The 57,465-nt window shown below is 70.5% G+C and carries 48 protein-coding genes and 1 pseudogene (2 of these 49 only partly in view); 26 read left to right on the forward strand and 23 right to left on the reverse strand.

Annotated elements, in window-relative coordinates; translation table 11 throughout:
* The 5 genes in view from L3Q67_RS39520 to L3Q67_RS39540 are tightly spaced (at most 56 nt apart) and all read right to left on the reverse strand, a layout consistent with a single transcriptional unit that may run on beyond the window.
* Positions 1-2,047, reverse strand: partial view of a glycoside hydrolase family 95 protein gene (locus L3Q67_RS39520; protein ID WP_499186519.1) — the 5' portion only. The gene continues 374 nt to the left of window position 1, outside the view; only the first 2,047 of its 2,421 coding nucleotides appear in the window; the start codon lies at positions 2,045-2,047; its stop codon lies beyond the left edge, outside the window.
* Positions 2,048-2,072: 25 nt separating this feature from the next.
* Positions 2,073-3,491, reverse strand: a complete 1,419-nt coding sequence (locus L3Q67_RS39525) for an endo-1,4-beta-xylanase (RefSeq protein ID WP_499186520.1) — start codon at positions 3,489-3,491, stop codon at positions 2,073-2,075.
* A gap of 56 nt (positions 3,492-3,547) precedes the next feature.
* Positions 3,548-5,086: a non-reducing end alpha-L-arabinofuranosidase family hydrolase gene (locus tag L3Q67_RS39530; protein ID WP_499186521.1), complete on the reverse strand. Its 1,539-nt coding sequence runs from the start codon at positions 5,084-5,086 to the stop codon at positions 3,548-3,550.
* 16 nt (positions 5,087-5,102) lie between these two features.
* Positions 5,103-6,683, reverse strand: a complete 1,581-nt coding sequence (locus L3Q67_RS39535) for a glycoside hydrolase family 43 protein (RefSeq protein ID WP_499186522.1) — start codon at positions 6,681-6,683, stop codon at positions 5,103-5,105.
* A gap of 25 nt (positions 6,684-6,708) precedes the next feature.
* Positions 6,709-8,364, reverse strand: a complete 1,656-nt coding sequence (locus tag L3Q67_RS39540; protein ID WP_499186523.1) for a glycoside hydrolase family 27 protein — start codon at positions 8,362-8,364, stop codon at positions 6,709-6,711.
* A gap of 578 nt (positions 8,365-8,942) precedes the next feature.
* On the opposite strand from L3Q67_RS39540, the gene L3Q67_RS39545 reads away from it, so the two are divergent.
* The 6 genes from L3Q67_RS39545 to L3Q67_RS39570 all read left to right on the forward strand — a co-directional run bounded on the left by L3Q67_RS39545 (position 8,943) and on the right by L3Q67_RS39570 (position 16,153).
* Positions 8,943-10,949 (forward strand): right-handed parallel beta-helix repeat-containing protein, encoded by a 2,007-nt coding sequence (locus L3Q67_RS39545; protein ID WP_499186524.1) that lies wholly within the window; start codon positions 8,943-8,945, stop codon positions 10,947-10,949.
* A complete protein-coding gene (locus L3Q67_RS39550; RefSeq protein ID WP_499186525.1) occupies positions 10,946-12,205 on the forward strand; it encodes an ABC transporter substrate-binding protein in 1,260 nt (419 codons plus the stop codon). The genes L3Q67_RS39545 and L3Q67_RS39550 overlap by 4 nt, the downstream gene beginning before the upstream one ends.
* Positions 12,206-12,209: 4 nt before the next feature.
* The gene (locus L3Q67_RS39555; protein ID WP_499186526.1) at positions 12,210-13,091 is read left to right on the forward strand and encodes a carbohydrate ABC transporter permease; all 882 of its coding nucleotides are present in this window, start codon (positions 12,210-12,212) and stop codon (positions 13,089-13,091) included.
* The gene (locus L3Q67_RS39560; RefSeq protein WP_499186527.1) at positions 13,091-13,906 is read left to right on the forward strand and encodes a carbohydrate ABC transporter permease; all 816 of its coding nucleotides are present in this window, start codon (positions 13,091-13,093) and stop codon (positions 13,904-13,906) included. The genes L3Q67_RS39555 and L3Q67_RS39560 overlap by 1 nt, the downstream gene beginning before the upstream one ends.
* Positions 13,907-13,908: 2 nt before the next feature.
* On the forward strand, positions 13,909-15,117 hold the full coding sequence (locus tag L3Q67_RS39565; RefSeq protein WP_499186528.1) for a mandelate racemase/muconate lactonizing enzyme family protein: 1,209 nt from the start codon (positions 13,909-13,911) through the stop codon (positions 15,115-15,117).
* A gap of 109 nt (positions 15,118-15,226) precedes the next feature.
* Positions 15,227-16,153: a CE1 family esterase gene (locus L3Q67_RS39570; RefSeq protein WP_499186529.1), complete on the forward strand. Its 927-nt coding sequence runs from the start codon at positions 15,227-15,229 to the stop codon at positions 16,151-16,153.
* 33 nt (positions 16,154-16,186) lie between these two features.
* On the opposite strand, the gene L3Q67_RS39575 is transcribed toward L3Q67_RS39570, so the two are convergent.
* Positions 16,187-16,771, reverse strand: coding sequence for a TetR/AcrR family transcriptional regulator (locus L3Q67_RS39575; protein WP_499186530.1), 585 nt, complete (start codon positions 16,769-16,771; stop codon positions 16,187-16,189).
* Positions 16,772-16,856: 85 nt separating this feature from the next.
* Here L3Q67_RS39575 and L3Q67_RS39580 point away from each other — a divergent pair, with 85 nt between their 5' ends.
* Positions 16,857-17,588, forward strand: a complete 732-nt coding sequence (locus tag L3Q67_RS39580) for a class I SAM-dependent methyltransferase (protein ID WP_499186531.1) — start codon at positions 16,857-16,859, stop codon at positions 17,586-17,588.
* 116 nt (positions 17,589-17,704) lie between these two features.
* Positions 17,705-19,342, forward strand: a complete 1,638-nt coding sequence (locus tag L3Q67_RS39585; RefSeq protein ID WP_499186532.1) for an alpha/beta hydrolase family protein — start codon at positions 17,705-17,707, stop codon at positions 19,340-19,342.
* Here the strand turns inward: L3Q67_RS39585 and L3Q67_RS39590 are convergent.
* Complete coding sequence (locus tag L3Q67_RS39590) at positions 19,320-21,197, reverse strand: helix-turn-helix domain-containing protein (RefSeq protein ID WP_499186533.1); 1,878 nt, start codon at positions 21,195-21,197, stop codon at positions 19,320-19,322. The genes L3Q67_RS39585 and L3Q67_RS39590 overlap by 23 nt on opposite strands.
* 18 nt (positions 21,198-21,215) lie before the next feature.
* Entirely contained in the window at positions 21,216-22,130 is a 915-nt protein-coding gene (locus tag L3Q67_RS39595) for a 3-hydroxyacyl-CoA dehydrogenase family protein (protein WP_499186534.1), read from the reverse strand.
* Positions 22,131-22,387: 257 nt separating this feature from the next.
* Here L3Q67_RS39595 and L3Q67_RS39600 point away from each other — a divergent pair, with 257 nt between their 5' ends.
* Positions 22,388-23,305, forward strand: a complete 918-nt coding sequence (locus L3Q67_RS39600) for an esterase/lipase family protein (protein ID WP_499186535.1) — start codon at positions 22,388-22,390, stop codon at positions 23,303-23,305.
* Positions 23,306-23,320: 15 nt separating this feature from the next.
* On the opposite strand, the gene L3Q67_RS39605 is transcribed toward L3Q67_RS39600, so the two are convergent.
* Positions 23,321-23,911 carry a TetR/AcrR family transcriptional regulator gene (locus L3Q67_RS39605; protein ID WP_499186536.1) on the reverse strand — a complete coding sequence of 197 codons (591 nt, stop codon included), beginning with the start codon at positions 23,909-23,911 and terminating at the stop codon, positions 23,321-23,323.
* Between the two features lie 93 nt (positions 23,912-24,004).
* On the opposite strand from L3Q67_RS39605, the gene L3Q67_RS39610 reads away from it, so the two are divergent.
* On the forward strand, positions 24,005-25,048 hold the full coding sequence (locus L3Q67_RS39610; RefSeq protein ID WP_499186537.1) for an NAD(P)-dependent alcohol dehydrogenase: 1,044 nt from the start codon (positions 24,005-24,007) through the stop codon (positions 25,046-25,048).
* 16 nt (positions 25,049-25,064) lie between these two features.
* Here the strand turns inward: L3Q67_RS39610 and ppk2 are convergent, their stop codons facing one another.
* Together ppk2 and L3Q67_RS39620 are read right to left on the reverse strand one after the other, a co-directional pair.
* A complete protein-coding gene (ppk2, locus tag L3Q67_RS39615; protein WP_499186538.1) occupies positions 25,065-26,057 on the reverse strand; it encodes a polyphosphate kinase 2 family protein in 993 nt (330 codons plus the stop codon).
* 43 nt (positions 26,058-26,100) lie between these two features.
* Positions 26,101-26,877: a class I SAM-dependent methyltransferase gene (locus tag L3Q67_RS39620; protein WP_499186539.1), complete on the reverse strand. Its 777-nt coding sequence runs from the start codon at positions 26,875-26,877 to the stop codon at positions 26,101-26,103.
* Positions 26,878-27,061: 184 nt separating this feature from the next.
* Between L3Q67_RS39620 and L3Q67_RS39625 the strand changes: the two genes are divergently transcribed.
* Positions 27,062-27,418: a hypothetical protein gene (locus L3Q67_RS39625; protein WP_499186540.1), complete on the forward strand. Its 357-nt coding sequence runs from the start codon at positions 27,062-27,064 to the stop codon at positions 27,416-27,418.
* Positions 27,419-27,495: 77 nt separating this feature from the next.
* Positions 27,496-28,161 (forward strand): hypothetical protein, encoded by a 666-nt coding sequence (locus L3Q67_RS39630; protein ID WP_499186541.1) that lies wholly within the window; start codon positions 27,496-27,498, stop codon positions 28,159-28,161.
* A 9-nt stretch (positions 28,162-28,170) separates the two neighbouring features.
* Here L3Q67_RS39630 and L3Q67_RS39635 read toward each other — a convergent pair whose 3' ends face one another.
* From L3Q67_RS39635 to L3Q67_RS39650, 4 genes are all read right to left on the reverse strand, one after another.
* On the reverse strand, positions 28,171-28,695 hold the full coding sequence (locus L3Q67_RS39635) for an SAM-dependent methyltransferase (RefSeq protein WP_499186542.1): 525 nt from the start codon (positions 28,693-28,695) through the stop codon (positions 28,171-28,173).
* 115 nt (positions 28,696-28,810) lie between these two features.
* Complete coding sequence (locus L3Q67_RS39640; RefSeq protein WP_499186543.1) at positions 28,811-29,248, reverse strand: SAM-dependent methyltransferase; 438 nt, start codon at positions 29,246-29,248, stop codon at positions 28,811-28,813.
* 62 nt (positions 29,249-29,310) lie between these two features.
* The gene (locus L3Q67_RS39645; RefSeq protein WP_499186544.1) at positions 29,311-32,196 is read right to left on the reverse strand and encodes an AfsR/SARP family transcriptional regulator; all 2,886 of its coding nucleotides are present in this window, start codon (positions 32,194-32,196) and stop codon (positions 29,311-29,313) included.
* Positions 32,197-32,474: 278 nt separating this feature from the next.
* On the reverse strand, positions 32,475-33,242 hold the full coding sequence (locus L3Q67_RS39650; protein ID WP_499186545.1) for an AfsR/SARP family transcriptional regulator: 768 nt from the start codon (positions 33,240-33,242) through the stop codon (positions 32,475-32,477).
* Between the two features lie 259 nt (positions 33,243-33,501).
* On the opposite strand from L3Q67_RS39650, the gene L3Q67_RS39655 reads away from it, so the two are divergent.
* The 3 genes from L3Q67_RS39655 (at position 33,502) to L3Q67_RS39665 (ending at position 37,770) form a co-directional block, all read left to right on the forward strand.
* The gene (locus tag L3Q67_RS39655; RefSeq protein WP_499186546.1) at positions 33,502-34,011 is read left to right on the forward strand and encodes an NYN domain-containing protein; all 510 of its coding nucleotides are present in this window, start codon (positions 33,502-33,504) and stop codon (positions 34,009-34,011) included.
* Between the two features lie 20 nt (positions 34,012-34,031).
* Positions 34,032-34,631 (forward strand): hypothetical protein, encoded by a 600-nt coding sequence (locus L3Q67_RS39660; RefSeq protein WP_499186547.1) that lies wholly within the window; start codon positions 34,032-34,034, stop codon positions 34,629-34,631.
* 175 nt (positions 34,632-34,806) lie between these two features.
* Positions 34,807-37,770 (forward strand): 3-keto-alpha-glucoside-1,2-lyase-like domain-containing protein, encoded by a 2,964-nt coding sequence (locus tag L3Q67_RS39665; RefSeq protein ID WP_499186548.1) that lies wholly within the window; start codon positions 34,807-34,809, stop codon positions 37,768-37,770.
* A gap of 49 nt (positions 37,771-37,819) precedes the next feature.
* Here the strand turns inward: L3Q67_RS39665 and L3Q67_RS39670 are convergent, their stop codons facing one another.
* The 3 genes from L3Q67_RS39670 to L3Q67_RS39680 all read right to left on the reverse strand — a co-directional run bounded on the left by L3Q67_RS39670 (position 37,820) and on the right by L3Q67_RS39680 (position 41,388).
* On the reverse strand, positions 37,820-38,134 hold the full coding sequence (locus L3Q67_RS39670) for a hypothetical protein (RefSeq protein WP_499186549.1): 315 nt from the start codon (positions 38,132-38,134) through the stop codon (positions 37,820-37,822).
* A 55-nt stretch (positions 38,135-38,189) separates the two neighbouring features.
* Positions 38,190-40,502, reverse strand: coding sequence for a thiamine pyrophosphate-binding protein (locus tag L3Q67_RS39675; RefSeq protein WP_499186550.1), 2,313 nt, complete (start codon positions 40,500-40,502; stop codon positions 38,190-38,192).
* A gap of 145 nt (positions 40,503-40,647) precedes the next feature.
* A complete protein-coding gene (locus tag L3Q67_RS39680) occupies positions 40,648-41,388 on the reverse strand; it encodes a FadR/GntR family transcriptional regulator (RefSeq protein ID WP_499186551.1) in 741 nt (246 codons plus the stop codon).
* A 111-nt stretch (positions 41,389-41,499) separates the two neighbouring features.
* Here L3Q67_RS39680 and L3Q67_RS39685 point away from each other — a divergent pair, with 111 nt between their 5' ends.
* The 3 genes from L3Q67_RS39685 to L3Q67_RS39695 are packed head-to-tail and all read left to right on the forward strand — an operon-like array spanning position 41,500 to position 44,411.
* Entirely contained in the window at positions 41,500-42,618 is a 1,119-nt protein-coding gene (locus tag L3Q67_RS39685; RefSeq protein ID WP_499186552.1) for a type 1 periplasmic-binding domain-containing protein, read from the forward strand.
* 48 nt (positions 42,619-42,666) lie between these two features.
* Entirely contained in the window at positions 42,667-43,650 is a 984-nt protein-coding gene (locus L3Q67_RS39690) for an ABC transporter permease (protein WP_499186553.1), read from the forward strand.
* Entirely contained in the window at positions 43,650-44,411 is a 762-nt protein-coding gene (locus tag L3Q67_RS39695; protein ID WP_499186554.1) for a sugar ABC transporter ATP-binding protein, read from the forward strand. The genes L3Q67_RS39690 and L3Q67_RS39695 overlap by 1 nt, the downstream gene beginning before the upstream one ends.
* A gap of 150 nt (positions 44,412-44,561) precedes the next feature.
* Here the strand turns inward: L3Q67_RS39695 and L3Q67_RS39700 are convergent, their stop codons facing one another.
* On the reverse strand, positions 44,562-44,783 hold the full coding sequence (locus L3Q67_RS39700; RefSeq protein ID WP_499191808.1) for a hypothetical protein: 222 nt from the start codon (positions 44,781-44,783) through the stop codon (positions 44,562-44,564).
* Between L3Q67_RS39700 and L3Q67_RS39705 the strand changes: the two are divergent.
* The 6 genes and pseudogenes from L3Q67_RS39705 to L3Q67_RS39730 all read left to right on the forward strand — a co-directional run.
* Positions 44,776-44,985 (forward strand): annotated as a pseudogene (locus L3Q67_RS39705) (hypothetical protein); the annotation flags it as partial. The gene L3Q67_RS39700 and the pseudogene L3Q67_RS39705 sit on opposite strands and share 8 nt — an antisense overlap.
* Before the next feature lie 19 nt (positions 44,986-45,004).
* Positions 45,005-47,083, forward strand: coding sequence for an arabinosyltransferase domain-containing protein (locus L3Q67_RS39710; RefSeq protein WP_499186555.1), 2,079 nt, complete (start codon positions 45,005-45,007; stop codon positions 47,081-47,083).
* A gap of 213 nt (positions 47,084-47,296) precedes the next feature.
* Positions 47,297-47,530, forward strand: a complete 234-nt coding sequence (locus L3Q67_RS39715; protein WP_499186556.1) for an acyl carrier protein — start codon at positions 47,297-47,299, stop codon at positions 47,528-47,530.
* Positions 47,527-48,765 (forward strand): beta-ketoacyl-[acyl-carrier-protein] synthase family protein, encoded by a 1,239-nt coding sequence (locus L3Q67_RS39720; RefSeq protein WP_499186557.1) that lies wholly within the window; start codon positions 47,527-47,529, stop codon positions 48,763-48,765. Before L3Q67_RS39715 ends, L3Q67_RS39720 begins: the two co-directional genes overlap by 4 nt.
* A 5-nt stretch (positions 48,766-48,770) precedes the next feature.
* Positions 48,771-49,652, forward strand: coding sequence for an alpha/beta fold hydrolase (locus L3Q67_RS39725; RefSeq protein WP_499186558.1), 882 nt, complete (start codon positions 48,771-48,773; stop codon positions 49,650-49,652).
* Between the two features lie 64 nt (positions 49,653-49,716).
* Positions 49,717-50,040: a YbaB/EbfC family nucleoid-associated protein gene (locus tag L3Q67_RS39730; RefSeq protein WP_499186559.1), complete on the forward strand. Its 324-nt coding sequence runs from the start codon at positions 49,717-49,719 to the stop codon at positions 50,038-50,040.
* 8 nt (positions 50,041-50,048) lie between these two features.
* Here the strand turns inward: L3Q67_RS39730 and wecB are convergent, their stop codons facing one another.
* Genes wecB through L3Q67_RS39745 form a run of 3 tightly spaced genes read right to left on the reverse strand, consistent with a single transcriptional unit; the run spans position 50,049 to position 53,444 of the window.
* The gene (wecB, locus tag L3Q67_RS39735; RefSeq protein WP_499186560.1) at positions 50,049-51,284 is read right to left on the reverse strand and encodes a UDP-N-acetyl glucosamine 2-epimerase; all 1,236 of its coding nucleotides are present in this window, start codon (positions 51,282-51,284) and stop codon (positions 50,049-50,051) included.
* An 8-nt stretch (positions 51,285-51,292) separates the two neighbouring features.
* Complete coding sequence (locus L3Q67_RS39740; RefSeq protein ID WP_499186561.1) at positions 51,293-52,618, reverse strand: FAD-dependent oxidoreductase; 1,326 nt, start codon at positions 52,616-52,618, stop codon at positions 51,293-51,295.
* Positions 52,619-52,634: 16 nt separating this feature from the next.
* A complete protein-coding gene (locus tag L3Q67_RS39745; protein ID WP_499186562.1) occupies positions 52,635-53,444 on the reverse strand; it encodes a glycosyltransferase family protein in 810 nt (269 codons plus the stop codon).
* 383 nt (positions 53,445-53,827) lie between these two features.
* On the opposite strand from L3Q67_RS39745, the gene L3Q67_RS39750 reads away from it, so the two are divergent.
* Both L3Q67_RS39750 and L3Q67_RS39755 read left to right on the forward strand, forming a co-directional pair.
* Positions 53,828-55,258, forward strand: a complete 1,431-nt coding sequence (locus L3Q67_RS39750; protein WP_499186563.1) for a sugar transferase — start codon at positions 53,828-53,830, stop codon at positions 55,256-55,258.
* Complete coding sequence (locus tag L3Q67_RS39755) at positions 55,255-56,673, forward strand: putative glycoside hydrolase family 15 protein (RefSeq protein ID WP_499186564.1); 1,419 nt, start codon at positions 55,255-55,257, stop codon at positions 56,671-56,673. The genes L3Q67_RS39750 and L3Q67_RS39755 overlap by 4 nt, the downstream gene beginning before the upstream one ends.
* Here the strand turns inward: L3Q67_RS39755 and L3Q67_RS39760 are convergent.
* A protein-coding gene (locus tag L3Q67_RS39760; protein ID WP_499186565.1) for a glycosyltransferase family 4 protein crosses the window boundary here: on the reverse strand, positions 56,670-57,465 show its 3' portion. Its footprint extends 329 nt past the window's final position; the window shows 796 of its 1,125 coding nt (coding positions 330-1,125); its start codon lies beyond the right edge, outside the window; its stop codon occupies positions 56,670-56,672. The two genes, L3Q67_RS39755 and L3Q67_RS39760, sit on opposite strands and share 4 nt — an antisense overlap.

The raw sequence follows: 57,465 nt of genomic DNA on the forward strand, positions 1-57,465 counted from the left end.
TGCCGTCGATCTGGAACGGCGGGTGCAGGTCGAACAGGTTGGGCGCCAGCCGCTCCGGCGTCACCAGCAGGCGCAGAAGGTCGTGCGCCCGGCCGCCCTCCTCCATGCGCGCCCAGAAATTGATCTTCCAGGCGAGCGACCAGCCGGTACCGGCGTCGCCGCGCAGTTCCAGGGTCCGGCGGGCGGCCGTGTACAGCTGCGGTGTGCCGCGCCGGGTGATCTGGTTGCCCGGGTGCAGGCCGTACAGGTGCGAGATGTGCCGGTGCCCCGGCTCGACTTCCACCCAGTCGTGCAGCCATTCCTGGATGTTGCCACGCGAACCGATCTTCATCGGCGCCAGTTTCTGTCTGGCCGCCCGGACCTGGTCGCGGAAGCCGGGGTCCGCCCCGAGCACGTCGGCGGCGGCAGCGCAGCCGTCGAAGAGGTCGCGCAGGATCTGCATGTCCATCGCCGGCCCCGCGCACACGCTCGCGTTGGCGTGGTGGAGGGCTTCCGGCGAGTTCGACGGATTGGTGACCAGATGGCCCTGGCCGGGTTCGGGCACCAGGGTGTCGAGGAAGAACTGCGCCGCGCCCTTCATCGCCGGGTAGTTCCGCTGGAGGGACCCGAGGTCGCCGGTGAACCGGTAGTGGTCCCAGATCAGGGTGGCGAGCCAGGCACCGCCGGTTTGCCACATGCCCCACACCGCGCCGTCGACGACCGAGGATCCCCGCCAGCCGTCGGTGTTGTGGTGGGTGACCCAGCCGCGGGCGCCGTACTGCGTGCTCGCGGTGCGGCCGCCGGTGACGGTGAGGTCGCCGATCATCCGGAATACCGGTTCGAGGCACTCGGCGAGGTTCGTGGTGCCGGCGGGCCAGTAGTTCATCGGCAGGTTGGCGTTCAGGGTGTACTTCGACTCCCAAGCCGGGTTCAGCTGGTCGTTCCAGATGCCCTGCAGGTTCGCCGGCTGGGTGCCCGGCCGCGAAGAAGAGATGAGCAGGTAGCGGCCGTACTGGAAGAGCAGGGTGGAGAACTGCGGGTCGTCGGCGTGCTGGTGCTGGGCGATCCGGGCGTCGGTCGGCTGGTCGGCCGCGGCCGTGCGGCCGAGGTCGAGGGTGACCCGGCCGAACAACGCCTGGTAGTCGGCCACGTGCCTGCCGCGGAGCACGTCGTACGCCACGCCCTTCGCCGCATTCAGGCGGGACTGGGCGAGTCCCCGGTAGTCGCCGTTCACGGTCCGGTAGTCGACGTAGCTGGTGCCGATCGAGATCAGCAGAGTCACGCTGTTCGCGTTCGACACCCGGAGCGTGCCGCCGGAACTGCTGGTGGTCCCGCCCTCGGCCACGGCACTGGCCAGCGCGAGGAACCGGACCGAACCGGCTATTCCCCGCATGTCACCGGAAACGCCGTCCAGCGCGGTCGTGAAGCTGTCCGGAGTGGACACCGTCGCGCGCTGCGGGCTGCTGAACGCCGCGGTGAACGTCACCGAGCCGGGTGTCTCCGCGGTCAGGCGCAGGACGATCACCTGGTCCGGGGCGCTCGCGAACACCTCACGCCGGTACCGCACCCCGTTCGCGGTGTAGGTGACGACCGTCGTGGCGGTGGTCAGGTCGAGCAGGCGCTCGTACCCCGAGACGCTCGCCCCTTGCAGGGTGAGCTTGAGGTCGCCGACCGGCTGGTAGGCCAGCTGACCGGCGGGCTTGCCGAGCATGGCCTGGTTGATACGGTCCTGCGCCTGCGTCCACTGACCGGCGAACACGAGCTGCCGGATCTGCGCGAGCGCCCCCGCGCCCTGCGGGTTGTCGTAGTTGTGCGGACCACCCGCCCAGACCGTGTCCTCGTTGAGCTGCAACCGTTCCGTGTCGGTGTTGCCGAACACCATGGCGCCGAGGCGGCCGTTGCCGATGGGCAGCGCTCGCAGCCAATCTCCGCCGGCGGGCTCGTCGTACCACAGCGCCAGGTCGCCCGCCGAGGGCGCGGCCGAGCCGGGCCGGGTGGTCCACCCGGCGGGGACCAACGCGGCCCCGGCGCCGAGCTTCATCACCTGCCTTCGCGTCAGATGCGGCATCCCGGCGCCTCCGCTCGTCCCGGGCTCACTGGGCGGCCCACCGCTGGTTGGTCCCGCCGGTGCAGGTCCACAGCTGCACCGGCGCGCCGTTCGCCGTCGCGGAACCGCCGACCTCCAGGCACAGTCCGGACTGGACGTTGGTGATGGTGCCGTCCGCGTTGCGGTTCCACTGCTGGTTGGCGCCGCCGTGGCAGGTCCAGATGATCGCCGCCGTGCCGTTGGCGGTGCCGTTGCCCGAGGCGTCCAGGCAGCGCCGCGAGTCTCCGGAGTAGACGGTCAGCTCCTTCGCGGAGGTGTGGGTCCACTGCTGGTTCGCGCCGGTCCAGCAGTCCCAGATCTGCGACTGCGTGCCCGCCGTGGTGGTCTGGTTCGGTACGTCCAGGCACTTGTTCGCCGCCACCGCGCGCAGCACGCCACCACCGCCGCCCCCACCGCCGTTGAGCGCGTCGAGCACCGCCTGGTACGCCTGCTTCTTCTGGTAGTTGTTGTCGAACAGCAGCGGGGTGTCCTGGGCCCGCCAGCTGTACCGGTCGGTGATGCCCCAAGTGGTGATGCCGGTGCAGCGGGTGACGGCCATGCAGGCCTGGGTCACCTGCCGGTACACGTTGGCCTGACCGGAACCCGAGCCGCCGACGTCCAGCTCGGTGATCTGCACATCGACGCCGAGGTCGGAGAAGCGCCGCAGGTTCGCCTCGTAGCTGCTCAGGTTGGAGTTCGATCCGAGGTGGCTCTGCATGCCGACGCAGTCGATCGGCACGCCGCGGTTGCGGAAGTCGACGACCATGTTGTAGATCGCGGTGCTTTTGGCGTTGACGCCGTCGGTGTTGTAGTCGTTGTAGCAGAGCTTGGCGCCCGGGTCGGCGGTGCGGGCGGCGCGGAAGGCCTCCTCGATGTAGCCGTTGCCGAGGCGCTGCTGGAAGATGGACTGGCGGCGGCTGCCGTTCTCCTCGAACGCCTCGTTGACCACGTCCCACGAGTGGATCTTGCCGCGCCAGTGGCCTGCCACGCCGTTGATGTGGCCGACCATCGCCTGGCGCAGGTCGTTCCCGGCCAGGTTCTCCACCCAGCCCGGGTACTGGGCGTGCCAGACCAGGGCGTGGCCGCGCACGCTCATCCCGCGGCTGGCGGCGTAGTTGACGATCTGGTCGCCGCCGCCGAAGGTGAACTGGTTGCGGTTGGGCTCGGTGGCGTCCCACTTCATCGCGTTCTCGGCCACGAGGCTGTTGAACTCCCGGTTCAGCGTGGCCGAGTACGAGGCGTCGCCGAGGAGGTTGGGGACGACGGCGGCGCCGAAGTAGCGCCCGCTCTGGGCCGCCGCGGCGCCGAGTGTGTCGGCGGCGTGCGCCGTCCCGGCGGGCAGCACCACGACTGCCGCCGCCGTCGTCAGCGCGAAGACAGCCGATCGGAGACGGCCGCGCCACCGCGGGGATGAACTGCTGGTCATGATGGTCCTCACTTCGTCGTCGAAGGGTGGTCCCCCGCGGTGGCGGCCGCTTTGTCTCAGCAGGTGGAGTTGGTCTGGGTCAGCAGGCCCATCCGCCAGGGCAGGCGGATGTACTCACCACTCGAGCCCGGTGCCATTCCTTGGTAGAGGTAGTGCAGCTTGCAGGGGTTGATGGTCAGGGTCTGGTCGTTGCCGGCCCGGATGAGTTCGCCGTGGCTGATGTCGTTGGTCCAGACGCCGTTGGGGAAGCTGACGTTGTTGCGCCCGGCGAAGGGCTTGCTTTCCGAGGCGGCGTGCGGGGTCCAGGTTCCGGTGAGGCTGTTGGAGGTGAACGAACGGAAGTAGCGTCCGCCGGATCCGATCGCTTCCTGGATCAGCAGGTATTGGTTGGCTCCCGCGACCTTGTAGACGTTGGTCGCTTCGAACAGGGCGAACTTGGAATCGGAGAGCACGATCTGCGTGTTGCCGAATCCGTTGGGGAAGTTGGCCATGCTGGTCTGCGCGCGGTAGATGTGACCGTTGTCGTCGCTGAAGAACAGGTAGCAGTTCGCCGAATCGCAGATCACCCAGAAGTCGATCCAGGTGCCGTCGCCCTTGTTCTGGGTGACGATCGGGGGTTCCTGGGCGATGAAGGTGCGCGGTGCGGACCACGAGCGCGGGTCGGCGGGGTTGGTGCTGGTCGAGTAGGTCGGGGGCGCGGTCTGGTAGACCAGGTACCAGAGGTTCTGCGGGGCGAAGTGGAACAGCTGGGGTGCCGCGCGGTAGCCGGGGCCGATCGCCGAGGCGGTGTCGAGGTAGGTGTGGGGTGCCGAGGCGGCCTGGGACCAGTCGCTGAAGTTGTAGTTCACCAGTCCCCAGCCGGACGGGCTGGCGGTGGTCGCGTAGACCACCCACTGGTTGTTGTGCCGGATGACGGTGAAGTCCTTGACCGCCAGTGCGCCGGGGTGCTGGGCGTCCGGTTTCGGACCGGCGAGCACCCCGCTGGAGGACCACTGGAACGAGGAGGGCAGCACACCTTGTCCTGGATCGCTGGTGACGGGAACGAGTTGCCACTGCTGGTTGGTGCCGCCGTGGTCGGTGTACTGGACGACCCGGCCGCCGTCGGCGGTGGCGCCGTTCTGGACCTCCACGGCCTTGCCGCTGTTGCGGTTGAGCAGCCGGACGTGGCCGTCCGGGGAGTCGGCCAGCCGGAACTGCTGGTTCGTGGTGTTGTTGTCGGCCCACTGCACGATGTTCGCGCCGTCGGCGGTGGAGAGGTTGTACACGTCGAGCACCTTGCCGGAGTGCCGCGCCTTGAGCCGGTAGTAGCCGCCACCGGAGTCGACGAACTGGAACTGCTGGTTGCTCCCGTCCGCACGGCTCCACTGGTGCAGCTGCGCACCGTCCGCTGTGGACACACCGGACACGTCGAGCACCTTGCCGCTGTTGCGGTTGACCAGCACGTACCACGCACCCGGGTCCACCGTGGCCGCCTGCGCGACGGGTGCGCCGAACCCCGCGGGCAGCACCGCCGCCAGCACCGCCACCGCGGCGAACACCGAGGGCCGCCACCTCCGTCTGGCCTTGCCCATGCCGAACATGTACTCCTCCTTCACTTGGCCACCAGGGGCACTACGGGGTGGCGAGTTCGAACCGCTGCACCGTCACCGCGCCGCCGAGCGCCTGGGTGGCGTGGTTGAACACGGCGAACCGGTAACCCATGAAGAACGTCCAGTTGTTGTTCAGCGTGAACCCGGGGCCGAACGGGACGAAGTTCACCCCGTCGGTGCTGTAGGAGAACCGCGCCTGCCTGCCCGCACCCGGCCGGATGTCGGCGTTGGCGCGCAACCAGATCCGGGTTCCGGCGAAGTCCGCGCCCGCGACCTCGGTGCCGGTGTTGGTGGTGTTCCAGTTGGCGTCCATGGTCAGGTTGTTCACCATCACCACCCGGTTCCGCCCGCCGTCGCGTTTGATCCCGAGCCAGGCGGAGGAATCCCGGAGCATGGCCAGGCCGGTGCGGTCCCCGTCGCGCATCGCGGACAGGTCGAGCGCGACCGTCGCCGTCGAACTGGGCCCCTGGATGCGGTGGGTCAGGGTGTTGCGCGCCGAATAGAGATCATTGGTCACGGTGGCGGTCTGCAACCGCAGGCCGTTGCCCACGGCGTACTTCGTGGTGTCCGGGTTGTGGTTCCACTCCCACTGCGGCCCCAGCGTGGAGCCCGTGAAGGTGTCCACGCCGATCATCGGCTTGACCGGGCGGGGCGTCAGGTTCGGGAACGGGTAGCTGGCACCCCACCTGCCGTTCACCGTCTGCACCTGGGGCCAGCCGTCCGAGGTCCAGGTGACCGGGGCGAGCGCGGGGACGCGGCCCCCGGGGTAGGCGTCGACGAAGGCCAGGTAGTACCACTGGCCGTTCTGGGTCTGCACCAGCCCGCCCTGGTGCGGCACTCCCCCGCCCTGGATCGGCCCCGGCAGGTCCAGCAGCACCTGCCGGAGCGTGTACGGCCCGAAGGGGTTGTCGGCCTTGAGGATGTACTGCCCGTTCGCCGGGCGGGTGAGGAAGATGTAGTACTTGCCGTCACGCTTGTAGAAGCGGGCGCCTTCCAGCGTGCCGATGTTCGACGGGGTGGTGAACACCTGCTGGGAGCGCACCTCGCTCTTCCCGTCCGGCGACAGCTCCGCGACGCTGATGTTCGTGTTGCCGTAGGCGACGTACATCTTGTCGTTGTCGTCGATCAGCATGCCCGCGTCGTAGTAGCACTTGTTGATCGTGGCGTGCCGCTGCCACGGGCCTTCCACCGTCGACGCGGTGTAGAGGTGGGTGTTGGCGAAGTCGACGCACCCACCCCAGTAGAAGGTGTTGTTGCTCTTGCGGTGGTTGAACATCGACGCCCAGATCCCGCGCACGTAACCGCGGCCGCCGCTCAGGTCGTACTTCGCGCCGAAGTCCAGCTTCGGCACCGAATGCCCGGCGAACTCCCAGTTCACCAGGTCGTACGACCGCAGGACCGGCGCGCCCGGCGAATAGTGCATGGTGGACGCCGAGTAGTAGTAGGCGTCGTTCACCCTGATGATGTCGATGTCCGCGAAGTCCTGCCACAACACCGGATTGCTGAAAGTGGCCTGCGCCCGCACGCTTTCCGCTGGTGCCGCGTGCACCAGCCCGGCGGCGGCGACCAGCACCGCGGCCACTGTCCACAGTCGACGGAGCATCACAACTCCTTTCCCATCGGACCGCTCAGCTGCGGATCCATCGCTGGTTGGCCTGCCCGTTGCAGGTCCACAGGAGCACGGCCGTCCCGTTCGCCGTACCCGCTCCGCTGACGTCCAGGCAGAGGCCCGAACCGGTGTTCGTGATGGCGCCGTTCGCCCCGAGGGTCCACTTCTGGTTGGCCTGGCCGTTGCACGGCCAGATGACCACCCGGGTCCCGGCGGTGGTGCCCTGGTCGTAGGCATCGAGGCACTTGTCGCCGAAGACGCGGATCTCGCCACCCGCCCAGGTCGTCCACAGCTGGTTCGCGGCGGTGTGGCAGTCCCAGACCAGCGCGCCCGTCCCGGCCGCGGTCGAGGAGTTGTCGACGTCGAGGCAGCGCCCCGATCCGTCACCGCGCAGGCGGGAGGTCGTGCCGGTCAGTGGCGCACCGCCGGTGACCCGGTAGGCCGCCACCCCGTGGGCCGGCACGCTCGCCGTGATCTGTCCCGCGGTGCTCGAGGTGGCCCCGGTCCACAGGTCGGTCAGCGTGAACGACCCGCCGGACAGGCCTGCCTGGGCCGCGGTGGTGCTGATCGTGGCGGTACCGCCGCCGCGGTTGAACAATCCCACCGCGACCGAACCGTCCGACAGCGGTTTGGCGAAGATCTCGACGTCACCGTCGTCCCGCACCCGCCGCCCGCCCGCGCCGAGGGCGTCCTGGTTGACCGCCAGCAGCCGCGGATTGCGCAGGACCGCGGAAACCTCGGCGGACATGGTGCGGATGTCGTTGCCCGCCATCAGCGGCGCGGCCATCAGCGCCCACAACGCGAAGTGCGACCGCGACTCGGTCAGCGTGAGCCCGGGGCGGCCGACCACCAGCATGTCCGGGTCGTTCCAGTGCCCCGGCCCGGCCTGGGCCGCCAGCGGCGCGTTCACGTCGACGACGTTGCCCACACCCATCGGGTAGCTGTTGGTGTTGCCGTTCTGCCAGATGTCCAGCAGGTCCTCGGTGGTCCGCCACAGGTCGGCGACCTGGCCCCAGTCGTAGGTGGACCCGGTGATCGCGTGGAAGCTGTTCGGGTTGATGCTGTAGACGATCGGGCGCCCGGTCGCCCGCACCGCGTCCCGCATCAGCGTGAACCGGGCGACCTGTTCGTCACGGGTGCCCTCCGGGGAGCACCAGTCGTACTTCAGGTAGTCCACCCCCCACGACGCGAACGTGGTGGCGTCCTGGACCTCGTGGCCCGCGCTGCCCGTCGAGCCGGGGTGCGTGCCGACGCGCTGGGCACAGGTGCGCTCGGTCGGCACCTGGTAGATCCCGAACTTCAGGCCACGGCTGTGGATGTAGTCGCCCAGCGCCTTCATCCCGCTCGGGAACTTCGCCGGGTGCGCCCGCAGGTTGCCCTGCGCGTCCCGGTTCGGGTCGAACCAGCAGTCGTCCACCACCACGTACCGGTAGCCCGCGTCACGCATGCCGGAGTCGGCCATCGCGTCCGCCGCCTGCCGGACCGCCGCCTCGGTGACCCCGCACCCGAAGCTGTTCCAGCTGTTCCACCCCAGCGGGGGTGTCACCGCCGGGCTGCCGGGTGCGGCTTCGGCCACCGGCTGGTGTGCCGGGGAAAACCCCACGGACAACGCCATCGCCAGTGCCATCGCGGCGGCGAACAGGCGTACCAGGCACGTGCTGGGTCGCGCGGGCATCGTTGCCCCTTCCCTCGCGTGAACGGAATCAGGAGATCTGCCACGGGCGAACGCTTCACGCCCCAGATCGATGGGGTTCCAGCCAGCCGGAGGTCGTGATGTGAACGCTAACATGTCCGCCAGGACAGGAACAAGCCGTAATTTCGGGCGATCTTGCGAAAGTTTCGGAGCGCAGCGTTAGCGCGAACATCGTGGTACTGCAACGGATCCACGATCATGCACGTAGGCATGTAATCCATTGTGGATTCGGCAGCCGGGCGGCGATGGTGGCCCGGCGGAAGGCAGTTCCGTACCTCGGCATCACACAACTCCCTTGTTGCGGTGACGGCGAACGAGTCGTTTGTATCCGACTCATTCCTCTGAGGTGGCGGCCCGCCCTACACCATACCTCCCGACGATGCGCGGTCGTCAAGGGAGAACTCCCGCGACGAGCCCACCTCAGCGCGGATAAGTCTGATCCATCCGGTTGACCCGCTTGTCGATGAGTTGCTCATATGGTCCACTGGTGACCGCAGCGCTTCCTCGCTGTCCTGGCCAGTCGCACGGCGTCGAGCACCTCCCCCACGTAAGGAGATCCCGTGTTCGCGTCCTCGTCTTCCGTGGTGCGCAGACCCCTACCGGCCGTCCTCGTGGCACTGACCGCCGCGATGGTCGTGGTGGCCCCGATTCCGGCTGCCTCGGCGGCCGAGACCACCCTCCACGCCGCACCGTCCGGAACCGGCATCGCTTGCACCGCAGCCGATCCGTGCTCCCTGCCCGCCGCGCGGGCCGCGGTGCGGTCCCGGGTCGGTTCGATGTCCGGCGACCTCGTCGTGGAGCTGGCCGACGGGGTGTACCGGCTCTCCGAACCGTTGCGGCTGACCGCCGCGGACTCCGGCAACCACGGGCACCGCGTCGTGTGGCGGGCAGCGCCGTCGGCCCGCCCGGTGTTCACCGGCGCCCGCGCGGTCACCGGCTGGACGCTCGCCGACGCCGGGAAGAACATCTGGCGCGCGGACGTCGGCGCCGGGATCGACACCCGGCAGTTGTACGTCGACGGAGCGATCGCCACCCGCGCGCGGACGCGGGTGAACCGGTCCGACTTCACCTTCACCAGCTCCGGCATGAGTTTCTCCAGCCCGGGGTTGGGTTATCTGAACACCCTGGCCGACCAGGACCGGGTCGAAGTGGAGAGCGTCAACTCGTTCACCGACCGATACTCGCCCGTGCGCGCCATCAACGGGAACTTCATCACCATGCGGCAACCCGCCTGGAACAACAACACCTTCGGCTACGACACGCTCGCCGCCCCGCACCGGGCCGGGCCGTTCTACCTGGCCAACGCGTACGAGTTCCTCGACAGCCCCGGCGAGTGGTACCTCGACCCCGGCTCCGGCACTTTGTACTTTGTCCCGCCGGCCGCACAAGAGCTGGAAAAAACCAGCGTCGAACTCCCGGTGCTCCAGTCCTTGGTCAGCGTCGGCGGCACCTACGACGCGCCCGCGCACGACATCACCTTCAGCGGGATCACCTTCACCGGCACGAGCTGGCTCGGCCCCAGCGGGGGCCAGGGGTACGCCGACCAGCAGACCGGGGCCTACCTCGCGGGCGGCTGGAACTGGCCTGCCGACCGGCTGACGTCCTGTCAGAACGGCTGCCCGCAGTTCGAAGCGGCCCGGCCGCACTGGCACCAGATGCCCGCCGCCGTGCAGGTTTCCGCCGCCGAGCGCATCACCTTCGGCGATTCCGAGTTCGTCAACCTGGGACAGACGGCGATCGGCATCGGCAACGACGCCAACGCCCACACCAGCGGCGTCGGCCTCGGCGCGCGTGACATCACGATCACCCGGTCCGAGATCGCCCGCAGCTCCGCGGGCGGCATCGTGGTCGGCGGCGTCCGCGCCGACGCGCACCACCCGGGCGACCAGCGGATGGTCAACCGGAACATCAGCATCGGCGACAACCGCATCCACGACCTCGGCGTGGACTACCGGGGCAGCGTCTCGGTGCTGACCACCTACGTCACGACGACCGACGTGTCGCACAACGAGGTCTACAACCTGCCGTACACCGGCATGTCGATCGGCTACGGCTGGGGCAGCAACGACGCCGGTGGCAGCGACCACTACGCCAAGCGCGGGCTCTACAACCACCAGCCGCGGTACTCGACACCGACCACCGCGTCGGGCAACCGGCTCACCGGCAACCACATCCACGACGTCATGCAGCAGATGAACGACGGCGGCTGCATCTACACGCTGGCGTGGAACCCGGGAGCGCAGATCAGCGGCAACCACTGCGCGCGGACGAACGGCCACTTCGGCGTCTACTTCGACGAGGGTTCGAAGTACTACACCGTCACCGGCAACGTCTTCTCCGCCACCGGAACCTGGGCCACGGCCAACTACTGGGGCGGGGAGAACATGGGCAACTGGACCCTCACCGGCAACTGGTCGGCCAACGGCAGCACCAACGTGTCCCATGGGGACCGCGGCAACGTCGTCCACAGCAACGTGACCGTCAGCGGGGGCGCCTGGCCGCCCGGCGCCCAGGCCGTGATCGCGAACGCCGGGCCCCGGAGCGGCACCCAGTGGAGCCCGCGATGAAGCGGTGGGCGGCCGTGCTGGTCGCGGCACTGACGCTGGCGGGCTGCGGGAGCGCCTCGGGACCGGACTCGGCGTCCGGCGGCGGTGAACAGAAACTCGTGGTCTGGGACTGGAAGTCGGGCGACCCCGCCGCGGCGGCCTACCTCGAGAAAGCCAAGGCCGACTTCGCGGCCAAGCGTCCCGGCGTCTCCGTCGAATTCGTGGCGCAGCCGTTCGACCAGTACTACACCCTGCTCGGCGCGGCCATCCAGGCGGGCAGGGGGCCGGACGTCATGCTGTTCAACGGCGGTGGCAGGCTCCGCGACCGGGTGGACGCGCTCGTGCCGCTGGATCCCTACGTCACCGCGGATCGCGACCGGCTCGCGGGCTGGGAAGCGTTCGGGGAGAACGGGAAGACCTACGCCTCGCCGGTCACGCTGCAGGGTCATCCGATCTACGTCAACCGCAAGCTCTACCGGGACGCGGGCCTCGATCCGGACAACGTGCCCGCGACCTGGGACGAGTTCGTCAACGCGTGCACCACGATCAAGGACAGGACCGGAGCCCGGTGCCTCGCGCTCGGCAACAAGGAAGGCGCGGGCATCCAGTTCTTCCTGTCCGGCCTGGGTTCCGGCGCGCTGACCGGCCAGGAGTACGGCGACTGGATCACCGGGAAACGGGACTGGGCCGCCCCGAACGTGAAGCGGATCTTCGAACTGTGGACGGAAGCCGACCGCGCGGGCCTCAACACCGAGGGTCCCAATTCGACGGCGATGTTCAACGACTCCTTCGCGAAGTTCCAGTCCGGGGAGGCGGCCCACGTCATCGGGCTGATGTCGGACGTTGGACACTGGAAGGAATTCGGTGAATTCCTTGACCCCGGCGACATCGGGGTGATGCGGGCGCCGGTCATCACCCCCGGTGCGGCACCGAGCCTGCCGTACGACGGTGGCATCGGCTACGCGGTCGCCCGGTGGACCCCGGATCCCGCGCTCGCCGCCGATCTCGTCCGTGCTCTGTCCTCGAAGGACGCCTTGGCGGTGTTCCACGCCGACGCGGGCGCGATCGCCGCGGACACCTCCATCGACGTGTCGGCGGCCGGTCCGGTCGCCTCCCGCGTCGTCTCCGGGATCGCGGGCGGACGGCCCGCCCTGCACGTGGCGCTTTCGTCGGCAACCCTGGACCTGCTGGGAAGGCTGTCGCAGCAACTGTTGAGCGGCTCGGTCACCGTCGACGAGGCGCTGTCGCAGCTGGCCGCTTCGGATCGAGACGGCTGACCCGGTGCCGCCGGTCACCCGCCGCCTGAGCGCGGAACGCCTCGCGCCCTACGCACTGGTGGCGCCGGCCGTGCTGGTCGTGGTCGCGTTGCGGCTGTACCCGCTGGCGCTCGGCGTCAACTTCTCCTTCACCGGGGACGCGGAACTCGACGGAAGGACCGTGGGACTGGACAACTACGCGACCCTTTTCGACGACCCGCTCTTCCTCGGCGCACTGCGGAACGTGGGCTTGCTGGTGTTGTTGCTACCGGTGGCGGTCGCGATCCCCGGGCTGCTCGCGACCTTCATCTACCTGCGCGTGCCGGGACACCGGCTCTTCCGCGGCGTCTACTTCTTCCCCGCGGTGCTGTCGCCGGTGATCGCCGGGGCGATCTTCACCCTGCTGCTGGCCTTCGATGGTCCGGCCAACTCCCTGCTCGGCACCTTCGGCCTCGGCCCGGTCGACTGGCTCGGTGATCCGGACGTCGCGCTCTTCGCGGTCGTCGGCGTGCACGTCTGGGCGACCTTCGGGATGGCACTGGTGGTGTTCCTCGCCGGGTTCGCCACGCTGGACCCGTCGCTGCTCGACGCCGCGCGGATCGACGGCGCCGCGCTGCCGCGGCTCGTCCGGCACGTGATCGTCCCCGGCCTGACCCGCACCATCCAGTTCGTCTTCGTGACCACCATGATCGGGCTGCTGACCTCGATGTTCGGGCTGCTCTACGTGATGACCGGCGGCGGGCCGGGAGGCGCGACCTACCTGCCGGAGTACTACATCTGGATCCAGCAGGGCCAACTGGACCGCCCGGCACTCGCCTCGGCCGCGTCCACCGTGCTCTTCCTCGTCATGGTGGTGGTGGGCCTGCTCCAGATCGGCGTGCTCCGCCGGTCCGGCCGGGTGGACTGATGCGCGCCCGGTGGCTGGCCGCCATCCCGATGGCCGCGCTCGCCCTGGTGACGATCTACCCGCTGGTGTTCACCACGAACGTCGCGCTGAAGACCCGGCACGAATACGTCCTCGACCGCTTCTCCCCCGCCGATTCCCCGCGACCGGACAACCTCGCCACCGCCTGGGCCAGCGTGGGCATGGGCAGCTATTTCGCCACCTCGCTCATCGTCGTGACGTGCGCGGTGGCGCTGCTGCTGTGGCTCGGCTCGATGGCGGGCTTCGCGCTGGGCAGCCTGCGCTTCCGCGGTTCGCGGGTGCTCTACCTCGGCTGCCTCGCGGCGTTGTTCATCCCGTTCCAGGTCATCATGGTCCCGCTGGCCCGGACGATGACCACCCTGGGCCTGATCGACACGCGCCCCGGTCTGGTCCTCGCCTACGTCGCGCAGTTCCTCCCGTTCACGATCTTCCTGATGGCGAGCTACTACGCGCACGTCCCGGCCGAGATCGTCGACGCGGCCAGGATCGACGGCAACACGCTGTTCGGCGTCTACCGGCGGATCATGCTGCCGATCGGTACCCCGGCCCTGCTCTCGGCCGGCATCCTGGACGCGTTGTTCTGCTGGAACGACGTGCTCATCGCGTTGCTGCTGATGCCATCGGCCGAAAACCGCACCCTGATGGTCGGGGTCACTTCGCTGCGCGGGCAGTACTCCGACGACATCCCGGCCTTCGCCGCCGGTGTCCTCATCGCCGCCGTGCCCGTGCTGATCGTCTACCTGTTCTTCCAGCGCCACATCGCCGAAGGCGTCGCCGCCGGTTCCACGAAGGGCTGACCATGCGGATCACCGGATTCCGAACGCTGCAGACGGTCCAGGAATGGGGGCGGCCGGTCGGGGACGCCAACGGCGTCTTCGCCGACGGGCGCATCCCCGTGCCGATCATCCTGGTGGACACCGACGAGGGGATCACCGGTGTCGGTCTCGGGCCGCACGCCGATGCCGGTGCGGTCTTCGCCGCCCTCGACGGCGAGGACCCGCGCGGGGTCACCGCCCTCTACGACCGCATGCTGCGGCAGCGGTTCAAGACCGGGCACGCGGGAGCGGTGTTCGGCACCATCGGCGCGTTCGACACCGCGTTGTGGGACATCAAGGCCCAGGCCGCCGGGGAGCCGCTTTGGCGGTTGCTGGGCGGTCGCGACCGGCGGGTGCCCGCGTACGCCTCGGGCCTGGACATCGGCCTCACCGACGCCGAACTCGTGGCGGTGTACCAGGACTACGCCGAGCACGGCCTGCGCGCGGCCAAGCTCAAGGGCGGCCTGGACGTCGACCGGGACCGCCACCGGCTGACGCTGGTCCGCGAGGTGCTGGCCGGTGCCGCGCGGGGACCGCGGCCCGTCCTGATGCTCGACGCGAACGAGTCCTGGTCACGCAAGCAGGCCGTCCGCCACGTCTGCGAACTCGAACGCACCCTGGACCTCACCTGGGTGGAGGAGCCGGTCCGGCGCTGGGACGCCGACGGACTGGCCGCCGTCGGCCGGGGGATCCGGGCGGCGGTGGCCAGTGGGGAGAACCTCTCCGGGCTCGAACAGTTCCGCCCGCTGCTCGCCGCGGGAGCGATCGACATCGTGCAGACGAGCGCGATCTGGGGCATCACCCACTTCCTGCGCGTGGCCACCCTGGCCCACGCGCACGAACTGCCGGTCAGCCCCGTCGGGAACACGCCCATCGGCCTGCTGCACGCCGCCACCTCGGCACCGAACCACCTGGCCGCCGAACTGCAGGACCTCCTGCCACCCCAAGGCGTCTTCGTCGACGCGCACGTCGAAGACGGCCACTTCGTCCTCGGCGACTCGCCGGGTATCGGCATCCGGATCGACGAGGACCTCATCCGGGCCCGGCCGGGCGTGGCAGCCCGCGGCGGGCCGAACGTACGACCGGAATGGGCCGGGCGGCGCCTGCTCCCCGTGCCGGACGGCATGCCCGCACCCCGGCACCGCACCGGCGTGGTCCGGCCGCTGCCACTGCGCCAGGCGGACGGGAAGTGAGCACCGGCGGCTTCGTCTCATCCAGTACGACATCGGGCAGATTATTGACGGCCGTCACGGAGCTGCATATCTTCGCGGTGAGCGGCGATCCCCCGGCTGGAGGTCGATGATGACGAAACTCAGAACGGTGCTCGCGACGCTGATCAGCATCCTGCTGGTCGCCGGCATGGGCAGTGCGCCCCCGGCGTCCGCCGCGTCACTGGTGGAGGTGACGAACTTCGGCGCCAACCCGGGCGGGATGCGCATGCACCTCTACGTGCCCGATTCCCACCCGGCCAACCCCGCGATCGTGGTCGCCATGCACGGCTGCGGCGGCTCGGGCCCCGGCTTCCACTCGAGCAGCGAATTCGCCTCGCTGGCCGACCAGAAGGGCTTCCTGGTCATCTACCCGAGCGCCCAGCAACAGGCCGGGTTCGGGAAGTGCTTCGACACCTGGTCCGACGCTTCCAAACACCGCGGTGGCGGCAGCGACCCGGTCTCGATCGCCTCGATGGTGACCTACGCGCAGCAGAAGCACGGCGGTGACCCGCAGCGCGTCTTCGCCACCGGCTCCTCCTCCGGCGGCATGATGACCAACCACCTGCTCGCCCTCTACCCGGACGTGTTCAAGGCGGGCGCGGCTTTCATGGGCGTGCCGTTCAACTGCTTCGCCAACGCCGCCGACTTCCCGCCGGGGGCGAGCAAGTGCACCGGCGGGAGCATGAACCGGACCCCGCAGCAGTGGGGAGACGCCGTCCGGCAGGCCTACCCCGGCTACACCGGTCCCCGGCCGAGGATGCAGTTGTGGCACGGCACCGCCGACACCCTGGTGCCGTATTCGTTGCTGCAGGAGGAAATCGAGCAGTGGACCAACGTGTTCGGGCTGAGCCAGACGCCGACGTCGGCCGACACGCCCCAGCCGAACTGGAACCGCCGCCAGTACGCGGACACCGCGGGCACCGTCCAGGTCGAGGCCTACAGCATCCAGGGCGCCGGGCACAGCCTGCCGTCGAGCGGCATGGCCGCGCGCGCACTCGCCTTCTTCGGCATCGGCTGACCCGGTCACCTCCGTCCACATCGGACCGCTGAGTCAGGCAGTCCGATGTGGACGGAGCACGGGCAGCACGATGTCGTCGACCACGTGGCGGATGAACGCCTTGTCCACCGGGTCGCCGAGCATCAGGGTGCGGAAGAAGACCAGTGCCGGGCCCAGGTACCAGATCGTGTCCAGTGAGGCGTCCTCGTCGAACTCGCCGCGGCGGCGGCCCCGTTCGAAGACCAGCGTCATCATCTCCCGGCGGGCGGCGATGAACCCGGTGCGCATGGCCTCGGCGAGCTCGGGGCTGCGCCGGAGTTCGCCGATCAGCCCGATCATCACGTCACCGAGCCGGTCGAGTTCGAGCATCAGCCCGTCGAGCACGGCCACCAGGTCGTCACGCAGCGAGCCGGTGTCCGGCGGGTCCGGGATGTGCTCGACCGCCTGGGTGAAGGCCGCCACCACCAGCGCCGCCTTGTTCGGCCAGCGCCGGTAGACGGTGGCCTTGCTGGCTCGCGCGCGGGCGACCACGGCGTCGATGGTCAGCCGGTCGTAGCCGGTCTCGCGCAGGACGTCGAGGGTCGCGGCCAGCAGCTCGTCCTGCCGAGCCTGCCCGCCCCGCAGCCGGGCCGTGGACATGGCGGGAATGCTACGTGACACGAACGGTACGGTACCGTACCGTACTCTTCACGAGCTGGATCCAGCGAAAGGCAAGGTGCTCGCCATGTCGGCCTTTTCCCCGCACAACGTCGATTTCGACGCGGTCTACCAGGGCAAACCCGTCGCCGAGGGCGCCGGGGTGGCGTTCGACCTGGCCCCATGGGACATCGGCGAGCCCCAGCCCGCGGTGGTCGGACTGGAGCGTGACGGCCAGTTCCACGGCGAGGTCCTGGATGTCGGCTGCGGCCTCGGCGAGAACGCGGCGTTCCTCGCGGCCCGCGGCCACCGGGTCACCGGCGTCGACGGTTCGGCGACCGGTCTGGAGGAAGCCGCCCGGCGAGCCCGCGCACGCGGCGCCGAGGTCGCGTTCGTGCGTTCCGACGCGACCTCGCTCACCGAACTCGGCGACCGGCGGTTCGACTCCGTACTGGACAGCGCGCTGTACCACTGCCTCGACGACGACCAGCGGCAGCGCTACGCGGCCGCCCTGCACCGGGTCACCGTGCCGGGCGGGCAGCTCAACCTGCTGTGCTTCGCCGACCTCGACGAAGGCGTGCGGTTCCCGATGGCCGTCGGCCAGGACAACCTGCACGCCAACCTGGGCACGCACTGGGACATCGCGGACATCCGGCGGGAGTCCTACACGACTTCACTGACCGTGGACGCGTTCGCCCGCCTCGGCACGCAGACCATGGCCGACCTCGGCTTCGGCATCGACGCGGGCCGGGCCCGGTGTGACGACCGGGGCCGGGTCCTCGGGCCTGTCTGGCAGGTGCGCGCGAAGCGGCGCGCGTAAGCCACCAGCTCTCCGGCACCAGTGACTGGGCGGGAAGGGTGTCGCCCGGCCACATGGCGGGCCCCGATGGTGCTGCTTACCGTTCGGGAGCGTCCATCCGCGCCCCGGAGGGTGAAATGAGAAAAGTCGTGTTCGGGCTCGTGCCGATCCTGGTGCTGGCCTCCTTGGTGCCGGTGGCCCACGCGCGCCCGTCGCCCCCGCGGTGCGCGGAACTGGCCGGCACGCCGATCCCCGCGTCGGTGCTCGGGTTGCCGACCACGGGCGGGAAGGTCACCTCGGCGCAGCCGGTACCCGGGGGCGGCACGGGCGGGTACTGCCGGGTGGCGGCCGCGATCCGGCCGGTCGATCCGGCGGCCCCGGAGATCCGGTTCGAAGTGGGCCTGCCTGCCGGGTGGAACGGCAAGGCGCTGATGTTCGGCGGCGGCGGGTACGACGGCACGATCCCCGACATCGCGGGCGATGTGCCGTTCGCCCCCGCCGGCGGACCGGTGCCGCTGGCCCGCGGGTACGCCACGTTCGCCGGTGACTCCGGCCACCAGGCGGCGCCGGACTTCGTCCCGGCCAGGTCGCTCGACGGCTCGTTCGCCACCAACGACGAGGCGCTGCGCAACTTCGCCGGTGACGCCCTCAAGAAGACCCGTGACGCGGCCATGTTCGTCATCGCCCGGCACTACTCCGGGGCGCGGCCGGTGCACAGCTACATCGCCGGTGGTTCCAGCGGCGGCCGTGAGGCGCTGGCGGTCGCCCAGCGCTGGCCTCGCGACTTCGACGGCGTCATCTCGGCGTACCCGGCGTGGAACGCGGCGAGCCTGGACCTGTTCTTCGGCCACGAGGCGCGGGTGCTGTCCCGGCCGGGCGCGTTCCCCTCCCCCGCCAAGCAGGCGATGCTGTACCAGGCCGTGATCCAGGCGTGCGACGGCGACGACGGGTTGCGCGACGGGGTCATCTCCGACGAGGCGGGCTGCGACTTCGACCCCCGCGCGATCCGTTGCCCCGAGGGGGTCGACACCGGTGACACCTGCCTCTCGGACGCGCAGATCCAGGCCGTCGAGGCGCTGTCGTCACCGCTGAGGTGGGAACATCGGCTCGCCGGCGGGGAAACCGGGTACCCGGGCTTCCCGTTCCTGTCCGGCGCGGACATGACCACGGCACTGCTGGGGCTGGGCACCCACGCCCCCGCCCACCCGATGCCCAAGACCAGCGGGTACGGCGTCCAGTTCTGGGACCAGTGGGTCAGGTACTTCGTCACCCGGGACCCGGCGTACGACCCGCTCGCCCTCGATCCGGTCCGGCCGGGGCGGTGGCAGCGGCGCGTCAGCGAACTGTCGGCGCTGCAGGACGTCAACGACCCGGATCTGCGGCCGTTCGCCCGGGCCGGCGGGAAGTTGCTCCTGGTGCACGGCACCGCGGACGAACTGGTCAGCCATCGGTCCACACAGGACTACTTCGCCCGGGTGGAGCGGACGATGGGCCAGGGCCCGGTGCGGCGCTTCGCCCGGTTCTACCTCGTGCCGGGAGCCAACCACGTGAACGTGACCCCGGCGTTCGCGGCGGGCTGGGACTCGCTCACCGCGCTGGAGCGCTGGGTGGAGCACCACCAGGCGCCGGTGCGCCCGGTGGTCACCGACAAGAACGCCGCGCGGACCCGCCCCCTGTGCGAGTCGCCCGCCTGGCCGCGTTATCTCGGGGCCGGCGATCCGGCCTCCGCTCGCAGCTTCACCTGTACCCGCGTCAGCGTGGCTGCGCCCGGCTGATCCGCAGCAGGCGCAACGCGATCTGGATCTCCAGCAGCCGCGCGGGTTCGCGCCACGACTCGCCGAGCAGGCTGCTGATCCTGGCCAGGCGCTGCGCGACGGTGTTGACGTGCAAGCACAGATCCTGGGCGGTGTTGGTGACGCTCTGGCCCGTTCGGCAGAAGACGTCGAGGGTCTGCACGAGGTCGGTACCGCGGGCCTCGTCGTAGTCGAGCAGCGTGCCGAGTTCGGCGTGGATGAACGAGCCGATGTCCGCCTTGCCCGCGAACAGCATGCCCACCGAACCCAGTGCGGCCGCGTCGGTGGCCTCGCCGACCCGGTCCAGTGCCAGCAGGGCGTGCAGGCACCGCGCGGCTTCCCGGTGGGCGCCGGCGATGGCGGTGCCGCGGGCGGCCTGACCCGCGCCCGCGGTCACCGGCCGGGACCCCGCCCTGGAGAGCTCGCGCACCGCGTCGCGGGCCGCGCCTGCCGGGTCGGTGCCCGGCAGCAGCAGCACGATGTCGTCGTTGCGGCAGGTGACCAGTCCGGCGGACCGGCGGGCGAAGGCCGTCGCGGCGGCGTGCAGCCGGTTGCGGCGCTCGGCGGCGATGCGTGCGGCGACCACGACGTAGGGGCCGTCGAGATCCACCCCCAGCACCGACGCGCGGTGGCGCAGCAGATCCAGTTCGCGCGGCGCGGTGGTGAGCAGGTCTTCGAGCAGTTCCCCGCGGGTCTGGGCCTCGGCCTCGGCCATGCGCCGCCGCGTCACCACGACCAGCGACGCCACCAGCGCGGCCCCCTCCAGGGTGCGCCGGTCGAGGTCGCCGAGCCGCTGCGCGCCGGTCAGCACCAGCGCGCCCAGGTACTCCGACTCGGTGATCATCGGGACCGCGCACAGGTCCTCCCGCAGGATCGTGCGACCGGACTCCCGCGCCTGCGCGGCCACCGGCGCCAGCTCGGCCGCGGCTGGCTGCCGGTCGCCGCCCGCGGCGGTGACCACGGCGCCGTCTTCGTCCAGCAGCACCAGGTCGCCGCCGACCGAGTTCGCCACCGCCTCGACCACGTGGTCGACGCCCTTGCCGTGCAGCACGAGCCGGGTGAGCCGTTCGTGGACCTCGGCGGTGCGTTCCAGGTCGTGCACGTGGGAGCGGATGGTGCCGTTGGCGACGCGGAGGTCGTCCACCGCCGCCTGCGCCTGGCCCAGCAGCCGCGCGTTCTCGATCGCCACCGCGGCGTGCGCGCCCAGCATCGACAGCAGGGCGGTGTCGCGGGTGCCGAACGTGCGCGTGCTGCGGTGTGCCGCCAGCAACACCCCGATCACGCGCCGCTGCAGCTTCACCGGCACGCCGAGCAGCGAGCGCATCCCTTCCGCCGCAACGGTTCCGTCGATCTCGGGCGTGTGCGTGATCGTGGTGTCCTCGGCGTAGCAGAGCACGCTGTAGGGCGCACCGGTACGCGAAACCATGCCGCCGACCCCGGTCCCCCGCGGTAGGCGCAGCCCGCTGAGTAGCCCGGACACGTTGCCGGAGGCGGCCTTGATGTAGCTGTCACCGCGATCGGAGTCGCTCAGGCTGATGTAGGCGAGGTCGCAGTCGAGCAGCCGGCGGGCGCGGCCGGAGATCGCCTGCAGGATCGCGTCGAGGTCGTGCAGCGCGGCGAGGTCGTGCGCGGTGTCGTTGAGCAGCTGGAGTTCGGCCTCGTGCCGGCGGTGCCCGATGAGCACCTCGCGCAGCCGCAGCGCGCGGGCACGCTCCTCCTCCAGCTCGGCCAGGCGCTCCGCCGGCTCGGCACGGGCTCGCGCGGCGGCCAGCGGTGCGTCGAACTCCCCCACGTCGGCGGCGTCGAGCAGCAACTGGAGGAACGAGTCACCTGCCACCACGGTCAGTGTCCCTCCTCATCCGCGGACGCGATCGTGAAGGTTACGCCGGATGCCCGCGTCCAGTCTCCTGGCGACTTCCCCGGCCCGGCCCGGCGGCCACCCGAGAAGGCCGCGCCCCTGCCCCCGGCCACCCCGGCCGCCGGCCAGCAGCTCATCCAGCACCGGGAACCGATCGGTGGCCGTGGACAGGTGCGGCGCGACGCTGCGCAGGATCGACCGGGTCAGCTCCAGGCCGATGAAGTCGGCGTTCTCCATCGGCCCGACCGCCGCCAGCCGCAACCCGAACCCCGACCGCACCACCACGTCGATCGTGTCGGCGTCGCACACCCCCGTCTCCAGCAGGTGCAGCGCCTCGCGCACCATCGCGAACTGCAGCCGGTTGCCGATGAAGCCGGGCACGTCGTGGCGCAGACGCACGGTCGTCTTCCCCAGCGCGGTCAGCAATTCCTCCGCGGCCGTCACCCACCGCTCGCGGGTCCGCGCGCCCGGCGCTATCTCCACCAGCGGCACCAGGTAGGGCGGGTTCCACCAGTGCACGCCCACGAGCCGCTCCGGGTGCACCATCCCACCGGCGACCTCGGTGATGGACAGCACCGAGGTGTTCGACCAGATCGCGACGCCGGGGCCCGCGGCGGCTTCCACCTCCGCCAGTACCGCACGCTTGACCTCCATTCGCTCCGGAACCGCCTCGACCACGACATCCGCGCCTGCCACGACATCGGCCACGCTGTCCGCCACGGTGATCCGCGCTTCGATCGCGGCCCCGTCCGCCGAGCCGCACGCGGTCAGCGCCTGCGCCACGCGGGCGGGCAGGGACGCCACGGCCCGGGCATCGGGATCGTGCACGGCCACCCGGTGGCCGTGCCTGGCCAGTTCGACCGCTATCCCGTGCCCCATGAGCCCCGCTCCGACCATCCCGAATCGCGTCATCGATTCCCGTCTCCGATCCTCCGGCGGTGAGTTCGGGGAAACGGTAGGCAGCACCGCGGCGGTGGTCCATGTGGACGGTCCACACGGGTTCGCGCAAACCCTGTGGGCGCGGGGATTCCCGACCCGGACGTGGGCCGGCCACACAGGGCGCCGGGAAGAGTGGGGACGGCCGACGATGCCAAGGCGCCGGAACCCTTCCTAGAGTCGGGAAACCGCGTCAGCCATTTACGCGGAAACCCTCGACGTGGAGGAAACCAATGCCCGAAAACCGCTTGACCGCACTGGTCCGCGGCCCCGCCGCGGCACTCGTCGCCGTGCTGATCGCCACGGCCTCGGCCCTGTTCACCACGGTTCCCGCGGCCGCGGCCGCCCCGCACGACCCGGTGCTCCTCATCCCGGGCATGACCGCCCAGGCCTCGGCCATGGACCCGATGAAGGCCAACTTCGTCAAGGCGGGCTGGGCCGGTGACCGGGTGTTCACCTGGACCGACCGCAACAACATGAAGAACGACCTGACGCAGGCCGGCAAGGAACTCGGGCAGAAGGTCGACGCCGTGCTCAGCCAGACCGGCGCCGAGAAGGTGGTACTGGTGACCTGGTCGGCCTCCACCCTGGCCGCCCGTTCCTACCTCAAGCACGTGCCCGGCGCGCAGGACAAGGTGTCGCTGTACTTCTCCATGGCCGGCCCGCACCACGGCACCACCGCCGCCGCGCCCTGGTGCCAGAACCTCTACCCCTCGTGCAAGCAGTTCGCCATCGGCTCGCCCTGGCTGGCCGAGCTGAACCAGGGCACCGAAGTCCCCGGCTCACCCGCCGTCCGCTACACCACGATCCGGTCCACCTGCGACACCAACGTCAACCCCAGCACCTCGGCGGAACTGGCCGGCGCCGACAACCGGCAGGCACCGGCCTGCATCAGCCACTTCGCCTTCCCCAGTGACGCGGGCGTGTTCAACCTGATCAAGAACACCATCCTCGCCGCCGAGAACGGCGGCGGTACCACGCCGGGCACACCCCACACCGAAACCGCCACCGCCGTGGACCACTACCTCGCCGGGCACCTCACCACCGAGCAGTACACCACCCTCGGTGCCCGCCACGGCTACACCACGCCCTTCCCGCTCTACCAGTGCACGGCTTCCTGGTCCGACAAGCCGGACTGCTCCCCGATCTGACCGGCACGACACACCTCAGTCACCGGGCGCTACGACGCGGCGAACGCTGTCGCGCAGTAGCGCCCGGCGTCGTTCGTGGGCTTCGGCGGGTTCGCCGGCGGTGGCGGCGTAGACGTTGCTGACCGGAGACCAGGCCATCGACAGGGCGATGACCATGGCCATCAGGTCGAACGGATCACCGGCGCGGATCAGGCCCGCCGCCTGTGCCTCGGCGATGGACCGCAGTTTGCCTTCGTCGAGCCGGTCCGGGTCGTCGACGAGGTGCCCGGTGGGCTGGCGTTCCAGGCGGGCCCAGGTGGCGAGCCGGATGAGGTCGGGGCGGCGCAGGTACTCGTCGTAGAGGCGCACAGCCCAGTCCGCCAGGTCCGCGGCGTCGATGGGGACGACGTTGACGATCCGCTCCAGCGACCCGGCGAAGATCGCGTCGAACAGCCCTTCCTTGTTGCCGAAGTAGGCGTAGAGCTGGGCTTTGTTGGTCCGTGCCGCGGCGACGATCCGTTCGATGCGGGCTCCGGCGATGCCGTGTTCGGCGAACTCGCGGGTGGCGACGTCGAGGATGCGCTGCCGCGTGGCCTCGCCGCGAGCGGTCAACTGCTGGTCGGACATGCCGCCAGTCTACAGACAGAACAGTCGGTTTGCTTTATCGGTCTCCCTCGGGCTACGGTGGAATAGACCGAACAGTCTGTTTGAAGGAGTGTCATGAGAACCACCACCGGCTGGCAGGCCCACGGCTCGACGAGCACGCTGCACCGGGTGCCGGTCCCCCGGCGAGACCTCCGCCGCGACGACATCGCGGTGCGCGTGGACTACTGCGGCGTCTGCCACAGCGACCTGCACGCCCTGCGCGCACCCCGCGACGCCGACGCGCCGGCGCTCGTGCCGGGCCACGAATTCACCGGCGTGGTGACCGAAACCGGGCCGGACGTCACCCGGTTCCGCGTCGGCGACCCCGTCGCCGTCGGCAACATCGTCGACTCGTGCGGCGTGTGTGCCGCGTGCACGGCGGGCCAGGAGAACTTCTGCCGCGACTTCCCGACCCTGACCTACGGCGGCACCGATCGCCACGACGGATCCACGACGCTGGGCGCCTACTCCCGCGAGTACGTCCTCCGCGACGAGTTCGCCCACCACCTGCCCGCCGGACTCGACCCGGCCGCGGCGGCACCGCTGATGTGCGCCGGAATCACCGTGTGGGAACCATTGCGGGCGCTCGATGTGGGGCCGGGAACCCGCGTCGCGGTGAGCGGCCTGGGTGGACTGGGGCACCTCGCGGTCAAGTTCGCCGCGGCCCTCGGCGCCGAGGTCGCGGTCGTCAGCCGGTCAGCGGACCGCGCGGCCGAAGCGGCCCGGCTCGGTGCGCACGACGTCATCGTCTCCACCGACCCCAGCCGGATGGCGGCGGCCCGCGACCGGTTCGACGTCCTGATCGACACCATCCCCGTCCCCCACGACCTCGGCCCGTACCTCGGCCTGGTCGCCATGGACGGCACACTCAGCCACCTCGGTCACCTCGGCCCCATCACCGTCGAGACGACCGATCTGCTCATCGGGCGCAAGAAACTCAGCTCCGCGGGCAGCGGCGGGCGCCCCGCCACCGCCGCCATGCTCGAGTTCTGCGCCGCCCACGACCTCACCGCCGACATCGAACTCCTGCCGTCGGCCAAGGTGTCAACTGCGCTCGAACGCCTCGACCGCAACGACGTCCGCTACCGCTTCGTCCTCGACCTGTCCGATCTCTCCTGAGCACGGGGTCTCGGAGTTAGGTCCGGACCAGCCGCGTCGGGTGCTCACCGGGACCGTGCTCGGCTTCGGCGCCCGGGACGATCGGCGTGGGGCTCAGGTCCGAGGCGTCCTCGCCGGGTTCGAGCAGGGTGTCCGCCGGGCCCACGATGCGCGGGTCGGGAACGCCGACCACGCCGTCATCCCGGTCGTTGTAGGGAGTCCTGGCCAGCACGCTGCGCATGGCTTCGATCCGGGCGCGCTTCTTGTCGTTGGCCTTGACCACCGTCCAAGGCGCGTCTTCGGTGTCGGTGGCCCGGATCATGGTGACCTTCGCCTGGGTGTAGGCGTCCCAGCGGTCCAGGGACTCGATGTCATTGGCGCTCAGTTTCCACTGCCGCACCGGATCGACCTGGCGGATGAGGAACCGCGTGCGTTGTTCCGCCCGGGAAACCGAGAACCACAGCTTGATCAGCAGCACGCCGTCGTCCACCAGCAGCCGCTCGAAAACCGGCGCCTGGTTGAGAAACAGCTGGTACTGCTCCGGGGTGCAGTAGCCCATCACCCGCTCGACGCCCGCCCGGTTGTACCAGGACCGGTCGAACAACACGATCTCGCCTGCGGTGGGGAGGTGCTTCGCGTACCGCTGGAAGTACCACTCCCCCTGCTCGCGCTCGGACGGTTTGTCCAGCGCCACCACCCGCGCGCCACGGGGGTTGAGGTGCTCGGTGAACCGCTTGATGGTGCCGCCCTTGCCCGCCGCGTCCCGCCCTTCGAACAGGATCACCATGCGCTGCCCGGTTTCCTTGACCCAGTACTGCATCTTCAGCAGTTCGATCTGCAACGGGCGCTTGACCGCGTCGTATTCTTCGCGGGACATCAGGTGGTCCAGCGGGTAGTTCTCCCGCCAGGTGTCGACGGCGCGGCCGTCGGCGCGGCGGAGGACCGGCTCGTCTTCCTCCGTGCAGTCGACGTGAAGCTCTTCCTGCAACTCGGGGAACACCGACGCCACATCCACCTCATCAGCCACCATGGCAGGGACATACCCGACATACCGGCCAGTAAAACGCGGGCGGTCAAGGGGTCTTCGTGCCGGTCACCACGTGACTCGGGAACCACGGGCCGCCCCACCACACGCGCCAGCCGAGGTTGCGGCGTTCCGCCGTCACGATACCCAGTTCTCGCAACCAGGCGAGGTATTTCCGGGTGTGCCCGAGGTCGGCGATGGCGAGGCGGCCACCGGGGCGCAGGACGCGCACCGCTTCTTCGAGCGCCGCCCGGCGACCGGCGGCGGCCGGGATGTGGTGGATCGCGAAACTGCTGACGACGACGTCGAAACTGCCGTCGGCGAACGGCAACCCGGTCATGTCGCCGGTGTGCAACGCCACCCGCGCGGCGACGCCCTCCAGTTCGGCGTTGCGGCGCATGGCTTCCGGCGAATTGCCCGTCTGGTCGGGCCGCCACTTGTCGACGCCGGTCACGTGGCCCTCGGGGAGCAGTTCCGCCGCGGCGAGCAGGACCGCGCCACGGCCGCACCCCAGGTCGAGCAGTCGCTCGTCCCCGCGAAGCCCGAGGTCGGCGAGGATGCGCGCCCACACCTGGAACTTGCCCGCCCTCGTGGTGAAGGCGAACGAGGCAGCCGTGAACGCCAGCAGGAGGATGATCAAGCCGCCTCCGATGGCGGCCTCGGCGCGCCCGGTGACGACGTCGAACACGATGAACCCCAGCAGGACGGCGAACATCGCGACGATGAGCACCGCCTGGACCTTGGCCGGCACCAACCGGAAATCGCCGTCGAAGCCGTAGTCCCCACGACGCCGGCGCAGCTCGGCCTTGCCCATCACGACGCCCATCACGACCTCCGTGCCCGAGTCGAGTACCCGCACATCGTCCGCCAGGCACGCACCGTTGTGAAGGTGTTTCGCGTACCCGCCGGACCGGTGCCGCGTTCAGCCCAGCCTGAAAGGGATTACCAGCGAGCCGCCGACAGGTGAAGCTGCTGTGTGGAGAACGGATCGGACTAGGGGCGGGAAAAGCATGAAGAAATCACTGGCACTCGGCGCCGTCGCCGGAGCACTGCTGACCACGGCGATCACCGGCGCGGGAACGGCCGGCGCGGCACCGCTGCCCCGCACCTGCGCCTGGGAAACGTCCTGCCACTTGGGCATCGGCGCACCGGGCGGCTGGGTCAACATCAGCGTCGACGCCATCGCCGGGATCGACGAGACCTTCGGCTGGACGCTGTCCCCCTCCGCGGGCTGCTCGGGCTACGCGACGGTCAACGCGCCGCCGTCGAACCTGGGCTGCAACCTGAGCGACGGCCGGTCGTACTCGATCATCGCGTGGAGCCCCAACAACCACTACCACGCCTGGGATCTGAGCTGGAACTACTGAGCCGGTAGCCGGGGCGGCGCGGCAGCTTCAGGCCAGGAGCGGGCGGACGATCGTCCGCCCGCTCCATACTGCCCTCCATGCGTACCGGCCCGCGGCTGCTCACCGCCACCCTGATCGCCATCGGCTTCGCGGTGTCCGCGTGTGGTTCCGACGCGCCGGAGCCCGAACCGGAACTCATCCGCGAGTACTGGGCTTCGCCCGCGGTGGAAAACGACCGCCTGCCCGGCTATGGCGGCACACCCGGGGACCGCCAGGCGAACCTCGCGGCGCACTTCTCGCCGGAACAGCTGGTCAACCGGCTGCTGAGCGTGTTCGAGTGCACGGAAAAGACCGGCACCACGTCGCGGGGCGCGAAGGTGTTCGACACCTCCTGCGAACTCGACGCCGCGACCAAGCGAGCGGTGCGTGAGGCCGGTGGTGACCCCGAGAACCTCTCCGCGCGAGTGGTCCTGGTCAAGCATTCGGACGGCGCGCTGGAGCTTCGTACCCTGTTTCTCGCCGGTGGCAAGGTGATCGACGGCGAGACCTACTCCGGCCTCGAGGAGTTCCGTGCGGGCCACGACCTGAACTCGGACGACGTGCTCCTCGCGCCACGGAACCTGACCCAGCCGGACGGGAGCCAGGAACTCGTCACGGTCTACGCCCACACCCCGTGGGCAGGCTGGCCGTGGCTGTTCGGCGGTGGTGGCGTGCTGCTGCTCGCCCTCGTCCTCCTGCTCTTCCGCCGCCGGGTGCGGCGCTGAGTCGACAGGTCACGGCTTGCGGCCGAGGCCGCCGATGAGCAGTCGCTGGACGTCGAGCAGTTCGCCCGCGGCCGGGCCGTCCGGCCACCAGTCCGGCAGGACCGTCAAGCCGGGCCGCACGAACTCCAGGCCCTCGAACATCGCCGCGATCTCCGAGCGGGTGCGGAAGTAACCCGAGCCCATCGGCCCGCTGACCATGATCTCCTGCAGTCGTCCGGCCAGTGCGGACAGCGGGCCGCCGTCTTCGGGGTCGAAGAAGTGGGTGATCGCGACATAGCTGCCGGAGGGCAACCGGTCGATGTAGCGCTGCATGATCTCCACCGGCCCGAGGTCGTCGTGCACGTGGTGCAACGTGGAGACCTGCATCAGCCCGGCCGGCTTGCCGCGGTCGAAACCCGCCTCCGCCGCGGCCGCGAGGACCTCGTCCGGGTTGGTCAGATCGGCTTCGAGGAAGTAGGTCCGGTCACTGCCTTCGAGCAGCGCGCGCCCGTGCACGGCGACCAGCGGATCGTTGTCGACGTAGTAGACGTGCACGTCGCTGCTGACCCGTGAAGCGGCCTCGTGGGTGTTCTCGCGCCGGGCAGCCCGGCACCGCAGTCGACTATCTGCCCGAGCTTGATCGTGCCGGCCAGGAACCGGGTCACCCGGATCAGCCACTGCCGGTTGTCCCTGGCGATGGTCTCCAGTTCCGGTGCGGTGGCCAGCAACGCGCCTTGACCTCGCGGTCGATCTCGTAGTTGTCCTTGCCGTTGAGCATCGCGTCGTACACCCTGGCGATCGAGGCCCTGGTGGGATCGACACCCACCGGCACCCGCCGGGTCGCCTTCGGGAAGGTCTCCGACATGACGATCAGTCCTTCCGCCGACGCTCGCTCGGCGCCAACGTAGCAGTCCCCTCCTCCCACCATGATCATCGCGCCGCCCCGGCCCGGATTTTCGGCACGCACACCGTCGAGGTGCAGGACGTGCTCCGCCCGCGGCACCGAGTCCGGCCACCGCGACAGCGGGGTCGGATCGTCCACATCGGACAGAAAGTGGGCGAGGTTTTCGCGGACCGTACCGGTGACCACGTGTGGCGCGGGCGCCACTCTCCCGATCCCCGTGGTGCTTGCTGGAGACCACTTTCACGGGACGGGGTGGACGGGTGCGCTCAGCCGCGCAGGCGGGTGAGCCCTTCGTGCGCGAGCGCGACCCGGAAGTCCTGCCCGCTCGCGGTGGCCACGGCGAGCAGTTCGCGGTAGCAGTGCTCCGCCTGCCCGCGGTCGCCGCGCCGCTCGTGGACGCGCCCGAGCACTTCCAGCGCGCGGGCTTCCACGTCGGGGTTGGCGATTTCGCGCGCCAGCAGCAAAGCCGTGTCGGCCTGGTCGAAGGCGGCATCGGCTTCACCGGTGCGCAGGAAGCATTCCGCCAGCATCGACAGCGACCTGGCCTCGTCGCCCTTCGCGCCCATCTCCCGGCTCAGCTTCAGCGCGCGGGTCAGCGGTTCCCTGGCGCCGTCGGCGTCCCCGCCCAGCAGCGCGTTCCAGCCCACGTTGACCAGGCTCGACGTCTCCAGCCGGACGTTGCCGAGCCCGGCGTTGACCGCGAGCGCGCGCCGGTGGTGTTCGGCGGCCTCGGCGTACCGCTCGCGCCGGGTGAGCACGAGCCCGAGGTTGCCCAGGATCGCCGCCTGGTCCCTGGCGGTGCCGTCGCGGTGCAGCAGCGCGTGTGCCCGCCGCAGGTGCCGCTCGGCGCCCGGGTCGTCGCCCTGGCGCATGTGCACGATGCCGAGGTTGCCGTGCAGCCTGCCCTCGGTCAGCGGATCGGTGGTCAGCGCCAGGCCGCGCTCGAGTTCGGCGACGGCTTCGCCGAACCGGCCGAGAGCCATGGACACCACGCCGAGGTGCCGCAGCAGCGTGGCCTGTTCTTCGGCGTCGCCCCGGCTTTCGGCCGCGCTCAGACCGGTTTCGAACGCCTCGGCCGCCGCCGCGGCGTGGCCGTGACGCAGCAGGCAGGTTCCCAGAGTGACGGCCAGGACCACCGCGCGCGAGCCGGTCCCGGCGGCGGTGAGCACCGGGAGGAAGGCGCGGTGCTCGTCGTCGATCACCCGGCGCACGTCCTCGGCGGTGGCCAGCCGGGGCAGTTCGGGTACCTGGTCGAGACCGGGCTCCACCAGTTCGAGGCCGGGATCCAGCAACGCCTCACCAGCGCGCCCGAGCGCCAGGTAGAAGTGGCCGAGCCGCTCCCCGGCAGCCGTGCGCTCGGCCGGGTCCAGGCGTTCGGCGAGCTGGCCTGCGTAGTCACGCAACAGGTCGTGCAGGCGGTACCGGCGGTGCTCGCCCCTGGCCAGCAGACTGCTGTTGACCAGCCGTTCCAGCACCGGCTCGGTCTCCGCCACGGTCAGGTCGAACAACGCGGCGGCGGCGTGCACCCCGAGGTCCGGACCCGGATGCAGCCCCAGCAGGGCGAAAGCGCGGCGACCGGCCGGGGCCAGATCGTCGTAGGACACGGCGAAAGCCGCCTGCACGCTCACGTCGTCGACAGCCAACTCGGCGAGCCGCTGCCGGTGGGCGCGCAGCCGCTCCACGAGACCGGCGAGTTCATCCCGGGACGCGTCCCGCAGCCGCGCCGCGGCGATGCGCAGGGCGAGCGGCAACCGGCCGCAGAGTTCGGTGACGGCGGCGACGAGTTCGGCGTCGGCGGTGCGGTGTTCTTCACCGGCGACCCGGCGGAACAACGCTTCGGCCTCCGGCGCGGGCAGCACGTCCAGCTCCAGCCGGGTCGCACCCTCGAGCGCGGAGAGCTTGCTCCGGCTGGTCGCCATCACCCAGCTGCCACGTCCGCTGGGGATCAGCGGCCGGATCTGGGCGGCGTCGCGCACGTTGTCGAAGACCAGGAGCAGGCGCCGGTCCGCCACCTGCGACCGCCAGCGGCTCACCCGCAGCGGCCCCGGTTCCGGTATCTGGTCCGACGGCGTGCCCGTGGTGCGGAGCAGGATCTCCAGCGCGGTGTCCGGATCGAGCGGGCGCGCACCGGGGGTGTGGCCTTGCAGGTCGAGGAAGATGCGGCCGCCGGGGTAGTGCACCGCCACCGAATGCGCGGCACGCACGGCCAGGGTCGTCTTGCCGACCCCCGCCATCCCGGCCAGCACGGTGATCGACACCCCCGGCCCCCGCGTGCCGCTGTGCTTGGTCAATTCGGTGACTTCGTCGTCCCGTCCGGTGAAATCCGTGACGGCGTACGGCAGGGTCGATGGTCCGGACGCCACTTCGGACTCCGGGGCCGACGGTGTCGGCGGCACCTCGGCACGCAGGATCTGCTGGTGCAGTTCCCGCAGGGCCTCCCCGGGCTCCACGCCCAGTTCCTCGTCGAAGGTCTGGCGCGCCCGCTGGTAGGCGGTGAGCGCGTCGGCCTGCCGCCCGGAGCGGTAGAGCGCCAGCAGCAACCGGGTGTGCAGAGCCTCGCGAAGGGGGTGCTCGGCCACCAGTTCGTAAAGTTCCGGCACCACCGCGGCGGCTTCACCGAGATCGAGCCGGCAGTCCAGCAGCAGTTGCCGCGCGAGCAGCCGGTGCTCGTCGAGCCGGGCGGCAGCGGTGGTGAAAACGTGGCCCTCCAGCCCTTCCAGGGCCGGGCCGCGCCACAGGTCCAGCGCCGCCGTGAGCCGCGCGGCGGCCCCGTCGAGATCGGCGGCGGCGTGGAGCTCCCGCGCTTCGGTGAAGCCGTGGTCGAATTCGCGCGCGTCAACCAGGCAGTTCTCCAGCTCGATCCGGTAGCCCGCCGATTCGGTGACCAGCCGGGCCCGCGCCGGTCCGAGACCACGACGCAGCGCGGCGATCGCGTTGTGGACCTGGCGGCGCGCGGTGTCCGGCGGGTCGTCGCCCCACAGCGCGTCGACGACGGCCTCGCCGGTCACCGTCTCGCCGTCCCGCAGCACCAGCAGCGCGAGCAACCTGTCCTGCCGGGGACCACCGAGTTCGCAGCGCCGCCCGTCGATGAGCACCGAGACCGGACCGAGGATGCGGAATTCGACTGCGGGCTGGTGCTCCGTGCCGGGCATGCACCCATTATGCCGGTGGGTAACGAAAAACCACCCGATTCCGGATCATGGCAGCTACCGGCCATTCCGCGGCGTTGGGCAACAGCGTTTTATAACAGTGTTACCACCACGGCCAGAACGGGATGACGCTGACCGGTTGCCCTGATTCGGCCGGTGTCACGCTTTCGGCCTGCGCGGGAGCGGAAAATCCGAGTACGAACGCGACCAGCAATCCCGCGAGGACCGAAGCCGAAAACCTGGTTTTCATGGTGCCGTCCTTTCCGAGTCGAGTGCGCTGTTCACAGCCTGCCCGCGGCCGCTATCGGAATTCCATCGAAATCCCGGTCGCCTCGCAACAGCTGCTGGTGCAGTTCGCGCAACGGGGCCGACGGTGCCACCCCCAATTCGGCCGCGAGCTTGCGGCGCACGTGCTCGAACCGGTCCACCGCTTCCGCGGTGCGCCCGCTGGCGTGCAGGCAGCGCAGCAGCCGGACCCACAGCGTTTCCCGCAGCGGGTGACGCACGACCAGCTCGGTCAACCGGATCAGCGCCCGCCCCGGATCACCGCAGACCAGTTGCAGGTCCGCCCAGTCCTCCACGGCCTGCAACAGCTCTTCCTCCAGTGCCGTCACCGTATCGCCGACCCAGCGGGCGGATTCGACGCCGGACAGCGGACGGCCCCGCCAGTGGCACAGGGCTTCGTCGAGCAGCGCCCGCCGGCGCACCGGATCGGCGGATCTCCCCGCGGTCGAGCGGGCCGTACGGAACCGCGCGACATCGGTGCTCACGAGGTCGCCGATGCGGTAACCACCACGTCCGCCGCCGATGAACTCCCCGGTGACCGTGCCGCGCAATCGGCGCACGTGCCCGCGCAGCGTGGTGCGCGCGGCGGCGGGCGGAGCGTCCTCCCAGAGCCGGTCGATCAGTTCCTCGGTGGCCAGCGTCCTGGTCCCGGACAGGCACAGCGCGCTCAACAGGAGGCGCTGTTTGCCCGGCACGACCGCCACGCGCCTGCCATCCGCTTCGACATCGACATCACCGAGCAGGCCGACAGAAATCACCGCCATCACCTTCCACCGTCCGTGGTGCACGATCGACTCCCATCGTCGGCACGGCGGCCATCGGGGACGCATCGGCGGCGGGCACCCGGCCGATGCACCTCCGAGAGGCCACGCGCCAGGCGCGCCGGAAAGTCCACCGGCCGGTGCCGACGACCGCTCGACCAGGTGACATCCGCGCGTGACTCCACCACCGGCCCGGGCGTGCGGACCTATCGTCGGAGCCGTGATGCAGAGCAGGAGCGAGGCCCGGCCTCAGGAAGACCGAGTGCCGGACGAGTCCCACCCGCGTGGCGAGCGGCTGGCGTTGCTGATCGACTTCGAGAGCCTCGTACTGGGCGCCAGTGCGACGCTGCGGGACCTGGACGAGCCGGTCCCGGCGAAGGCACTGACGTGGTTGTGCCAGGCATACGGGCCGACCACGATCCGCCGCGCCTACGCCGACTGGGCCGATCCGCGCTTCGCCCGCTACCAGCCGGAGCTGGAGCGCAACGGCGTCGCGCTGGTGCAACGCGGGCCCGGTCCGGACCGCCGGAACGGGGCGGACATCCGGATGACCGTGGACGCGCTGGAAACCCTCGTCGTGCACCCGGCGGTGGACGCGTTCGTCCTGGCCAGCGGGGACAGCGACCTCTCGCCCCTCGTCTCGAAGCTGCGGGAGTCCGGCAAGCACGTGATCGGGATCGGCGCGGAGACCGCGGGCAACGCCCGGCTGGTGTCGGCGTGCTCGGAGTACCAGCTGTGGGGGTCGATCGTGGGGTCCTCGCAGGTGGAGTGAAGCGCGGGAGAAGACCGACGGTGTCCGGGCGGTCCTTCGTGCTCGGCACCGGTTTCGGCGGGGTGCGGAGCGGGCAATCGTCGCCCATGCGCGTGATCATCCAGCCCTCCTACGGCACCAAACACGCGCGGCGGCACTGGGCGGACACGCTGGACCAGCCGGTGCCGTTCGGGCAGCCGCGGTACGCGGAAGCGCTGAGCCCGGCGGAACGCGTCGAACTGCTCGCCGGGCACCCGGACGGAACGGCCCGCTTCTGGGGCGCGACCCCGCAGCACGACAAGAAGATGGACACCCTCGAAGCCGGGGACGTCGTGCTCCTGACCGGGCAGAAACACGTGCGCGCCATCGGAACGGTCCGTTGCCTCCTGCGCAACGACGAACTCGCGCGCCGCCTGTGGACCCCGGACCCGTCCCGCTGCCTGTGGCGCAACGTCTACACCTTCGGCACCTACACCCCGGTCGCGATCCCCTACGAAGAGGTCTGGTCCCTGCCGGGCTTCACCACCGGTGACAACTTCATGGGCCTGCGATTCCTGAACGCGGAGAAAAGCACGACCGTAATCAACGGACTGGGCATCACCGAACTTCTCGAAAACCGAGCGGCTTCCCCTCGAAGGTGACGGCCGGATCGAGCAACGGACAAAGCCGTTCGGATCTTGACATGGCCTTCCGTACCGTCTTTTGCAGACTTTCGGCCTTCTTTTGTTGACCTTGAGCGAAAGCGCTGGCTAGCTTGAGGCCACGGGGTGTCGCGCAGCGGAGCGCGAGCCGCGTCCCCATCGAGGAGGAACGCCCATGCGGCTGTTCGTCGCTCTGCTCGCCGTCGCGCTGGCCGCCGGGGTCCCGGCACCGGCCAGTGCCCAGACCGGCATCCCGCCCCAGGAGCCGGGGGTGACCATGCGCGTGTTCGACGTGCAGGTGCCCCTCGAGGACTACTGCACTCTCAAACCCAGTCAGACGCCCAACATCGACCGGCTGATGCCGGCGATCGACTGGACCACCACCGAGCACTTCGGCATCGCCGACCGGTTCGTCACCGAGGTCATCGCCAACCTCGACATCACCACCGCCGGCCGCTACGACTTCCGGCTCACCAGCGACGACGGCGCCCGGCTGCACATCGGCGGCACCCAGGTCATCGACCACGGCGGCCGTCACGGGGCCACACCGAAGGACGGCTCGATCGAGCTGACCACGGGCTACCAGCCGCTGCACATCGAGCACTTCGACGCGGACTTCGACCAGCGGCTCAAGCTGGAGTGGAAGCCACCCGGCGCGAGCGCGTTCACCCTCGTGCCCACCTCGGTGCTGAGCACCGACGCCGGCGTCACGCGGGTCACCTCCCCCGGGCGCAAGGAGTGCGAAGGCGTCACCGAATCCCCCGGCGACGGGCTGCCGCTCACCGGCGTCCACCCCGACTACACGGTGTCCGACCTGCGACCCGAGGGCTTCGAGCCGCAGGTCACCGGCATGGACTGGCTCCCGGACAACCGGCTCGCCATCTCCACCTGGGGTGGCTCGCGCGAATCCGTCCGCGGCGAGGTGTACCTGCTCGACGGCGTCACCGGCACCACCGACCCGTCGAAGGTCAAGCCCAAGAAGATCGCCGAGGGCCTGCAGGAGCCGATGGGCGTCAAGTACGTCGACGGCACGCTGTACGTGTCCCAGAAGACCGGCCTGACCGCGCTCGTCGACCACGACGGCGACGAGGTCACCGACGAGTACCGCACGATCGCGACCTGGCCGTTCGGCGGGAACTACCACGAGTTCGCCTTCGGCCTGCTCTACCGGAACGGCTACTTCTACGTCTCCACGGGCATCGCCATGGTGCCCGGCGGCGCGAGCCTCGACCCGCAGCCCGCCGCCAACCGCGGCTCCACCCTCAAGATCGACAAGGCCACCGGCAAGGTGTCCTATGTGGCCGGTGGGCTGCGCACGCCGAACGGCCTCGGCTGGGGCCCCGAAGGCGACATCTTCGTCACCGACAACCAGGGCGCCTACCTGCCGACGTCGAAGCTGGTGCACGTCAAGCAGGGCCGCTTCTTCAACCACCACACCAATCCCGACGGGCCGTACGACGACCAGCCGGTGACCCAGCCGGTGCTCTGGCTGCCCCACGGGGAGATCTCGAACTCGCCGAGCAACCCGCTGGTGCTGCCCGACGGGGTGTTCGCCGGGCAGATGGTCTTCGGCGACGTGACCTACGGCGGCCTCCAGCGCGCGTACCTGGAGAAGGTCGGCGGCGAGTACCAGGGCGCGGTGTTCCGGATGACGCAGGGACTGGAGTCCGGCGTCAGCCGGATCAGCCTGGGCCCCGACGGCGCGATCTACACCGGCGGCATCGGCTCGGAGGGCAACTGGGGCCAGGCGGGCAAGCTCAAGTACGGCCTGCAGAAGCTGTCGCTCACCGGTGACGACGCGTTCGACATGCTCGCCATGCGGGCGATCGACGGTGGTTTCGAGATCGAGTACACCCAGCCGCTGTCCGAGGGCACCGCGCAGGACCTGGCCTCGAAGTACCGGGCGGAGCAGTGGCGCTATGTCGCGTCACCGCAGTACGGCGGTCCCAAGGTGGACGAGGAAACGCTCGGCGTGACCTCGGCGGCGCTGTCCGCGGACCGCCGGACCGTGACGCTGAAGGTGGACGGGCTGAAGCCCGGACGCGTGGTGCACGTCCACTCCCCGCGCCCGTTCGCCGCGGCGTCCGGCACGGAACTGTGGAGCACCGAGGCCTGGTACACCCTCAACACGCTGCCGGACGGCACGACACCGCCGCCGGAGTACGAAGCGGAATCGGCCGCGCTCGCGGGCGGCACCGGGTTCAACACCAACCACAGCGGCTATTCGGGCTCCGGGTTCGTCGACCGCAACTGGGAACCGGGCACCAGCACCACCTTCGCGGTGAACGTGGCGCAGGGCGGACGACACGACCTCGCCCTGCGGTACGCGAACGGGCTCAACCCGAGCCCGAACCCGGTGACCAAGTCGATGAGCCTGTACGTCAACGGCCGCAAGCAGAAACAGGTCTGGCTCGCCAGCACCGGCGCCTGGAACCAGTGGGCGACCCACGTCGAACCGGCGCTGCTGCGGACCGGGGCGAACACGATCGCCTTCGTCTACGAAGCCACGGACAGCGGGCACGTGAACCTCGACAAGCTCACCGTGACACCGGCCCAGCGGACCGCCCTGTTCGACGGGACGAACCTGGACGCCTGGGAGTCCACCGCGGGCGGCCCGGCGAAGTGGCCGGTGGCGAACGGCTCGATGGAGTCCTCCGGCGGGGACATCCGCACGAAGGAGAAGTACGGCGACTTCCGGATGCACGCCGAGTGGTACCAGCCGCAGTACCCGCCGGAGCAGACCGGGCAGGCCCGCGGCAACAGCGGCGTGTATCTCCAAGAGCGCTACGAGATCCAGGTGCTGGAGTCGTTCGGGGTGAACCCGCCGAAGAACAACGACGCCGGCGCGATCTACACGAAGAAGGCACCGGACGTGAACGCCGCGACGGCGCCGGGCACCTGGCAGAGCTACGACATCATCTTCCGGGCGGCCCGCTTCGACAGCACCGGCAAGAAGGTCGCCGACGCCCGCGTGAGCCTGTGGTGGAACGGGAAACTGGTGCACAACGACGTGGCGATCAACGGCAGCACCGGCGCGGGCAAGCCGGAAGATCCGTCGCAGGGCCACATCCGGCTCCAAGACCACGGCGATCCCGGTGACAACCCGAGGTTCCGCAACGTCTGGATCGAACGCATCTAAGCCCCGGCGGGGGCGGGCGAGCAACGCCTGCCCCCGCCGGTCGACCACGTCAAAGCGCGTACGAGACGACCATGAACAACGCGATGCCCATCGCGATGGTCGACACGATCAACCCGAGCACGGCGACCGGCAAGCCACGGCGGCGGCCGAGGCAGGCGACGACGCCGAAGACGAGGCCGCCGATGGCGAACGGCAGCCCGGCGTACTGCCGGAAGCCGTCCATGGCCATCGGGAGGAACGGCAGCACCAGCCCGAGCAGGCCGAGGACCAGCGAGGCCACGGCCGGTCCGGACCCCCGGGGCCGCTCCGGCCCGCCCGGCGGGCCGGGGTACTGCGTCGGTTCGGGCGACTGGCCGTAGATCATGGGACTCCTCACCGGCTGGACGGCTGCGTGGCGTACCCCATGCTGCTACGACCTGCTACCCCAGGTCGAGGGCCGCCCGGACGAACGAGTCGGTGTCGAGGCCGTGGTGGCGGTAGACGTCCTCCAGCGAGCCGGACTGGCCGAACCGGGTGACGCCGAGCGCGGTCGTGGCGACGCGGTTGATCGTGGCCAGGAACGACAGCGTGTGCGGGTGGCCGTCCAGAGCGGTCACCAGCGGGGTCGCCCGGTCGGCGGGGAAGACCTGGTCGAGGATCCAGGTGTCCGCCGGTTCGTGGCCCTGTCGTGCGCGCACTGCCCGGTAGAGCAGGTCGGGGCTGGTCACGCACACCACGTCGGCGGCCACCCCGACCTGGTCGAGCCGGGCGGCCGCGGCCAGCGCCTCGGGCACGACGGCGCCCATGGCGGCGATGGTGACCTGCGGCTTTTCCGTGCGGCGCAGGGTGTACGCCCCCGCGACGACCTGCCTGCGTCGCCGTTCACGGGCGGCGGGATCGGCGGGCACCGACGCCAGGCTCTGGTCGACCGGCCGGGTGGACAGGCGCAGGTAGGCCGAGGTGCCGTCCGGGCGCCCCAACCGGGCGAGGCAGGCCAGCAGCGCCCACTCCGTGTCGATCGCGAACGCGGTCTCGTAGCTCACGCAGCCGGGTTGCTCCAGCCCGATCGACGGGGTCTTGATCGACTGGTGCGCACCGCCTTCCGGGGCCAGCGACACCCCCGACGGCGTGCCGACCAGGATCGACTGACCGCCGGCGTAGATGCCGTAGGACCACGGTTCCAGCGCCCGCTCGACGAACGGGTCGTAGAGCACGCCGATGGGCAGCAGGGGTTCGCCCCAGCGGCTCCAGGTCGTGCCCAGCTCACCGAGCAGGCTGACCAGGTTGACCTCGGCGATGCCCAGTTCGATGTGCTGCCCGGTCGGCTTCTCGCGCCAGTGCAGGATGGTTTCGGCGTCGTCGGCGAACCAGTCGGTGCGCTCGGCCGACGACCAGACACCGACCTTGTTGACCCAGCCGCCGAGGTTGGTCGTGGAGCTGACGTCGGGGCTCACGGTCACCACGCGCCGTGACGCTTCGGGAGCCGTGCGGCTGAGGTCGAGCAGGACCCGGCCCAAAGCCGCCTGGGTGGTCGCCGTGCCGGACGGCGTCCGGCCGAAATCCACCGGTACCGCGGGCGGCGCGTGCTGCTCCACCCGCGGCCTGGCCAGCCGCGCGGCCGTCTCGGCGCACAGCCGCTGCTCCGCGCTTTCCGGCGGGAACACCGCCCACGGGTCGTCCAGGTCCGCACCCAGCCGGTCGGCGAGTTCACGCATCTGCGGCTCGGACAGCAGGGCCGAGTGGTTCTGCGGGTGCCCCTTGGTGGCCAGGCCGTAGCCCTTGACGGTGTAGGCGAAGATCACCGTCGGCCGGGTGTCCTCGATGGACTCGAAGGCCTCGTCGAGCGCCACCTGGTCGTGCCCGCCGAGGTTCGCCACGGCTTCCAGCAGCGCCGCATCGTCCACTTCGGACAACAAGGCGGCGATCCGCCCAGCGTCCGGCTCGGTACCGGGCAGGCGGCGGCGGACTTCGGCGGCGTCGCAGCGCAGCAGCCGCTGGTACTCCGGGTTGGACATGGTGTCGATCCGGTGCCGGAGTTCCTCGCCACCGGGGCGGGCGAACAGCTCCTGGATGAGGCGCCCGTACTTCACCGTGACGACCTGCCAGCCCGCCGCGGCGAACATGTGCTGCAGCTTGGCGGCGGCGATGTTCGGCACCACGCGGTCCAGCGACTGGCGGTTGAGGTCGACCACCCAGACGATCTCGCCCAGCTCGGCGACGGCCGGGTCGAGCACCGCCTCCCACACCGCGCCTTCGTCCAGTTCGGCGTCGCCCACCAGCGAGTACTGGCGCCCGGCCCCGGCGGTGCCGAACGCCGAATCGACGTACCGGCGCGAAACCGCACCCCAGATCGGGGCCGTCGCGCCGATGCCGACCGAGCCCGTCGAGTAGTCGACCTGGTCGGGGTCCTTCGCCCGGCTGGGGTAGCTCTGCAAGCCGCCGAACTCCCGCAGGCGGGGCAGGTAGGCGGCGTCGAGGTCGCCGAGGAGGTAGTTGATCGCGTGCAGCACCGGGGACGCATGGGGCTTCACCGAGACCCGGTCCTCGGGGCGCAGGTGGCGGAACCACAGCGCGGTCATCACCGACACCATCGAGGCGGAGGACGCCTGGTGCCCGCCGACCTTGAGGCCCGAGGGGTTCGGCCGCACCCGGTTGGCGTGGTGGATGACGGCCGACGAGAGCCACAGCAGCCGCTCCTCGATCCGCTTCAGCGTCTCGACGTCGGCGGCGGGGCCGCGCTGGGCCGTTGTCATGGGTCCTCCTCGACCTGGGCAGCTGGCCGACAGCTCAGCAAGTCGGTGGGCAGCCGCGCAACGATCACGCCGGGGATTGGGCAAAATGCCCAGTCTCACGGCGATTTCGGGCCGGTCAGCCGGACAACCTGCGCAGTACTCCCGGTCAGGCGTCGTCGCTCATCCGGCTGACGGCGTTCGCGGTGGTCTCGATCAGCCGCCGCATCGCCCGGGAGGCGGCGACCGGGCGGTGCGCCCGCACGGCGGCCAGGACGGCGTGGTGCAGCGGCAGCGTGGCCGCGACCCCGCCGGGGGCGTGCGAGCTGGCCGCCAGCCCCTGGCGCAGGCTCGTCTCGAGCAGCCTGCCCAATTGCTCGATCAGCTGGTTCCCGCTGGCGCGCAACACGATCAGGTGGAAACTCAGGTCGGCGTCGACGAAGCTCTGCTCGCGCTCGGGCAACTGCGGCGCGTACTCGGCCATGCCGTCGTAGGCGCGCTCCAGCGCGGCGATCTGCTCCGCCGTCGCCCGCTCGGCCGCCAGGTGCGCCGCGCCCGGCTCGACCATCAGGCGCAGTTCCAGCAGGTCGTCGAGGAAGTCCGGCGCGGCGACCTGGCCGTGCCAGTCGATCACCTCGCGGTCCATCAGGTTCCACTCGTTGCGCGGGCGCACCCGGGTGCCCAGCCGGGGCCGCGGCTCGACCATGCCCTTGGCGGCCAGTGCCTTGACCGCCTCCCGCACCCCACCGCGGCTGACCTTCAGCTGCGCGGCCAGCTCGGCTTCGTTCGGCAGCCTGCTGCCGTAGGACAGCTCACCGGAGACGATGCGCCGCCCGATCCACTCCACGACCTGCCCGTGGATCGTCCGGTGCCTGCCGAGCGGACCGGCCGCTGAACTGCTGCTTTCCACCACCGGATCATCGGCGGGCGCCGGGGCGAAGTCAAACCGGCGCCCTTGACTCCCCGACTGAATCATCGAATGATTCACCCATTGCCGCCGAGACGGATGCGGGGTCGAACAGTGAGGTTCGAAAAGTCCGACAGGCCGGGGAACGGCACCACGTCACGCCGATCGGCATTGACCTACCTGGGCGCGGGCGGCGGGGTGCTCGCCGCGGGAGCGCTGCTCTCGGCGTGCACCGGCGTGCAGGAAGGCCAGGAGGGCGGTGGCGGCGCCGGCACCTTCCCGGACACCCCGGACTGGCGGTTCGTCTTCGTCAACCACGTCACGACGAACTCCTTCTTCGTCCCCACGCGCACCGGCCTCGCCGACGCCGCGGCCCTGCTCGGCCTCCCCGAACCACAGTGGACGGGTTCGGAGAACGGCAACGTGGCGCAGATGGCCAGTGCGATGGAGACCGCGCTGAACGGCAAGGTCGACGGGATCGCCATCTCGCTGACCGACAACAACGCCTTCGTCGAACTGACCAAGCGGGCGCTGGCCGCGGGCATCCCGGTGATCGCCTACAACGCGAACGCGGCGGGCAACCACCCGCTCGCCTACGTCGGCCAGGACCTCTACCTCTCCGGCTTCAAGATGGGCCAGCGGATCGCCACGAAGGTCACCTCCGGCGAAATCCTGGTCGGCATCTCCCAGCCGGGCGGCAACAACGTGCAGCCACGCCTCGACGGCATCATCGACGCGCTCAAGCAGGACGCGCCCGGGGTGACCGTCCGTTCCGTCAACACCGGCGCCGAGCAGGCGGGTGAGCTCAACGCGATGACCGCCGCGTTCACCGGGAACCCCGGCGCGCAGGGCATCTACGCCGTCGACGCGGGCAGCACCGCGGCCTGCGCGAGCGTGATCAAGGACCGCGGCCTGCAGGGCCGGATCAGCGGCGGCGGCTTCGACCTGCTCGACGACACCGTCGAAGGCGTCGCCTCCGGCGCGCTGGACTTCACCATCGACCAGTCGCCGTACCTCCAGGGTTTCCTGTCGGTGCTCTACCTCTACCTGTACCGGCTCTCCGGCACGCTGGTCGCGCCGCCGGTCACCGACACCGGCCTGACCTTCGTGACCAAGGAGAACGCCGGGCCGTACGCGTCCGCCGGGAGCAAGTTCGAAGGCGGGCCGAACAACGCGCTGGTCCCCATGCCGCCCTCGATCCCGCTGCCGCCACCGTCGGTGCTGAGCCGCTGACCCCCGCTGACCCCGCCAACCGAACCGACGCCGTCGAGGAGTGCGCTGATGCCGGATCCGGTGACCGGGCGGCCCGTCCTGCTCGGCGTGCTGCGGATCAAGGAACTGAGCATCCTGCTGGTCACGATCGCCGCGGCCGGCTACTTCACCGCGACCAGCGACGCGTTCAACTCGGCGGAGAACTACCAGACGATCGCGCAGTACGTGGCGCCGTGGGCGATCATCGCCGCGGGTCAGGTGATGCTGCTGATCTGCGGGGAGATCGACCTGTCCGCGGGTTTCGTGTTCACGCTGGCGCCGTTCACGCTGATGCTGTTCTCGGTCAACGGCGCGCCGCTGTGGCTCGCCCTGCTCGGCTCGGTGCTGCTGAGCACGCTGATCGGCGTGGTCAACGGGCTGATCCGGACCGTGCTGAACATCCCGTCCTTCATCACCACCCTGGGCATGGCCTTCCTGCTCCAGGGGCTGGTACTGATCATCTCCGACGCCCGCCCGGTCAGCGCGCCCTCGGGCAACTGGCTGGTCGAGGTGTTCGGCGGGGCGGCGTGGTCGGAGTTCGCCTGGGCCGTGGTGATCGTCGCGCTGATGCAGGTGGTGCTCTCGGCGACCCAGTTCGGCATCCACACCCAGGCCACCGGCGGGAACCCGGTCGGCGCCGCGGAGTCCGGTATCCCGGTCAACCGCGTCAAGATCGTCAACTTCGCGATCATCAGCACCCTGGCCGGGTTCGCGGGCATCCTGCAGGGCACCAGGGTCGGCTCCTACGACCCGACCAACGGCGGCTTCACGATGATGTTCTTCGCGGTCGCGTCGGCGGTCATCGGCGGCACGGCGCTGCTCGGCGGGTCGGGCACGGTGGTCGGCGCGTTCCTCGGCGCCCTGCTGCTCGGCATCGTGTTCGACGGGTTCAACCTGACCGGGGTCAGCGCGAACGCGTTCAACGTGGTGCTCGGCGCGGCGATCCTGCTCGCCATGGTGCTCAACGTGTCGCTGTCGCTGCTGCGCAAACGCCTCGGATCCCGGGAGCTGTGATGAACCAGGACCAGCCGGACGTGATCAGGGCCGAGCACGTGAGCAAGCGGTTCGGCCCGGTCAGCGCGCTCACCGACGTCAACCTGCACGTGCGCAGGGGCGAAATCCTCGGGCTCATCGGGGACAACGGCGCCGGAAAGTCCACTTTGATCAAGATCCTCACCGGCTACCACCAGCCTGACGGCGGCCGCCTGCTCTTCGACGGCGAACCGGTCACGCTCAAATCGGTCGTGCACGCCCGTTCGCTCGGCATCGAGACGGTGTTCCAGGACCTGGCCATGGTCAACGACCTGCCGGTGTACCTGAACCTGCACCTCAACAAGGAACTGGTGCACAAACCGCTGCCGTTCCTGCGGCGCAAGGAGATGCGCCGCCGGGCCAGGGAAGCGCTCGACTCGATCGGCATCGACATCCCTTCGGTCACCGCCGAGGTCGGCATGCTCTCGGGCGGTCAACGGCAGGCCATCGCGGTCGCGCGGTCGGTGTTCTCCGACGCGAAACTGCTGCTGCTCGACGAACCGCTCGCCGCGATGGGCGCCAAGGAGAGCGGCCTGATCCTGCGGCTGCTCGACGAGCTGAAGCAGCGCGGCGACCTCGCGATCATCCTCATCGCGCACAACTACGGCCAGGTCGTCGACGTCTGCGATCGAGTAAACCTGTTGCAGCACGGGGAGATCACCTTCGACCGGCCGTCGCGGGAGACCTCGGTGACCGAACTGCTGGAGCTCGTGCACGCGGAATACCGGCTGCACCGGAAGTGAGCAGTGGGAAAGTAACCGCGATCCCTGCGATCGTGCGGGTTTTCGCACTGTCCATTCGACACTGAGACCTGAATCACGGACATTCGTCTCGGGGCGCATTCCCGGGTTATCGTCGATCGGCGCCGCTCTGGTCGCACTTCGAGGAAACCTTTAGCCCGAACGGATTCCAGTGATTACCGACACGGCGCCCGCTGTGGCCACCTCCCCTGCGCCCAACCGCCGTCGGCGGCTCTTCGCGGCATTGTCCGGTTTGGCTTTGACGACGATCGTCTGCGCGCTGGCAATTCCTTTCGCACCGGTGTCCGCCGAACAGGTCGAGGTGAGCTGGCCGCAGCAAGGGGCGCGGGCGGAGTCGACGGTGGCGATGTTCATGCCCTACCGGCCGCTGTCCCTGGACGTGACCGCGAGTTGCGCGGCGGCGGGCGAGCGCGGGCGCACGGTGTTCTCCACGTTCCCGCCCGGAGATCAGCACGGGCAGCGCTGGGGCCTGTCGCTGGCCAACCTCGATGGCACGCTGGTGCTCACCGTGGACGGACAGCAGATCGCACTCGGCAGCCCGCCCGGCACCGCCTGCGCCTACACCGTGCACGCCGATGGGCAGCAGATCGTCGCCGCTCTGGACGGCCGCGAACTGGCCCGCCGGGGACGCGCTGGTACCGCAGGTGGTCGCGTTCGTCACCGAAACCTCGGAAGTCTCGGCCAAGGCCAAGGCGGATGCCCGCTTCCAGACCTCCCCCACGCCGCTCAAGCTCGGGCTGATGATCGCCTGCGCGCTCGGGGTGGTCGGCTGCGCGGTGCTCGCGTTCACCATCTGGCGCGGCGGCCCGCCACGGCCGAAGCGTCCCTGGCGCACGGACGCCGCCTGGAGCGCGCCGGCCGCGGTGGTCATCGCCGGGTGGGGCGTGCTGGCTCCGCAGACCGTGGACGACGGCTGGTTCCTCGGCATGCACCGCAACTTCCCGGCCGCCGGGTACGCCGGTGACTACTACATGGCCCTCAACGCCGCCGAAACCCCGGCCGTCCTGCTGCACCACCTCTTCGCGCCGCTGTTCGAACTCTCCTGGTCACCGCTGATGACCCGCGTGCCGTCCCTGCTGGCCGGGTTCGCGATCTGGCTGCTGCTGCTCGGCATCGTCCGCCTGCTCCCCCTCCACGTGCCGCGCTGGCTGCTCGGCGCCGCGTTCCTCGTCGCGTGGATGCCCGGCGGGGTCGGCCTGCGCCCCGAACCCTTCATCGCCCTGTGCACCGCCGCGGCCGCCTACGCCACCCTGCGGGCCCGCGTCACCGACCGGCCCGCCTGGCTCGTCCTCGGCGGCCTGGCCACCGGCCTGTGCCTGACCATCACCTCCACCGGCTTCCTCGCCGCGATCCCCGTGGCACTCGGGTTGCTGCACGCCTGCCGCCAGCGCGTCCCCCATCGCGTGACCCTGATCCTGGCGACGCTCGCCGCGGCCACCCTCGCCGCGCCCATCGCCTTCGTCAATTCCGGCATCGGCGGCTTCCTCGACTCCGCGGGCAGCCGCTACTGGCACGGGGCCAGCTCCACCTGGTACGACGAATTCGCCCGCTACCAAACCCTGCTCTGGCCCGGCATCAGCCCCGAATTCCTGTTCGAGCAACACCCGTTCCGGCGCCTGCCGGTCCTGCTCGGCATCGCCGTCCTCGGCACCGTTCTCGTGCTCCGCCTGCGCACCCGCCACGGGGGCGTCTTCACCGGCCCGGCCGGGGCGCCCTTCGCGTGGCTCGGCCTCGGTTACGTCGCCCTGATCTTCACCCCCAGCAAAGTGGTCTCCCACTTCTCCGCCCTCGCCGCCTTCACCGCCCTCGCGATCGCCATCGGCCTGGCCGCCCTGCCCCGCGCCTTCGCCACCGAACACACCGGCTGGGCCGTGCGCGGCGGCGCCCTGTTCGCCGTACTGCTGCTGACCAGCCTCACCTGGTACGGCACCAACTCCTGGTTCGCCTACGCCGCACTCGGCATGCCCCGGCCCGACGAGCCCCTCCTCGGCGGCCGGCTCGCCCACCCCGTGGTCCTGCTGCTCGCCGCCGCTGCCCTGGCCCTGCCGTTCCTCCGGCGAAGACCCGACCCCGCCCCCGCCGCCGTCCGCCTCACCGGCTGGTCCGCCCTCACCCTGGCCACCGCCACCGTGCTCCTGATGCCGGTGCTGACCGCCGCGCTGCTCGCCAAGGCCGCGCTCAACCAGCACCAGCGCGGCCAGTTCTCCGGCCCCGCCACGATCGCCGCCGGCACCTGCGGTCCCACGGCGGCGACCGGCACGACCGGCCCCGTGCTCGTCGACTGGCCCATCGCCTTCTGGCACCCCTGCACCCGCCTGCCCGTCCTGGCCGACGGCCTGCTCGAACCCCCGGTGGCGGCGATCGCCGCCCCACCCGCCTACCGCTACGCCGGCGACCTCACCCGCCGCCACGCGCCCCACGGCGGCGCCTTCGCCCCCATGGCCGCCGTCGCCACGTACACCGAACTCCCCGGCGACCCCGCCCTGGGCACCCGCTACGAGGTGACCTACCGCTACCCCACCGGGCGCTACACCGTCACCACGACGACCACCACCCACACCGGCTGGCACCGCGAAACGCCCTACACCGACCCGGACTACCTCGGCCGCGCCGATCCCGCCACCGAACTGCACCCCGGACAGAAACAAGAATAGTTTTCACGCACACCCGCCGAGCACTGGTGCGCGAAAGAGCAAACGTTTGTCTCCACTCGCCGGACCACTCGCCGCGAACCGAAAATGTCACTCCATGGAGTCATGAAACTCCACGATCCCGTGGTGGGCGGTTATAAAGGACGGATCGCCGCGGCTGGTTCATGCGGCCGACGGTGCCCACAATCGCCCAAACCGAGTGGAGCTGCGAGAAGAGTGAGCGTTACAGGAGAGATCACCGCCCTGCTGACCGAGAAGTTCGGTGTGGAAGCGAACGCCGTGCACCCCGAGGTCTCGCTGCGCGGCCTCGGCATGGATTCCCTCGCGCTGGAGGAACTCCGGGTGCTCGTCGAGGAACGCCTGCTGGTCGATCTCGAGGACGTGCAGCTGACCTCGCGGGAAACGGTGGGCCAGCTGACCACGCTCATCGACGCGAAGCTCGCCGCGTGACGCGGGGACAGCCTGCCGCGGCGGTGACCGGACTGGGGTTGATCACCGCGGCCGGGGTCGGCGCCGAGGCCACCTGGCAGGGCGTGACCCGGTCCGGCTCGCCCACCGCGGTGCGCCACCGGGAAGAACTCCGCGACCTGCCCTGCGATTTCATGTACACCATCGAAGACCTCGACACCGCGGCCCTGCTGGGCGTGCCGGCGTTGCGGATGATGGACCGGTTCACGCAGCTCGCGGTGCTGGCCGCCCGGGAAGCGGTGGCGGACGCGGGCCTCGACACCTCGGTGTGGGACTCGAACCGCGTCGCGGTGGTGATCGGGTCCGCGCACGGCGGTCTTCCGTTCTACGACGAGCAAAGCGCCGTGCTCGCGGAAAAGGGCGCCCGCCGCGTTTCGCCGAAGCTCGCGCCGATGACCACGGTGAACAGCGCCGCCAGCAGCGTCTGCATGGACCTCGGCGCACGCGGGCCGAGCCTGTGCGTTTCCACGGCGTGTTCCTCCGGCACGGTCGCGATCGGCACCGCCCTGCAGATGCTGCGGTCCGGTGCCTGCGACATCGCCATCGCCGGGGGCGCCGAATCCGTGTGCTCCCGGCTGCTGATCTCCAGTGCCTGCCAGCTCCGGGCGGTGTCCACCCGCCGCGACGCGCCGGAGATAGCGTGCCGCCCGTTCGACGCGGACCGCGACGGGTTCGTCATCGGTGAAGGCTCCGGGCTCGTTGTCCTCGAACGGCCCGAACACGCCATCGCACGAGGCGCTCGCATCCGCGCGGGAATCGCGGGATACGGCGCTTCCAGCGACGCGTACGCGGCAGTGGCCCCCGAACCGGAAGGCGAGGGCATCGAGCGCGCGCTGCGCACCGCGCTGGACGACGCGGGCGTGTCACCGGCCGACGTCGGCCACGTCAACGCGCACGGCACGTCCACCGTGATGAACGACCTCATCGAAGCCACCGTGCTCGAACGGGTCCTCGGCGACCAGCCACTGGTCAGTTCGACCAAGGCGATGACCGGGCACGCGCTCGGCGCGGCGGGCGGCATCGAGGCAGCGCTGACGGTCATGGCGCTGGAGCACCAGCTGGTGCCCGCCACGGCCAACCTCCGCACCCGCGACGTCCGCATCCCGATCGACGTGGTCGCCAAGGAAGCCAGGCCCGCCACCTTCGACTGCGCCGTCAAGACCTCGATGGGCTTCGGCGGCCACAACGCCGCGCTCGTCCTCACCAGGAGTTGCTGAACCCCATGCACGACGAAGTCATCCGTGCCCTGTCCGCGGGCGGGATCCGGTACCGCTACCGGCTGCTCCGGCAACCGGAGCCGCGGATCGAACCGGTGGTGGTGATCGGCGGCGGGCTGCAGGGCATGTACGGCTGGCCCCAGATGGAGGACCAGCTCACCCCCGTGGCGAGCCTGGTGACCGCGGACCTGCCCGGCATGGGCGACGCGGACCCGCTGCCCGCCGGCGAAGGCGCCGAACTCATGGGTGCCGCGCTCGACCAGATCATCGACGACCTCGGTGTCCCGCGGGTCAACCTGTTCGGCTATTCCTACGGCGCCGAACTCGCTTTCGGGTGCGCGCGACGCAGACCGCACCGCATCGCGCGGCTCGCGCTCGGCGGCGTGGTGTCCCACACCAGCCCCGAACAGCTGAAGCAATTGCGCCGAGCGGCCGAACACCTCGCGAACGGCGAACACGAGGAATTCGCCACGGTCACCGCGAAAATGCAGCTTTGCCTCGACGAGAACCGGCACGTCCCGCGACGCGCACTGGTCTACCGGTACGTCCGGCGCTCGATGCTGCACGGCGCGGCCAGGGTGCCGCACCTGATGGATTACCTGCAGCGTTCCCTGATCAGCGGCCCGTCCTTCGACGGCGGCCTGTCCGGGGTGCCGTCGCTGGTGTTCACCGGCGAGCACGACACCATCACCACCCCCGAGCGGCAACGCGAATTCGCCGCCACCATCGAGGGCTGCGAATTCGTCACCATCTCCGACGCCGACCACTGGGTGGTGCTGGAACGCTCGGCGGACGTGGCCGATCTGGCGCTCCGCTTCTTCACCGGTGAGCCGCTGGACTCCGCGCCCTACCTTTCTCCAGCGATTCTCCCCGGTGTTGTGGGGTGAACGACCGTCATCCCGGAGCCGTGCGCGCGATAGTTTCACCTCCACCTGGCGTGGAGGGAGCCTTGTGCCTGACGAACACCGGATCGCGCGCACCTACACCGAACTCGGCCGGGCGATGCGGTCGATCCGGATCACCGAAGCCGACCCGAGCGGCGCTGTCCGGATAACCGTTGACGCGCAAGGGAAGCTGCTCGACGTGGTGACCACCGGACTGCTCGCGCGGCTACCGCCCGAGCACGTCGGCGAAGTGGTGCTCGACTGCGTACGCCGGGCGCAGGCCCGGATCCCCGGCGAGGTGTCGGCGCTGGCCAAACGGATCATGAGTGGTGACGACGCCGAGCACATCGCCACCACCCTGCGCGGCTGGTTCCCCGACGCGCCCGGCTGACCGGTGGCTCACTGCGGTTCGGGCACCCGCTGGAGCAGACCGGCCGGCCGCTGCACCGGCACCGGGCGCATCGCCGCCTGAAACGGCTGCGGCCTGGTGTCGGTCAGGCCGAGCAGGTGCGCGAGGGCGGCTTCGGTCCGCTCCGCCGCCCGCCCGTCGCCGAACGGGTTGCCGCGTGAGGCCATCGCGGCCGCGGCGGCGGGGTCGTCCAGCAGCGCCCCGGCGGTGGCCAGGATGCGCTCTTCGTCCGTGCCCACCAGGATCGCGCAGCCCGCTTCGACCGCCTCCAGTCGTTCGGTGACATCCCGCAGCACCAGCACGGGCACCGAGAACGTCGGCGCCTCCTCCTGGATACCGCCGGAGTCCGAGAGGACCAGCGTGCTCACCGCGAGCAGGCGGACCAGATCGGCGTACTCCAGCGGCCCGGTGACCAGCACGCGTTCGCAGCCGCGCAGGGTGTTCTCCACCTGGGCGCGGACCGCCGGGTTGGGGTGCGCGGGCAGGACCACCTCGATGTCCTCGTGGGCACGGACGAGCGTCCGCACCGCACGCAGCACCCGGTCCATCGGCACGCCCCAGGATTCGCGGCGGTGCACGGTGACCAGCACGACGCGCCGCTGCCCTGACAGCGCCCGTCCCTCCACATCGGACAATCGGGGCTCGGCGAAGTCCCGCGGGCGCGCGGTCATCGCGTGCACCGCGTCCACCGCCGTGTTGCCGGTGACCACCACCCGCGCCATCGGGATGCCCTCGTTGTCGAGGTGGCGGGCCGCCGTCGGGGTCGGCGCCAGGTGCAGCGTGCTGGCGATGCTGACGAACCGCCGGTTCGCCTCCTCGGGGAACGGCGCGGACAGGTCGTGCGAGCGCAAACCGGCTTCGAGGTGCACCACCGGCAGGCGGTGCCAGAACGCGACCAGCGCGGCGGCGAAGGTGGTGGAGGTGTCGCCCTGCACCACCACCGCGGCCGGTGGCCGCCGCCGCCACAACGCGTCCAGCGCGGGCAGGACGTGGGCGAAGAACTCCGGCTGGCTGCCGACCGTGCGCCGCACCGGCAGTTCCTCGTCGGGCGCCATGCCGAACATGGCGAGCGCCTGGTGGACCATCGTCGGGTGCTGCCCACTGGCCACCACCACCGGCCGCAGGCGCCCGCGGCGGCGCAGGGCCGCGGCCACCGGCGCGATCTTCAACGCCTCCGGCCGGGTGCCGGCGACGAACTGGACTTCGGGCGGAGTTCTTTCCTGCACGGGGAAGTTCACACCTCGTTCGGTGTTCTGGCGGCGCCGCGCGTGGACAGCGCCAGTGCGGCCACCGAGTCGGCCAGGCCGACGCTGGAGTTCCAGCTGGTGACGTCGGGGTAGACGTGTGCCGTGGTGGCCAGCAGCAAGCGGGTCCCGGGAACCGCCACGGGCGGGCGCCGGGTGAGGTAGCCGAGCGGGTAGACCGGCTCCACGAACGGCGCTTTGAACACCCTGACCTCGGCGATGTCCTCCCGGGTCAGCGGAAGGTCAGCGTACAACCGCAGCAACTGCCCGGTCCAGCGCTCGGCGATGGCCGCGTCGTCGTCGGCGAACAGGGCGGAACCCCGGTCGGTGTAGCGCATGGCGTAGGCGAGGTAGCGGCCGTCGTAGGCCGCTTCCCCGGTCAGTTCGGTCATTTCCACGACGCCGTCGAATTCCGCCGCCGAATGCAGGACCGGTGTCCAGTAGTGCCCTTCCAGCGGCCGCCGCAGGAAGAACAGCACGTTCACCACGCCCTGGTAGGCGAGTTGCGTGGTCGGCAGGAGCTCGGCCAGGCCGGGCTCGGCCAGTCGCCGGAGCTGGGGCAGCGGCACGGTGGAGAGCACCCGATCGCAGTCGATGACCTCGCCGCCCGCCACGGTGACCCGCATCGAGACCTCGTCACCGGCGATACCGCCCACCGGTGTGGACAGGCGGACCCGCCCACCGTTCGCTTCGATGGACGCGTGCAGCGCGTCGATGATCGACTTGTACCCGCCGGCCGGATAACCGCGGGTGGCGACGTTGCTCTCCCGGCCGAGCCGCTGCCAGAGGTACAGCGCGGGCACGTCGGCGAAGGCGGCACCGAACTTCGACCCGAACATCGGCACGAAGAGCTTTTCCCAGATGACGTCGCCGTACAGGTCGCGCAGCCAGTCCTCGGTGCGCGTGCGGTCGAGGTCGCGGTGGCGGCCGAGGTGGCGCAGCAGCAGGGAAACCACGCCGAACCGCAGGCGCTGGACCAGCGTCAGCGGGGTGAACCGCAGCAGGTCCAACGCCGAGTTGAACGGGTAGCGGTCCTCACCGAAGACCATGCCCATGCTGGTGCGGCGCCAGTCCACCTCGTCACGCAGGCCGAGCCGGTCCAGCAGGCCGAGCAGGTGGTCGTCGGAAGGCATGATGCAGTGGTAGAAGCGTTCCACCCACCGCCCGCCCATCGGGAAGAAGGTGCCGAGGCCGCCGAGCTGGTCGCTGCTCTCGAGCAGGGTCACCGAGGCGCCGGCCTCGGCGAGCCGGTGGGCGGCGGCCAGCCCGGCGATGCCGCCGCCGATCACCACGACGTCGCGTTTCGAGTTGTGCATCAAGTCCTCGGAGTCTTCAGAGGGTGCGGTACGGGGGCGGGGCGAGCCGGTCGCGGGCCATCAGGCGCAGGTACTGCAGCACCGTGCGGCCGATCTTGAGCTTGCTGGCACCCTGCTTGCGGTCGTAGCGCAGGCACAGCGGGACTTCGCTGATCACCGGGCGGCAGTACCGCAGTTTGATGAGCAGTTCCACCATGCAGGCGAAACCGCGCTCCTCGATCAGCCGCTCGCCCCAGTGCTTGCTGGCGCGGTCGAGCAGGCTGACGCGGTAGGCCCGGAAACCGCTGGTGAAGTCGCGCACGCCGTGGACGCCGAGGACGTGCCGGAACAGCACCGCCGCGCCGCGGGAGAGCGCGCGCCGGTAGTTCGGCGCGGTGGTGTCGTCGCCACCCTCGGCGAAGCGCGAGCAGATGGCCAGGTCGGCTCCGGCGGACAGCGCCGCGCGCAGCACCGGGACCAGTGCCGGGTCGTGGGTGTCGTCGGCGTCCATGACCACCACGAAGTCGTCGCGCCTGGCGTCTTCGAGCACCGCGCGCAGTCCGGAGTGGACAGCCTGGCCGAGGCCGAGGTTGACCTGGTGGCGCACCAGCCGGACGTCGAGGCCGGGCACGCCGGCGAGGGCGACCTCGGCGGTGTCGTCCGAGGAACCGTCGTCCACCACCCAGACGACCAGCTCACCGGTGTCGGTGACCGAAGCCAGCCGCCGCAGCAGTGCGGGCAGGGAAGCCGCTTCGTTGTACGCGGGCAACACCACGTGCGCGGTACCGCGGACCTCCGTCCCGGCCCGGCCGCCCGGTAGTGCCACTTTCTGCCATTGCGCGCGCACGGTCGACTTCACTCCTCGGGTTTCTCGCCGGTGGCTTGCAGGGCACCGGCCACGTAGACTTTCTTTCGGCGGTCTGGCGGCATTTCTTGATCGCCACCACCGGAACGTGGACGACGGAAGCCGGTCACCAGCAATTCCGGAAATTGACGTACATCAGTACGAGTGAATTACCATCCACAAGCCCTTTGCTTTTCCGGCAAGATGTGCAACCAGCCACCCGAGTAAGCTTCGCACATCGTTTTCCGACTCGCGGCTTTGTTCGTTCTTGGATGACCATCGAAAGGATCTGCCGGAATGCCGTTCGCCTGGTACCGCGTCGAAGCGGTGGCGCCTGTGGAACCGCGGCGCGGGGCCGCCACCGGGAACTCCCCGGGAGGTGCCCGGTGACCCGGCTCAGCCCGGTCCGCCCCCCGCTGCTGACGGCCGGGCCTCGGTTGCCGCGCCCGCGCGGAAAGCAACGCGAGCTGTCTTGGTGGCAGCTCGCCACCGAACGCGTCAACGCCGTCGCGCTGCTCCTGGCGGTGGTCGACGTCGCGGCGGTGGTGGTGGCCGCCGGGGTGGTCACGCCCCCACCGCGGTGGGGGCTGCTCACCGCCGTGCTGCTGCTGGGCATCCGCGCCTGCGGTGGCCTGTACCGCAAGCGGTTGTGGCTGTCCTGGCTGCACGACGTGCCCCGCTCGGCCGGCACCACGGCCGTCGCACTGGGCCTGGTCACGGTGCTGGCGCTGGGCACCGGCCGCGACGACGGCGGACCGGTCGCCGCGCAGTGGATGGTGCTGTTGTTCGCCGTGCTCAGCGAACCCGCGCGCCTGTGCGTGCTGGCCGTGGGCCGCTGGGGCCGCCGCCGCTTCGGCCGTGGTGACCGCTCGATCGTGGTGGGCGGCGGGAAGGTCGGCGCCGAACTGGTCCGGACCATGCAGGCGCACCCCGAGTTCGGCCTGAAGCCGATCGGGATCGTCGACGACGACCCGGCCATCGACCGCGCACTGCTGCCGGTCGGGCTGATCGAGGGCGACCTGCCGGAGGTGATCACCCGGCTGCGGGTGGGCACGGTGGTCATCGCCTTCTCCCACGCCCAGGACCCGCCCATCGTCGACGTCGCGATCGCCGCGCACCAGCAGGGCTGCACCACCCTGGTGGTGCCGCGGATGTTCGAGCTGTACCAGGACGGGCGCGATGTCGAGCGCCTGCGCACCTTCCCGCTGATGCGCCTGGGCACCGCGCCGACCGTGCGGCCGAGCTGGTGGATCAAGCGCCTGGTCGACATCGTGCTGGCCACCGCGGCACTGGTGGCGCTGGCACCGGTGATCGTTTGCTGCGCGGTGCTGGTGCTGCTGGAAAGCGGGCGCCCGGCGTTCTTCCGCCAGACCCGGGTCGGGCTCGGCGGGCGCACGTTCGTGCTGTTCAAGTTGCGGACCGTCCGGCCGGGCGGTGAGGATGACTCGCAGACGCGGTGGTCGGTCGCCGGTGACAGCCGGGTGGGCCCGGTCGGGGGTTTCCTCCGGCGCACTTCACTCGACGAGCTGCCACAGCTGTGGAACATCCTCCGCGGCGACATGTCCATAGTGGGGCCACGCCCGGAACGGCCGGGGTTCGTCAGGGAGTTCTCGGCGATCCACGACCTCTACTGGGCGCGGCACCGGGTCCCGGCGGGGTTGACCGGTTTCGCGCAGGCGCAGGGCCTGCGCGGGGACACCTCGATCGCCGACCGCGCCCGGTACGACAACTACTACATCGCGAACTGGTCGCTGTGGCTGGATCTGAAGATCGTGCTGTTGACGGTGGGTGAACTCCTCAGGCGGAGGAAGAATTGAACGAAGGCCGGGCCGGACGGCGGGGCACGCTGTGGCGAGCCGTCGCCCTGTTGACCATCGGCGTCCTGTTCGGCTGGGCCGGCCACGACGTGCTCGACACCCCGGACCCGACGCCGCTCCCGGCGGCGGCTCCCGGCCTGCCCACGAGTTCGCCGCCGTCGTCCACCACGGGTGCCCCCGCGTCGCGGGCGGCGGCGGCACCGCCCGAACCGGCGCCGCCCTGCGCGTGGTGGTACGCCATCGGCGACCGCCCCACCGACGCCGAACTGGAGACCGCGGCGAAGCGGTACAAGGTCGTGGTGCTCAACGCCACCGAGACCGCGGCCATGAAACGGCTGCACGAGCTGAACCCGCGGCTTTCGGTGTTGGTCTACAAAGACCTGTCGAGCACCCGCAACTACCCCGGCGCGGTCGAAGGCGACAAGGACGCGCAGTACCTGCCGTCCGGGATCGGCTACAACTTCGCGCAACGCGAGCACCCCGACTGGTTCGCCGTGGACACCGCGGGCAGGCGCATCGAGTGGAACGGCTATCCGCGGCACTGGCAGATGACCGTCTGGAACGCCGGCTACCAGCAGGCGTGGACCAAGGCGGTGACCGAAGAGGTGGTCCGCGAAGGCTGGGACGGGGTACTGGCGGACAACGACTTCCACACGCTCAGGTACTACTCCCCCGCCGTGCTCTCCGGCACCGCCAACGCCGAGGAGACCGACGAACTGCTGCGCAAAGGACTCGACGAGCTGATGTCCGTGGCCGGGGAATCCCTGGCGAAGGCCGGGAAGCAGATCGTGCCGAACGTGTCCGAGACCCACCTCGTCCCCGGCCGGTGGACCGCGCATTCGCGGTTCGGCGGGGCCATGGAGGAGAATTTCGGCTTCCGCGACGACGGTGGCTCCGGGGAGCTGCTGACCTTCCAGGGCAACGAATGGCAGGAGTTGCGGGCGCAGGCGGCGCTCGGCGAATCGTGGCTGCTGCTGATCACCAGGGTCAAGGGCACGCGCGAGGAGCGCGCGGGGTACGCCAGCGCCGCGATGCTGGCCGGGCCCAAGACGTGCTGGATGCCTGCGTCCACTCAGGACTACACCAAACCCGAATGGTCCGAGCTGCACGAATCCGGGCTCGGCCCGGCGATCGACACCGCGACCCGTCAGCCCACCGGGGTGTGGGCGCGGGAGTTCACCAACGGCTGGGTCGCGGTGAACCCCACGGCGGGAACGGTGCCGATCACCCCGCCCGCGGGCATGGCGCGGCTCGACGGCACGCCGGTCAGCCAGGTCGAGCTGCCCGCCGCCGACGGCGTGGTGCTGACCCGGGTGAAAACCCCGCCGTCGTCGTCCGCTCCCCCTTCGCCACCCGGCTCGGGCGGTCCGGCCAAGACGACCCCGCCGGTGCCGTCCACGACGGCGACCCCCTAGTGGGTGTCCAAAACGGACCGATACAGCTCCAGGTGACGCCGCGCGCACACCGCCGGGTCGAACTTCGCGCGGGCGGCCTTGGCGAGCGCGTGCCCGGTCCGCGCCGGGTCCGGGTCCGCGAACAGCTCACGTAGCCGCGTCGCCAGATCCGGGACGTCGCCGGGTGCGGCCAGGTACCGCGTGGCACCCGGAGCGTCCAGCATGTCGGCCACCCCGCCGGTGTCCGTGGCCAGCACCGGCTTGCCCGCCATCATGGCTTCGGCCACCACCAGCGGCTGCTGTTCCATGGTGGACGGCAGGACCAGCGCGTCGGCCGCGGCGAGCTGGGCGGGCACGTCGGAGCGGAACCCGAGCACGTCCACCCGCCCGGCCAAGGGCGGCTGGGCGGCCGCTCGTTCCACGTCCGCGCGCTGCGGCCCGTCGCCGACGATGGTCAGCCGCGCGTCCGCCGGCATGGTGCCCGGGGTCGCCAAGGCCCGCAGCAGGTCGAGCACGCCCTTGCGCTCCACCAGCAGGCCGACGAAGAGCAGGTGCCGCACGGGCCCGACCGGCGGCAGGCACGGCAGGGGTTCGACGCAGTTGTCGATGTGCCGCAGGCGTTTCGCCGGTACCCGGAGTCGCGTGTGGAGGAAGTCGCCCATCGCCGCCGCGGGGACCAGCGTGTGCCGCACAGCGCGGGCGACGACCGCGTCGGCCGCGAGCACCACTTTGGTGTAGGGCGACGGCGGCCTCGCCGAGGGCTCACCGCGGAACCACTCTTCGGAGACGTCGTCCGGTACGCCGTGGTAGGTG

The sequence above is a fragment of the Saccharothrix sp. AJ9571 genome, from assembly GCF_021725495.1.
Taxonomy (GTDB): domain Bacteria; phylum Actinomycetota; class Actinomycetes; order Mycobacteriales; family Pseudonocardiaceae; genus Amycolatopsis; species Amycolatopsis magusensis.

Bases quoted from the DNA above. Each gene is read 5' to 3' on its own strand.
- L3Q67_RS39725 (WP_499186558.1), top strand. From the start codon at position 48,771: ATGCACGACGAAGTCATCCGTGCCCTGTCCGCGGGCGGGATCCGGTAC.
- L3Q67_RS39580 (WP_499186531.1), top strand. From the start codon at position 16,857: ATGTCGGCCTTTTCCCCGCACAACGTCGATTTCGACGCGGTCTACCAG.
- L3Q67_RS39535 (WP_499186522.1), bottom strand. From the start codon at position 6,683: ATGCTCCGTCGACTGTGGACAGTGGCCGCGGTGCTGGTCGCCGCCGCC.
- L3Q67_RS39575 (WP_499186530.1), bottom strand. From the start codon at position 16,771: ATGTCCACGGCCCGGCTGCGGGGCGGGCAGGCTCGGCAGGACGAGCTG.
- L3Q67_RS39610 (WP_499186537.1), top strand. From the start codon at position 24,005: ATGAGAACCACCACCGGCTGGCAGGCCCACGGCTCGACGAGCACGCTG.
- L3Q67_RS39740 (WP_499186561.1), bottom strand. From the start codon at position 52,618: ATGCACAACTCGAAACGCGACGTCGTGGTGATCGGCGGCGGCATCGCC.
- L3Q67_RS39665 (WP_499186548.1), top strand. From the start codon at position 34,807: ATGCGGCTGTTCGTCGCTCTGCTCGCCGTCGCGCTGGCCGCCGGGGTC.
- L3Q67_RS39675 (WP_499186550.1), bottom strand. From the start codon at position 40,502: ATGACAACGGCCCAGCGCGGCCCCGCCGCCGACGTCGAGACGCTGAAG.
- L3Q67_RS39690 (WP_499186553.1), top strand. From the start codon at position 42,667: ATGCCGGATCCGGTGACCGGGCGGCCCGTCCTGCTCGGCGTGCTGCGG.
- L3Q67_RS39700 (WP_499191808.1), bottom strand. From the start codon at position 44,783: ATGAACATCGCCACCGTCGACTCCGCCCGCGCCCCTTGCTGCGGCCAG.
- L3Q67_RS39710 (WP_499186555.1), top strand. From the start codon at position 45,005: ATGGGCAGCAGATCGTCGCCGCTCTGGACGGCCGCGAACTGGCCCGCC.
- L3Q67_RS39585 (WP_499186532.1), top strand. From the start codon at position 17,705: ATGAGAAAAGTCGTGTTCGGGCTCGTGCCGATCCTGGTGCTGGCCTCC.
- L3Q67_RS39570 (WP_499186529.1), top strand. From the start codon at position 15,227: ATGACGAAACTCAGAACGGTGCTCGCGACGCTGATCAGCATCCTGCTG.
- L3Q67_RS39670 (WP_499186549.1), bottom strand. From the start codon at position 38,134: ATGATCTACGGCCAGTCGCCCGAACCGACGCAGTACCCCGGCCCGCCG.
- L3Q67_RS39560 (WP_499186527.1), top strand. From the start codon at position 13,091: ATGCGCGCCCGGTGGCTGGCCGCCATCCCGATGGCCGCGCTCGCCCTG.
- L3Q67_RS39540 (WP_499186523.1), bottom strand. From the start codon at position 8,364: ATGCCCGCGCGACCCAGCACGTGCCTGGTACGCCTGTTCGCCGCCGCG.
- L3Q67_RS39525 (WP_499186520.1), bottom strand. From the start codon at position 3,491: ATGACCAGCAGTTCATCCCCGCGGTGGCGCGGCCGTCTCCGATCGGCT.
- L3Q67_RS39695 (WP_499186554.1), top strand. From the start codon at position 43,650: ATGAACCAGGACCAGCCGGACGTGATCAGGGCCGAGCACGTGAGCAAG.
- L3Q67_RS39550 (WP_499186525.1), top strand. From the start codon at position 10,946: ATGAAGCGGTGGGCGGCCGTGCTGGTCGCGGCACTGACGCTGGCGGGC.
- L3Q67_RS39630 (WP_499186541.1), top strand. From the start codon at position 27,496: ATGCGTACCGGCCCGCGGCTGCTCACCGCCACCCTGATCGCCATCGGC.
- L3Q67_RS39650 (WP_499186545.1), bottom strand. From the start codon at position 33,242: ATGGCGGTGATTTCTGTCGGCCTGCTCGGTGATGTCGATGTCGAAGCG.
- L3Q67_RS39565 (WP_499186528.1), top strand. From the start codon at position 13,909: ATGCGGATCACCGGATTCCGAACGCTGCAGACGGTCCAGGAATGGGGG.
- L3Q67_RS39600 (WP_499186535.1), top strand. From the start codon at position 22,388: ATGCCCGAAAACCGCTTGACCGCACTGGTCCGCGGCCCCGCCGCGGCA.
- L3Q67_RS39625 (WP_499186540.1), top strand. From the start codon at position 27,062: ATGAAGAAATCACTGGCACTCGGCGCCGTCGCCGGAGCACTGCTGACC.
- L3Q67_RS39605 (WP_499186536.1), bottom strand. From the start codon at position 23,911: ATGTCCGACCAGCAGTTGACCGCTCGCGGCGAGGCCACGCGGCAGCGC.
- L3Q67_RS39645 (WP_499186544.1), bottom strand. From the start codon at position 32,196: ATGCCCGGCACGGAGCACCAGCCCGCAGTCGAATTCCGCATCCTCGGT.
- L3Q67_RS39595 (WP_499186534.1), bottom strand. From the start codon at position 22,130: ATGACGCGATTCGGGATGGTCGGAGCGGGGCTCATGGGGCACGGGATA.
- ppk2 (WP_499186538.1), bottom strand. From the start codon at position 26,057: ATGGTGGCTGATGAGGTGGATGTGGCGTCGGTGTTCCCCGAGTTGCAG.
- L3Q67_RS39620 (WP_499186539.1), bottom strand. From the start codon at position 26,877: ATGGGCGTCGTGATGGGCAAGGCCGAGCTGCGCCGGCGTCGTGGGGAC.